Consider the following 57,671-nt stretch of genomic DNA (forward strand, 5'->3'; position numbering starts at 1 on the left):
GGAAAGAACAATGGGCGAAAATGTGAAACGTACAGGGCGGGAACTGGCATATCAGGGATCGATTCTGACGGTTTATAAAGATTATATGGAATTTGAAAACGGCAATACGGCGATCTTTGACTTTATCCACCATGACGGCGCCGCTGCCGTAGTACCTGTGCTGCCGGACGGCAGGCTTCTTATGGTCTGTCAGTATCGGAATGCCCTGGAAAGGGACACGCTGGAGATCCCGGCAGGAAAGCTGGATGATCCGGGAGAAGAAGGGATCCTTTGTGCCGCAAGGGAACTGGAAGAAGAGACCGGATACCGCTGCGACCAGCTGGAGCGGCTGCTTACCCTCCGGACAACCGTGGCGTTCTGTGATGAAAAAATTGAGATATTCGTGGCAAGAAATCTGATAAAGACAAAGCAGCATCTGGATGAAGACGAATATGTAGATGTAAAAGCATATACCGTGGAAGAATTGAAGAATAAAATATTTGCAGGCGAGATCCAGGATTCCAAAACCATTGCGGCGATCCTGGCATATGAAGCAAAATACGGCATATAATGAAGTATCTGACATAAGGAGGGGTTATGTGAGGATACGGGAAAACAGAACATATGCCGTCTGGATCTGTATGGCTGGTTTTCTGGCCGGGATCGTGTACGCGAATCTGCCTGCCAGGAACGAAATTGCAGATATGGGGATCTTTCAGGAACATTTTTTCAGCCGTTTTTCACAGGCTGACACCATGTCGGCCGGATTTCTCTGGTATGTTGCGAGGATCCGGCTTATGCCGGCTCTTTTCCTGGCTGTTTTTGGCTGTACCAGGTTCCGGAAAGGAGCGGCGGCTGTCATGCTTTTGTGGACAGGCTTTTCCTGCGGACTGATCATGACGGCCGCGGTCATAAAGATGGGGGTAAAAGGTTGGCTCTTTTGTCTGGCTGCTTTTACGCCCCATCTGTTCTTTTATGCCGCCGGCTATCTGATCCTTCTGTGGTATCTGTTGCGGTACCCCGGGGTGCAGTGGAATCTTTCCAAAACCGCGGCCACGGCTTTTTTACTGGTGACGGGGATCCTGCTGGAATGCTATGTGAACCCGGTGCTTCTGGAACTGTTTTTAAAGACGTTTTCCTGAAAAACGGATCAGAAAGATCAGGCAGGAAAGAAACACCAGGATCTGGCTTGCCAGCATTCCCCACAGATAACCCAGGATCCCGAAGAGCGGGATCAGAAGAAAGACACTAAAGAGACGAAGAGAAAGGCTGGCCCCGTTGATCAGAAAGGTGACAGACGTTTTCCCTGTACCGTTGATCATGCTGATCAGTGTGCCGTTGGTGTAAAGGAAAGGGCACATAAAAGCCAGTGTGCGGATCAGGGTTCCGGCCAGGGAACTGTGGAACAGCCATCTGCCGATCCACGGGCCGGTAACAAAGAGAAATACACAGCATATGCTTCCCATGGCGATGCAGGAGCAGGCGGTCTTTCGGACAAGAGAAAGAAAGCCGGAACGGTCCTTTACAGCCTGCAGGTCTGCCACTTCCGGAAGAAGCATGGTGGAGACCGAGTTTGTCAGCGCGCTGGGAAAAAGGATGCAGGGGAGAGCCATTCCGGTCAGCACCCCATAGACCGAGAGGGCTTCCCGGCCGGTCATTCCATAGAGCTGCAGCTTCAAGGGGATGGAGACAGCTTCGGTACTTTGCAGAAGATTTAAAAGAACCCTGCTGCCGGTCAGAGGAAGAGAAGGGACCAGAAGTTTTGGCGCATGGCGGGCAAGCCCCAGGAAGGAAGGCGTATGCATCCTCCGGGTTTCTTGTTTTCGCAGCATATAGAGGCAAAAAGAGGAAGAGGCAAGTTCTCCAAGGATCAGTCCGATGACTGCAAGCGAGATCTGGAAGGAGACGCCCTGGCTTTTGCCGATGTGATAGATCAAAAGGACGCCTGCGATGCGGGCGGACTGTTCCAGCAGCTGGGATACGGCAGGGATCCCGGTTTCCTTGCGCCCGAAATAATAGCCGCAGATACAGCTGTGGACGGCGGCAAAGGGAAAGACATAGGACAGAAGGATCAGCAGATCTTCGCAGCGGGGATCCCTAAGAAAGTTTACGGCTGCAGAGTTTGCATATTTTTGCAGAAGGAGTGTAACAATACAGGATAAAAAGACCGTGATTAGAAGGCCGGAGTACAAAAGCTCCCGGGCTTCTTTTTCTTTGCCAAGAGCTGTGTTTTTGGCAGTCAGGCGTGAGAGGATCGTCTGGATGCCGGCACAGGTGAGAGAAAAACCCAGGGCATAGACAGGGAACACCAGCTGGTAGATCCCCATGCCCTCCTCTCCAAAGGTGTGGCTTAAAAAAATGCGGTAAAAGAAGCCCATGACACGGGTACAAAGGCCGGTCAGAGTCAAGATGAGCGTTCCTTTCAGCAAGATGGATCTGCGGGACATAGGAAAGTCTCCTGAAAAGATATTATTACAAATTATTCTGATAGAAATCTTGACAGAACCGTCCGCTGGTGATATTCTACAAAAAGAAATAACCAAGTAAACTACTAGGAATTAAAAGGGGTGAAAGAATGAAACTTTCAACCAAGGGAAGATACGGGCTCCGGGCCATAATCGATCTGGCCAGGTACAGTGAAAAGGAGCCGGTATCCTTAAGCAGTATTGCAGAACGGCAGTATCTGTCAGAGGGCTATCTGGAACAGCTGGTGGCCATGCTGAAAAAAGCAGGGCTGGTGGCAGGGATCCGGGGCGCACAGGGCGGATATGTCCTGGCAAAGGATCCGTCTGACATCTCTGTAGGAGATATCCTGCGGGCCCTGGAAGGCAATCTGGAACCGGTAAGATGCGCGGCCTTTTATTCAGAAGAGGGCTGCCAGGCTGCAGACGGCTGTGTGACAAAATATGTCTGGCAGAAGATCAACGACAGCATCAACGATACCGTAAACCATATCATGCTGGACGAGCTGGTGCGGGAAAGCAGAAAGGTTAATCCGGCAGGAGAATGCAAAGGGCCGCAATGCAGCCGGACCTGAACATTTTCAAGACTCAAAAAGAAACAGGAGGATTCATCATATGAGTAGATTCTTATATCTTGACAATGCGGCAACCACGAAGACAGCGCCTGAGGTTCTGGAGGCCATGCTGCCTTATTTTACAGAAAAATTCGGCAATCCCTCCAGCGTGTATCAGTTTGCTGCAGGGAATAAATCAGTGATCGATGAGCAGAGGGACCTGATCGCCGCGACACTGGGAGCCAAAGGAAAAGAGATTTACTTTACCGCGGGAGGTTCAGAATCAGACAACTGGGCCCTGAAGGCAACTGCGGAAGCTTATGCCCAGAAAGGGAAACACATCATCACAACGAAGATCGAACATCATGCGGTCCTTCATTCCGCACAGTATCTGGAGAAACAAGGATACGAGGTGACCTACCTTGATGTGGATGAAGATGGAAAAGTAAGACTTCAGGATCTGGAGGCAGCCATCCGTCCGGATACGATCCTGATCTCGGTGATGTATGCCAACAATGAGATCGGTACCATTCAGCCGATCCGGGAGATCGGCGCCATTGCCCATGAGCACGGCATCCTGTTCCATACAGACGCGGTGCAGGCATACGGCCATCTGCCCATTGATGTGGATGCGTGCCATATTGATATGCTGAGCGCCAGCGGACATAAACTGAACGGCCCCAAAGGGATCGGTTTTCTCTATATCCGTACCGGTGTGAAGATCCGCTCCTTTATCCATGGCGGAGCCCAGGAGAGGAAGCGCCGCGCAGGCACAGAAAATGTTCCCGGCATCGTGGGGCTGGGAGCTGCGGTAAAGCGTGCCTTTGCATCTATGGAAGAGCGGACGGGAAAAGAGAAGGAGATGCGGGATTACCTGATCGGGCGGGTGCTTGAGGAAATTCCTTATACCAGGCTCAACGGACATCCCACGGACCGGCTTCCGGGCAATACGAATTTCAGCTTCCGGTTTATTGAAGGAGAATCCCTTCTGATCCGTCTGGATATGAAAGGAATCTGCGGTTCCAGCGGGTCCGCCTGCACATCCGGATCTCTGGACCCTTCCCATGTCCTTCTGGCTATCGGGCTGCCCCATGAGATCGCGCACGGTTCCTTAAGGCTTACCTTAAATGAAGAGATTACCAGAGAAGATATTGATTATGTAGTGGAAAGCTTAAAAGAGATTGCAGAAGGACTCCGCCGGATGTCGCCTCTTTATGAGGATTTTATGAAAAAGCAGGCCGGCCGGGCGTCAGAGAAAAACAGATAAAAGAGATCAGTCAGGAGGAAAGATATGTATTCAGCGAAAGTAATGGATCATTTTGAACACCCAAGAAATGTAGGAGAGATCGAGAACGCCAGCGGCGTGGGAACGGTCGGAAACGCAAAGTGCGGAGATATCATGCGGATCTATCTGGATATTGACGAAAACCAGATCATCCGGGATGTGAAGTTTAAGACTTTTGGATGCGGCGCTGCGGTTGCCACCAGCAGCATGGCGACGGAACTGGTAAAAGGAAAATCCATCCAGGAGGCCATGCAGGTGACCAATCAGGCGGTGATGGAAGCGCTTGACGGACTGCCGCCGGTTAAGGTACACTGTTCTTTGCTGGCAGAAGAAGCCATCCACGCGGCCTTGTGGGACTATGCCGAAAAGCACGGCATTAAGATCGAGGGGCTTACAAAGCCCAAATCAGACATCCATGAGGGCGAGGAAGAAGAGGAAGAAGAATATTAAGACTGAGGATCAGATATGGAACGAAAAAAGGTAGTAGTGGGGATGTCCGGAGGCGTGGATTCGTCGGTGGCGGCCTGGCTCTTAAAAGAACAGGGATATGACGTGATCGGTGTAACCATGCAGATCTGGCAGAAAGAAGAAGAGACTGTGGCAGAGGAAAATGGCGGGTGCTGCGGCTTAAGCGCGGTGGAAGATGCAAGAAGAGTGGCGTCCGCCCTGGGGATCCCGCACTATGTCATGAATTTCCGGAAAGAATTTCAGGAACATGTCATAGATTATTTTGTGGGAGAATATTTAAATGGCCGGACGCCGAATCCATGTATTGCCTGCAACCGTTATGTGAAATGGGAGTCGCTTCTTGAAAGGAGCCGTCAGATCGGAGCAGATTATATTGCTACCGGACATTACGCCAGGATTGACCGGCTGGAAAACGGCCGTTACAGCTTAAGAACTTCCAAGACAGGCGCAAAGGATCAGACCTATGCTCTTTATAATCTGACCCAGGACCAGCTTGCTTCCACACTGATGCCTGTGGGAGAGTATACCAAAGAACAGATCCGCCAGATGGCAAAGGATATGGGGCTTCTGGTGGCGGATAAGCCGGACAGCCAGGACATCTGTTTCGTGCCGGACGGAGATTACGCTTCCTTTATTGAGGAGCAGACCGATGCGGGAAGCCGGCCGGGCAGTTTTGTTTTGTCAGACGGTACGGTAGTGGGGACTCACAAAGGAATCATCCACTATACGGTAGGACAGAGAAAAGGACTGGGCCTGGCGCTTGGACAGCCGGTATTCGTACTGGAAATCCGGCCGGAAACGAATGAGATCGTGGTGGGAAGCCATGAGGAGTCTCTGACCCGTCAGGTAAGAGCCCGGGGGCTTAATTTTATGTCCCTGCCGGATCTGCCGGAGAAAATGAGAGTCTGGGCCAAAATCCGCTACAATCATAAAGGAGCCTGGTGCGTGGCAGAAAAGACAGGAGAAGACGAGATCCTGTGTACCTTTGAGGAACCGCAGCGTGCAGTGACGCCGGGACAGGCCCTGGTGCTGTACGACGGAGACTATGTGCTGGGCGGCGGAACGATCGTGAAGGAGGAATAAAATGAGAGCAGATGTTCACATGCATACGAATTTTTCGCATGATTCCGAGGCAACGCCGGAGCAGATGATTGAAGGAGCGATCCAGAAAGGACTGGAAGTCATCTGTTTTACGGATCATTATGATAAGGACAACATGTCCTGGGGACCGGAGGATATATTTGAACCGGAGCCGTATTTTCAGACGCTGGTGCCGCTGCAGGAAAAATACCGGGGAAAGATCGAGGTCCGGATCGGCGTAGAACTGGGACTGCAGCCCCACCTGGGAGAGTTTTACCACGAATTTGTGGCAAAATATCCCTTTGATTTTGTGATCGGATCTCTTCACAGTGTCCGCAGGAAGGACGTGGTTTACGGCATGCGCCATGATCCGGAATTCCAGAAGCTGACAGATGAGGAGTTTTACCGGATCACACTGGAAGAGATGCTGGAAGATGTCCGGAAGAATCAGGATTTTGATGTGCTGGGACATATAGATTATATGGTGCGTTACGGAAAAGCACAGGAAAAAGAATATTCTTATGCCAGATATGCGGATATCATCGATGAGATCCTGCGTACTGTGATCGGGAAAGGAAAGGGGATCGAGCTGAACATGGCAGGCTTAAAGTACGGACTTCCCTTTGCCCATCCGCACCCGGATATCCTGAAACGGTACCGTGAGCTTGGCGGCGAGATCATCACGGTGGGAGCGGACGGACATAAGCCGGAGCATATCGCATATGATTATGATAAGGTTTCGGATATCCTGAAAAGCTGCAGATTCCGCTATTATACGGAATTTGCAGGACGCAGGCCCGTTTTCCGTCAGCTGACTTAAAAACGGTGGATAAAAAGGGGAAAAGCACTTGAATTTTTGCAGCGTTTTTAGTACAATAATTCTTGGTTGATGATTCTTTAACGAATTTGAAGGGATCAAGTAAAAAACTTTAGGAGGAATTAATCATGGCAGTAAAAGTAGCGATTAATGGATTCGGACGTATTGGACGTCTTGCATTCAGACAGATGTTTGGAGCAGAAGGATATGAGGTTGTTGCGATCAACGACTTAACATCTCCGAAGATGCTCGCACACTTATTAAAGTATGATTCTTCTCAGGGCAAATACGCTCTGGCTGACAAAGTTGAAGCTACTGATGATTCTATTATCGTAGACGGTAAGGAAATCAAGATCTATGCAATGGCTAACGCTGAAGAGCTTCCGTGGGGAGAGATCGGTGTTGACGTTGTTCTGGAGTGTACTGGATTCTACACATCCAAAGAGAAAGCTTCTGCACATATCAAAGCAGGCGCTAGAAAGGTAGTTATTTCTGCACCGGCTGGTAATGATCTGCCGACCATCGTATATAATGTTAACCACGACACACTGAAACCGGAAGATACTGTAATCTCTGCAGCTTCCTGTACCACAAACTGCCTTGCACCGATGGCTAAGGCTCTGAACGACCTGGCTCCGATCAAGTCCGGTATCATGTGCACCATCCACGCTTACACAGGCGACCAGATGACTCTGGACGGACCGCAGAGAAAGGGTGATCTGAGAAGATCCCGTGCAGCTGCAGTAAATATCGTTCCGAACAGCACAGGTGCTGCAAAAGCGATCGGTCTGGTTATTCCGGAACTGAACGGCAAGCTCATCGGCGCTGCACAGCGTGTTCCGACCCCGACCGGATCTACTACCATCCTGACAGCAGTTGTAGAAGGAAATGTAACTGTAGATCAGATCAACGAGGCGATGAAGGCTGCTTCCAACGAGTCCTTCGGATACAACACAGATGAGATCGTATCCAGCGATATCGTTGGTATGAGATATGGTTCTCTGTTCGATGCAACACAGACCATGGTACTGCCGCTTGAGAACGGAACTACAGAGGTTCAGGTTGTTTCCTGGTATGACAATGAGAATTCTTACACAAGCCAGATGGTAAGAACGATCAAATACTTCTCTGAGTTAGCATAATTCAGAGATCAGCTAAGACTCAAGTAAGGGTCCGGTCTTAAGTGGGCCGGACCCTTTTTGTAAGGAGAAACAGAAGTTTCCCTAAAATAAGCTTTAGGAGGCAAAAAGATGCTTAATAAAAAATCAGTCGATGATATCAATGTGAAAGGAAAACGAGTACTGGTAAGATGCGATTTTAACGTGCCGCTGATCGACGGAAAGATCACAGATGAGAACCGTCTGGTGGCAGCGCTTCCCACCATCAAAAAGCTGATCGCTGACGGCGGAAAGGTGATCCTGTGTTCCCATCTGGGCAAGCCGAAGGGACAGCCGGTTCCGGAACTTTCCCTGGCGCCGGTGGCAGCTCGTCTGTCCGAGCTTCTTGGACAGGACGTGACATTTGCCGCTGATCCGGAAGTTGTAGGACCAAATGCAAAGGCAGCAGTAGAAGCCATGAAAGACGGCGACGTGATCCTTCTTGAGAACACCCGTTACCGTGCAGAAGAGACCAAGAACGGCGAAGAGTTCAGCAAAGAGCTGGCTTCTCTTTGCGATGTATTTGTCAATGACGCTTTTGGAACCGCGCACCGCGCACACTGCTCCAACGTAGGTGTGACCCAGTATGTAGATACTGCTGTAGTCGGATATCTGATGCAGAAAGAGATCGATTTCCTCGGAAATGCGGTAAACAATCCGGAGAGACCTTTTGTAGCGATCCTTGGAGGAGCAAAGGTTTCCAGCAAGATTTCCGTGATCGAAAACCTGCTTGATAAAGTAGATACCCTGATCATCGGCGGCGGAATGTCCTATACCTTCAGCAAGGCACAGGGCGGAAGCGTAGGCAAATCACTTCTTGAGGAAGATTACTGTGAATATGCGCTGAATATGTTGAAAAAGGCTGAGGAGAAAGGCGTAAAACTGCTGCTTCCGGTAGATACCGTGATCGCAGACGATTTCTCCAATGATGCCAATAAGAAAGTAGTAAAAGCAGGCGAGATCCCGGAAGGCTGGGAAGGCCTGGATATCGGACCGGATACAGAGAAGATCTTCTGCGACGCTGTAAAGGACGCAAAAACGGTTGTATGGAACGGACCGATGGGCGCTTTTGAGATGCCAAACTTTGCACATGGTACAGAGGCAGTCGCGAAAGCCCTGGCAGAGACAGACGCCACCACCATCATCGGCGGAGGAGATTCCGCGGCGGCAGTAAACCAGCTGGGATATGGCGACAAGATGACACATATCTCCACCGGCGGCGGAGCTTCCCTGGAATTCCTGGAAGGCAAAGAACTGCCGGGCGTAGCAGCCGCTAATAATAAGTAAGCACTTAACGAGACCGAGCCGCAGGCGAGAGACGAGTGCTAGTGATTACTTAGTTCGCCGTAGTTGACGAATGCGAGCATGAAATGCGAAGCGTGAGTTATATCGGAGGCGAACATACCCGTCTTAGTAGAGGCGAACATACCCGCCTTATCGGAGGCGAACATACCCGTCTGACTAGCGGGAAACTTAACTTGATTGAATCATAAGGAGACAAAAAATGGCAAGAAAGAAAATTATCGCAGGCAACTGGAAAATGAACAAGACTCCAAGTGAGGCAGTTGCCCTGGTAGAAGAGTTAAAACCACTGGTAGCAAATGAAGAAGTTGACGTTGTATTCTGCGTGCCGGCCATCGATATCGTTCCGGTAGTAGAGGCCTGCAAGGGAACCAATATCCAGGTTGGCGCAGAGAATATGTATTTTGAAGAGAGCGGCGCATATACAGGAGAGATTTCTCCGGCTATGCTGGTAGACGCCGGCGTAAAATATGTAGTTCTCGGACATTCTGAAAGAAGAGATTATTTCGGAGAGACCAATGAGGATGTAAATAAGAAAGTGCTGAAAGCCTTCGAGCACGGCATCACTCCGATCATGTGCTGCGGCGAGACTCTGGAACAGAGAGAGCAGGGCGTGACCATGGACTTTATCCGTCAGCAGGTAAAGGTAGGTCTTCAGAATGTAACAGCTGACCAGGCAAAGGCTATGGTCATCGCTTATGAGCCGATCTGGGCTATCGGAACCGGCAAGACTGCTACCACTGAGCAGGCAGAAGAAGTCTGCAAGGGTATCCGTGAGTGTGTGGCAGAAGTGTATGACGAAGCTACCGCAGAAGCTATCCGTATTCAGTACGGCGGATCTGTGAACGCAGGAAATGCAGCAGAACTGTTTGCACAGGCTGACATTGACGGCGGTCTGGTAGGAGGCGCTTCCCTGAAAGCAGACTTCGGAAAGATCGTAAACTATAAATAAACGGGTCTCGTAAGAAGACGGCCCTGGAACTTGACTCCTCTTTTGGACAGGTGTAGTATATGAAAATAATACCTGTCGGAAAGAGGAGTTTTTATGTATCAACGGATCCTGAAACACAGTATTTCTTTGTCTGTGACCGGCGCGGTCCTTCTGGGGATTCTGGGGACAGCCGTTTATGCCGCGGCATTCCTGGGGACGTGGGCATTGGCGGAGATTCCCGGCTACCTGGTGACGGGGATTGTTTTTGGCTTGTTGTTCCTTTATCCGCTGATCCTGACCGGGATCAATCTCGCCAGCCTGTTTACCGGGTTCCGGAATCCGGAAGCGATGCGCAAGCTGCGCCATTTCCAGTGGATCACACTTCTTTTAGGAAGTCTGTATTCTTTGATATTACTGGCTTTTTCGGATATTACAACTGCAGACTGGACACAGACCTTATATAATGATCAAAAGCATGCGCCTATCTGGCCGGACGGGATGTTGACAGTGGCTGTTCTTTCGTGTCTGGGAATCGCAGGGTATCTTTTCCTGTCAGCAGTCAGGATCACCAGAATTCCGCCGCTGATCAGTGTGCTGGCGATCGCGTCTATGTATATCGGTATGCTGGAGTGTGCGCTGTGGATCCTCCAGGTCTTTGACCCGGACCTCTTAAACGGCCGGTTTTATCTCTGCCTTTTTCCATTGAACTGCATTTTTATGGGAGTACGGGTGATCCGGCTGAAAATAGAAGAATGGAGAAAGGGGCAGGAAAAAGAATCTCCGGAGGAGATCAAAGGATTCCGGAACCGGGGGCTGGAATGGATGAATGAGAAACTGACATCCTCTGCCTCCTGGCCGGGCGCGGCATTTTTGCTTATGTGGCCGCTACTGGGGATCCTGATCTGTATCCTGACTCTGTTTGGACAGCAGCCGGACCATGTGATCCGGGCCTGGACACAGACCAGTGACTGGAGATTGTCCGGGCAGGTTTCGCCCCAGAATCTTTACTATGATGAGCATTATCTGTGTACGGTGGCGGCCGGAGGTCACAGAAAGGTCGTAAAGCCGCTTCGAATGGGGCTGCGGCATGGACATCCGGTGATCGTGAACCGGCAGCTTTGCGTGGCGAATGCATTTGAGCAGATCCTGGAGGAACGGCTGCCGAAAACCCATCGCAGGATCCGGGATTTCTACGACACGTATGGATTTCCGCTTGCAAAGCGGATCCGTTCACCCTATGCGGCAGATGCGGTCTATTTCCTGATGAAACCGCTGGAGTGGATCTTTCTTGCAGTGATCTATGCAGTGGATGTCAGGCCGGAAAACAGGATTGCCGTGCAGTATCTGCCAGAAAGGTTTTCAAAATGAAAAATCTGGTGTATAATACTTTCGGTAGAAATGAGAAATGAACTTGAAGGAGAGCATATGAAATATCTGGAAATACCGATTGAGGTAAATGGATCTGTGGAAGATGCCAGACTGGAAACCTATATTCTGGATACGCCGACCGAGAAGATTATGATCAAACGGCGGCCCATGGTTGTAATCTGCCCGGGCGGAGGATATGAAAAATTAAGCTTCCGGGAAGGGGAACCTGTTGCCATGCAGTTTCTGGCAAGGGGGTATCACGCCTGCGTGCTGCGTTATTCGGTGGCGCCGGCCAGGTATCCGGTGCCGCTTCTGGAACTGGGACAGGTGATGCGGATTTTAAGAAGTCACGCGGCAGAATGGCTGATCGACACAGACAAGATCTTTGTAAGCGGCGCTTCCGCGGGGGCTCATCTGGCCGGAATGCTTGGCGTGTTCTGGAATCAGGGATGGCTGGCGGACATGCTGGAGACTACCGGCGACGTGTTAAAGCCGGCGGGGCTGCTTTTGAGTTATCCGGTCATTACTTCCCGGGAAGGGAAGGGACATCTGCCCAGCTTCCGGAATCTTCTGGGAGAAGAATTTGAGGCGAAACGGGGAGAATTGTCCCTGGAAACACAGGTGACGGCGGATACGCCTCCTGTATTTTTGTGGCATACGGCTGTGGATCAGACCGTGCCTGCAGTGAATTCCCTTTTGATGGCGCAGGCGCTGATGGAAAAGAAGGTTCCGGTGGAACTTCATATTTATCCGGAAGGCGTACACGGTCTAAGCCTTGGAACAGAGCAGGTGCGCCGTGCGGACGGTACAGGCGTCAATGAGGCCAGCCGGTTCTGGATGGAACTTGCCTGCGACTGGATCCGGCGGTTGTGTGAGGAAAAATAATACGCACAGATAGTTTCGTATAATAAAGAATTTCATATGATGGAGGAAATGTAAAATGAGTAAAAGACCAACAGTTCTTATGATCCTTGACGGTTATGGATTGAATGACAGCAAAAAGGGAAATGCAGTGGCAGAGGCAAAGACTCCGGTAGTGGATCAGCTGATGAAAGAATATCCGTTTGTGAAAGGAAATGCCAGCGGAATGGCAGTAGGACTTCCCGAAGGACAGATGGGAAATTCTGAGGTGGGCCATCTGAATATGGGCGCCGGACGCATCGTTTATCAGGATCTGACCAAGATTACCAAGGCGATCCAGGACGGGGACTTTTTTGAAAACAAAGTCCTGTTGTCTGCCTGCGAGAATGTGAAAGCCAATGATTCTTCCCTGCATCTGATGGGACTGGTATCTGACGGCGGCGTCCACAGCCATAACGAGCATCTCTACGGGCTGCTGGAACTGGCAAAGAGACAGGGGATTTCCAAAGTATACGTACATTGTTTCCTGGATGGAAGAGATACGCCTCCGGCTTCCGGAAAAGAATATGTGGAAGAACTGGAAGCGAAAATGCGTGAAATCGGAGTGGGACAGACGGCGACAGTCATGGGCCGTTATTATGTGATGGACCGCGACAACCGGTGGGAGCGTGTAGAAAAGGCATACCGCGCGCTGGTATACGGAGAAGGAGAAAAGACTACAAGCGGCCCGGAAGGCATCCAGGCTTCCTATGATAAAGAGGTAACAGATGAATTTGTCCTTCCTACGGTAGTGGAAAAAGACGGACATCCGGTGGCAACCATTCAGAACAATGACTCCGTCATCTTCTTTAACTTCCGTCCGGACCGGGCAAGAGAGATTACCCGTGCCTTCTGTGCAGATGACTTTACCGGATTTGACAGAGGCGAAAGGATCAGGACCACATACGTATGCTTTACCGAGTATGATGTGACGATCCCCAACAAACAGATCGCCTTCGTAAAAGAAGAGATTACCAATACATTTGGAGAATATCTGGCGTCTCATGGCCTGAAGCAGGCAAGGATCGCGGAGACCGAAAAATACGCACATGTGACCTTCTTCTTTAACGGCGGGGTAGAGAAGCCGAACGAAGGAGAAGACCGTATCCTGGTCAATTCCCCCAAGGTCGCCACTTACGACCTGAAGCCGGAGATGAGCGCTTACGAAGTATGCGATAAGCTGACAGAAGCCATCCGGTCCGGAAAATACGATGTAATCATCATCAACTTTGCAAATCCGGATATGGTAGGACATACCGGCGTGGAATCCGCAGCCGTCAAAGCGGTTGAGGCCGTAGATGAGTGCGTGGGAAAAGCCGTTGCCGCGATCAAAGAAGTAGACGGACAGATGTTCCTCTGCGCGGACCACGGAAATGCAGAGCAGCTGATTGATGAAGAGACCGGGGAACCGTTCACCGCCCACACCACCAATCCGGTGCCGTTCATCCTGATCAACGCAGATCCTGCTTACCGCTTACGAGAAGGCGGGTGTCTGGCAGACATTGCGCCGACCCTTATCGATCTGATGGGCATGGAGCAGCCAAAGGAAATGACGGGCAAATCATTGCTTGTACGGTAACTATTTGGGACGTAGACCTTTTGCAAAGGTCTACGTCCCAAATTGCGTTTCAGGGTGTCCCAAATTGAATTTCAGGGTGTACCCGAATGATTTTTTCTGGAATCTGTAGTATAATATCTGTGTGTTTGTGAAGAAATGGAAAGGCAGGAGGAGAGAGTGGAAAAGGCGGGAAATAAAAGTTATGAGTATTGTTTTTTTGATCTGGATGGAACGCTTACGGATTCTTCTTCCGGGATTACCAATGCGGTAAGGTATGCGCTTGATAAATATGGGATCCGGGAGCCGGACCGGAGGAAATTGTACCGGTTTATCGGGCCGCCGCTTACGGAGTCCTTCCGGGAGTTTTATGGGTTTTCCGAGGAGCGGTGTCTGGAGGCTGTCAGGTATTACCGGGAATATTACAGGGACCGGGGCATTTACGAAAACTGTGTTTATGACGGGATGGAAGAGGTGCTGAAAGTGCTGAAGCAAGCGGGCAGGCATCTGGTTGTAGCGACTTCTAAGCCGGAGGTGTTCGCAAGACAGATTATCTCTTATTTTCACCTGGATCCGTATTTTGAATATGTGGCCGGCATGGAGCTGGACGGCGGGAGGGGGACGAAGGCCGAGGTGATTGAATATGCCCTGGAGGCCTGCAAGGTGCCGGACCGGACGAAGGTACTGATGATCGGCGACCGGGAGCATGACGTGCTTGGCGCGAAAAAGGCCGGGATCGACTGTCTGGGCGTACTCTATGGCTTTGGAACAGAGGAGGAGCTTTTGACGGCGGGAGCGTCCGGGATTACGGCTACGGTAGAAGGAATCCTGGAGTATTGTTTATAAAATGGATTTGTTTTTCAGATAGTATTGACAAAAAGAGAAAATATTGTTATGATTTAAAAACAGAACGCACTCTGTTTTTAATCGGAAACAAAGAAAGAGGTGCAGTTATGAAACGAGTTTATTCTTTATTGGTTGACAACAACGCAGGTGTGTTAAGCCGGATCGCCGGTCTGTTCAGCCGCAGAGGCTACAGCATTGACAGTATTACCGCCGGCGTGACCGCGGACCCGAGGTTCACCCGTATCACCATCGTTGCAAGCGGCGATGAGCTGATCTTATCTCAGATTGAAAAGCAGGTCCGCAAACTGGAGGACGTGATTGAGATCAAGGTACTGGATCCGGCGGACTCGGTTTACCGTGAACTGATCATGGTGAAGATCCGGGCGGACAGAAAAGAACGGGCAGAGATCATTTCTGTGGCGGATATTTTCCGGGCAAAGATCGTGGACGTAGAACAGGAGTCTCTGATCGTTGAGCTTACCGGAACCCAGTCCAAGCTGGAAGCGTTCTTGAGTCTGCTGGAGGGATATGAGATCCTGGAGCTTGCAAGAACAGGTATTACCGGACTGAACCGTGGCATTAAGGATGTAACCCTGATCGACCAGGAAGGCAATATCCGTAAGATTTAAAAGATTATTAAATGGAGACAGAATGACAGGTTCTGCCGCTGTTTAACAATACATAATTCATTTTTATATTTAGGAGGAATGATAAAGATGGCAGCAAAAATTTATTATCAGGAAGATTGTAATTTATCCTTACTGGAGGGAAAGAAAATTGCGATCATCGGCTACGGAAGCCAGGGACATGCTCATGCGCTGAACTTAAAGGAATCCGGATGCGACGTGATCGTCGGCCTGTATGAAGGAAGTAAATCCTGGGCAAAGGCAGAGGCACAGGGACTGAAAGTCTACACAGCCGCAGAGGCTGCAAAGCAGGCTGATATTATCATGATCCTGATCAATGATGAAAAGCAGGCAGAAATGTACAAAAAGGACATCGAGCCCAATCTGGAGGAAGGCAACATGCTGATGTTCGCACATGGTTTCTGCATCCATTTCGGACAGATCGTTCCGCCGGCAAATGTGGATGTAACCATGATCGCTCCAAAGGCTCCCGGCCACACAGTAAGAAGCGAGTATCTTGCAGGAAAAGGAACTCCGTGTCTGGTTGCAGTAGAGCAGGATTATACAGGAAAAGCTCTGGATAAAGCTCTGGCTTATGCTCTGGCTATCGGCGGAGCAAGAGCAGGCGTTCTTGAGACCACATTCCGTACCGAGACAGAGACAGACCTCTTTGGTGAGCAGGCAGTTCTGTGCGGCGGCGTATGCGCGCTGATGAAAGCCGGCTTTGAGACACTGGTAGAGGCAGGTTATGATCCGAGAAATGCATACTTTGAGTGTGTACATGAGATGAAACTGATCGTAGATCTGATCTATGAATCCGGATTCGGCGGAATGAGATATTCTATTTCCAATACTGCAGAATATGGCGATTACATCACAGGACCGAAGATCATTACAGAAGAGACCAAGAAGTCTATGAAGAAGATCCTGGCAGATATCCAGGACGGCTCCTTTGCAAAAGACTTCCTGCTTGAGATGAGCGATGCAGGCGGAAGAGCACATTTCCGCGCACTTCGCAAGCTGGCAGCAGATCATCAGATGGAGAAGGTTGGAGAGGAAGTAAGAAGCCTCTACAGCTGGAGCGATTCTGCAAAACTGATCAACAACTAATCAGAACAAAAGATAGAGAAATACAAGGCGGCGCCGCGGCAGAGAAACTGTTGCGGCGCCGTTTCCTGCGTGCTAAAATAAAGACAGAAATGTTCGGGAATTATCAAATAAAATCTGAAAACAGGAACGAAAAGGAGGAAAAGGGATGAACAGCAGAATTGAAGAAATGGCGGATCTCCGGTCAGCGAAGAATCCGAAGGCAAGGATCAAGATCTTAAAAGGACACTTTGCCACCAGCAACTCGCATCTGAATACGTATATTGATATGTCCACCGTCAAGACCCGTCACAACAATTCCCGGGAGGCGGCAAAGGTGCTGGCGGAAGAGTATCTGACCAATACTTATGTAAATACGATCGTGTGCCTGGACGAGACAGAGGTCATCGGTACATTTCTTGCGGAACAGCTGGCGGATTCCAACCGGATGTCTTTAAGCGCAGGAAACAATATTTCCGTGGTCACGCCGGAGTACCATTCCATGGGACAGATGTTGTTTAGGGATAACAAGCAGCGGATGATCAAGGATCAGCAGGTCATGATCCTGGCGGCGTCTGTGACAACAGGAAAGACGATCTTGAGGGCAATTGAATCGGTGCTTTATTACGGAGGAACGGTGTGCGCGGTCTGCGCCATTTTCAGCGCGGTATCCAGGGTGGCCGGTATGGAGATCAAGACCATTTTCACCAGCAGAGATCTTCCGGACTACCGGGCTTATGAGCCGGCTGACTGTCCGATGTGCCAGGAAGGAAGAAGGGTAGAGGCAATTGTCAACAGTTTTGGATATTCAGAGTTGAAGTAAAAGGAAAATAAAAAAACAGCCAGTGACGGGTTGGCTGTTTTTTTCATGCACATTTGTACGATTTATTATTAAGCGATTCCGTTGACAGCTTTTGCCAGACGGGAAATCTTTCTGGAGCAGGTATTTTTGTGATAAACACCCTTGCTGCCAGCTTTGTTGATCTCAACAGTAGCAACTTTAAGAGCTGCCTTTGCTGCCTCAACATCCTTGTTTGCAACAGCGGTCTCAACTTTCTTTACGCAAGTCTTTACCTTAGATTTGATCGCTTTGTTTCTTGCTGCTTTTGTTTCGTTTACTAAGATTCTTTTCTTTGCAGATTTGATGTTAGCCAATTTGTCCACCTCCGATATCGTGTATTTCGATTGCGTTTGATCGATTGCCAGTTCGTTAGATCCGGACACGGACGTTCTAACGAAACATACTAGTTTATTTTAGGACAGAGAATGGTTTCTGTCAATACATATTTCCGGAATTATTGTAAAAACTAACAAATAAAATGATACGGAAATGAGGACGAGAGGTATGATCGAAAAATATAGTATCCGGACAGATCTTGCGCTGGAGCAGAAAGAACGGTTTGAGGCGGATCATGTGGAGATCCCGGGCGTGATCGTGGAGGAAGAGGAAGATGAAGAAAAGGAGATGAAAATCACGACGGTCCGGATTGAGACAGAGAACGGCGCAAAAGCCATGAAAAAGCCTGTTGGCACTTATATTACTATGGAAGCGCCGGGTCTTGCTGTGCCGGATGAAGATTATCACCGGGAAATCGCGGAGACGCTGGCCGGGTATCTGAAGCAGTTTCTGACGCCCCGGAAGAAGGACTCTTCCGTTCTGGTGGCAGGGCTTGGGAACCGGAAAGTAACGCCTGACGCGCTGGGCCCGTATGTTGTGGATCATCTGAACATTTCCCGGCATATCGTAAGAGAATATGGGAAGTATGCCATGGGAGAAGAAAAGGTACAGATGGTCAGCGCAATTGTTCCGGGGGTGATGGGACAGACCGGAATGGAGACCGTGGAGATCATAAAAGGAATCGTAAAAGAGACCCGGCCGGATATACTGGTAGTCATTGATGCGCTTGCGGCCAGGAGTTCCAGAAGGCTGAACCGGACGATCCAGATCAGCGATGCGGGGATCCATCCGGGCTCCGGCGTGGGGAATCACCGGTGCGGCATCACAGAGGCCACTGTCGGTGTTCCGGTCATTGCCATCGGCGTGCCCACGGTTGTGGAAGCGGCAACGATTGTCAATGACGCCATGGAAAATCTGATCCGGGCCATGGAAAGTTCAGAGACGCTGAAAGGGGCAGGACTGGTGCTGCAGGGATACCACCCGGCAGAAAAGTATGAACTGGTAAAAGAACTGACGTCCCCTCATCTTCATGGCATGTTTGTGACGCCAAAAGATATTGATGAGACGGTAAAAAGGATCAGCTATACAATCTCAGAGGCATTAAATCAGTTGTTTTCCCCGGGGACATGCTCATAATTTTTCTCCAGAACTCATATAGTGTTAAGACTCATGCGAAAAAGAAGGGTGATGGATTGAAAAAAAGGAGACGGATCCCGGGGAAGATTCTGATCGGACTGACAGGCCTTCTGGGAGCGGCTTTGTCTGGCAGCATTCCGGCAGAGGGACGCCGGGAGATGGAAGCAGAGGCAAGCCGCTTCTTTCTTGAGGAGGCGTCCAGAACTTTTCTGGCGGGAATGACATATCAGGAAGTCGATGAAATTCCTGCAGGCACCTGGATTGCCGGTCAGGCCATGCAGATGATCCCTGTGGGGATGTATGTGGACAGCCGGTTTTCTGTCAGTACGCAGGTGGAGGACGCCCAGACATATCAGATGATCCTGGCGCAGCAGGAAAATGATGAAAATGCAGTGGACCAGGAGGGAAATCTGATCGGGGAAAATAAGACGGCCGAGGCGGCGGCTCCCGGCGCGCAGGCTATCGACACTTCCATGGAAAAGCTGTCAGATTATGAATATCTTCTGGGGAATTTTTATACAGTAGACAGCAGCACGATGGCGGATTCGCAGCTGATCAATGCGGAGAACCTATTAGGAAAAGATCTTAAGATCGACCAGAATGCAGAAGGCCCCAAGGTGCTGATTTATCACACCCATTCCCAGGAGACATTTGCAGATTCCGTGCCGGGAGATGTGAACACTTCCATTGTAGGGATCGGTGCCTATCTGGCAGAGCTGTTAAATAACACCTATCAGATAGAGACGCTCCATCACCAGGGGGTGTATGATCTGATCGACGGGAAACTGGACCGGAGCATGGCGTATCAGCTGGCGGAACCGGAAATCACAAAGATCCTTCAGGAAAATCCAAGCATCCAGGTGGTGATTGATCTTCACCGGGACGGAGTGGCGGAAGGCACCCATCTGGTGACGGATATCGACGGGAAAGCAACGGCCCAGATCATGTTTTTTAACGGACTCAGCCGCAGCCGGGCCAACGGGGAGATCAGCTATCTGCCCAATCCGTACATAGAGGAGAATCTTGCATTTTCCCTGCAGATGCAGATTGCGGCTGCAGAGAAATATCCGGGGTTTACCAGACATATTTATCTGCGGGCGTACCGGTATAATATGCATCTGGCTCCGAGGGCGCTTCTTGTTGAGGCGGGAGCCCAGACAAATACGGTGGAAGAGATGCGAAATGCGATGGAAATCCTGGCGGATACACTAGATTGTGTACTTACAGAATAAAATATGTTTGATTCATACCATATTTTGTGCTAAGATAGGTGCAGTATGGAAAAGTATGCCTGCAGGAAATCTTCCGCGGGGCAGGGAAATAGAAAGGGTTGCAGTAAATGGCAAAGAAAAGTACATATGATGCAGACAGTATTTCGATATTGGAAGGATTGGAGGCGGTGCGAAAGCGCCCGGGAATGTACATTGGAAGTGTGTCCACCAAGGGGCTGAACCATCTGATCTATGAGATCGTGGACAATGCGGTGGACGAGCATCTGGCCGGATTTTGCAGCGAGATCCGGGTGACGCTGGAGGCGGACGGTTCCGCGACGGTTGCGGACAATGGACGTGGAGTTCCGGTGGATCGTCATTCTACAGGAGTTTCGGCGGCCCGGGTGGTTTATACCACGCTTCACGCAGGAGGAAAATTTGACGATACGGCGTATAAGACCAGCGGAGGACTTCACGGAGTGGGCTCTTCTGTGGTCAACGCTCTGTCTACGCATATGGATGTGGAGATCAGCCGGGACGGACAGGTCTACCACGACAGATATGAGAGGGGCAAGCCGGTGATCGAACTGGAAGACGGGCTCCTTCCGGTGATCGGAAAATCCAGAAAGACCGGAACAAAAGTAAATTTCCTGCCGGACGATACGATTTTTGAAAAGACCAGATTCCGGGCAGAAGAGGTCAAGAGCAGGATGCATGAGACGGCCTACCTGAATCCGGAACTGACCATCATCTTTGAAGATTTAAGAGGCGAGACGCCGGAGCATATTGAATACCATGAGCCGGACGGGATCCTGGGATTTATCCGGGAACTGAACGCCAAAAAGGAAGTAGTCCACGACCCGGTGTATTTCAAGGGAGAATGCGACGGGATCGAGGTAGAGGCGGCATTTCAGTACGTCAATGAATTCCACGAAAATGTCCTGGGCTTCTGTAACAATATTTACAATGCCGAAGGCGGCACCCATCTGACCGGATTCAAGACCACATTTACTACGGTGATCAACCAGTACGCAAGAGAACTGGGGATTCTGAAGGAAAAAGATTCTAATTTCACCGGAGCGGACATCCGTAACGGCATGACAGCGATTGTATCGATCAAGCATCCGGATCCCCGGTTTGAGGGACAGACCAAGACAAAACTTGACAATCCGGATGCTGCCAAAGCCACAAGCAAAGTGACCGGCGACGAGGTGGTGCGGTATTTTGACCGGAATGTGGAAAATCTAAAAAAAGTGATCGGATGCGCGGAGAAGGCGGCCAAGATCCGCAAGACGGAGGAGCGGGCCAAGACAAACCTTCTGACCAAACAGAAATATTCCTTTGACAGCAACGGAAAACTGGCCAACTGCGAGAGCCGGGACGCTTCAAAATGCGAGATCTTCATCGTGGAGGGAGATTCCGCCGGCGGTTCCGCAAAAACAGCCAGAGACCGGATGTATCAGGCGATCCTTCCGATCCGGGGAAAAATCCTCAATGTAGAAAAGGCCAGCATTGATAAGATCCTTGCCAACGCAGAGATCAAAACCATGATCAATGCCTTTGGCTGCGGATTTTCCGAAGGATACGGCAACGATTTCGATATCACAAAGCTCCGCTATGATAAGATCATCATCATGGCAGATGCGGATGTGGACGGAGCACATATTTCCACGCTGCTTCTGACCCTGTTTTACCGTTTCATGCCGGAACTGATCTACGAAGGACATGTGTACATCGCCATGCCGCCGCTCTACAAAGCCATGCCGAAAAAAGGCGAGGAAGAGTATCTTTACGACGACAAGGCGCTGGAAAAATACCGGAAAACCCACGACGGGCCATTTACCCTGCAGCGGTATAAAGGACTGGGAGAAATGGACGCAGAGCAATTGTGGGAAACAACATTGAACCCGGAGACCAGGCTGCTGAAGCTGGTTGAGATCGAGGACGCAAGAATGGCATCCTCCGTAACAGAGATGCTCATGGGAACAGAAGTACCGCCGCGGCGGGCGTTCATCTACGAAAACGCCACCGAGGCTGAGTTAGATATTTAACAGGGTACACCCTGAAATGCAAAAAGTGACAGGGTGAAATGCAATTTGGGACGTAGACCTTTTGCAAAAGTCTACGTCCTGCGAAGGAGAAAATTATGCAAGATTCGCAGATTATCAGAACAGAATATTCCGATGTGATGAAGAAATCCTACATCGATTATGCTATGAGTGTGATTATTGCCCGGGCGCTGCCGGATGTGCGTGACGGCCTGAAGCCGGTGCAGCGCCGGACGCTTTATGATATGTATGAACTGGGGATCCGTTATGACCGCCCGTACCGGAAGTGTGCGCGTATTGTGGGAGATACCATGGGTAAATATCATCCTCACGGCGACAGTTCCATTTACGAAGCGCTGGTGGTGATGGCCCAGGACTTTAAGAAGGGCATGACGCTGGTGGACGGCCATGGCAACTTCGGGTCTATCGAGGGAGACGGCGCCGCGGCCATGCGTTATACGGAAGCCCGGCTGGAGAAGCTGACGCAGGAGGTTTTTCTGGGCGATCTGGATAAGGATATCGTGGATTTTATGCCGAACTTTGATGAGACGGAGAAGGAGCCTTCTGTGCTGCCGGTCCGGATCCCCAATCTGCTGGTAAATGGAGCGGAAGGTATCGCGGTTGGTATGGCTACCAGCATCCCGACCCACAATCTGGGCGAGGTGATCGATGCCGTGAAAGCGTATATGAAAAATGACGAGATCAGCACAAAGCAGCTGATGCGCTATATCAAAGGGCCGGATTTCCCGACTGGGGGCATTGTGATCAATAAGGACGACCTGGCAGATATTTACGAGACCGGAACCGGCAAGATCAAGCTCAGGGGTAAAGTCGAGGTGGAGGAACTAAAGGGCGGCCGCCAGAGACTGGTGATCACGGAGATCCCGTATACCATGATCGGCGCCGGGATCGGTAAATTCCTGAATGACGTGGTCGCGCTGGTGGAATCCAAAAAGACCAGTGATATTACGGATATTTCCAACCAGTCTTCCAAAGAAGGCATCCGCATCGTGATCGAACTGAAAAAGGGCGCGGATGTGGAAAATCTCACCAATATGCTCTACAAAAAGACCAGGCTGGAGGATACGTTCGGCGTCAATATGCTGGCAGTGGCAGACGGGCGTCCGGAGACGATGGGCCTGAAAAAGATCATTGAGCATCATGTGGATTTTCAGTTTGAACTGGCGACCCGGAAGTATCAGACACTGCTGAAAAAGGAGCAGGATAAAAAGGAGATCCAGGAAGGACTGATCAAGGCCTGCGATGTGATCGATCTGATCATCGAGATCCTGCGGGGCAGCCAGTCGGTAAAAGACGCAAAAGAATGTCTGACAAAAGGTGTGACAGAAAACATCAAGTTCAAGTCAGGTATTTCCAAAAAAATGGCGGCTATGCTGCGGTTTACGGAGCGTCAGGCGACAGCCATCCTGGAAATGCGTCTCTACCGCCTGATCGGCCTGGAGATCGAGGCTCTGATGCAGGAGCATGAAGAGACACTGAAAAATATCGCACGCTACGAGGATATCCTGAATAATTACGATTCCATGGCGGAAGTGATCGTGGAAGATCTTGACAAGATCAAAGCAGAATACGGCAGAAAACGCCGTACTGTGATCGAAAACGGGGAAGAGGCAGTTTACGAAGAACATAAGATCGAAGAGCAGGATGTGATCTTCCTGATGGACCGTTTCGGTTATGCAAGGACCATTGACGTCAGCACGTATGAAAGAAATAAAGATGCGGCGGACACAGAGAATAAAGTGGTGATCGCCTGCAAAAATACCGGCAAGATCTGTCTGTTTACCAACACCGGGAAAATGCACCAGATCAAGGTGCTGGATTTGCCGTTTGGAAAATTCCGGGACAAAGGCGTTCCTGTGGATAATGTGAGCAATTTTGACAGCACCGGCGAGGATGCGGTTTATCTGTGCGACGCGGAACAGATGCGTTATGCGAAACTCTTATTTGCCACCAGGCAGGGCATGATCAAAAAGGTGGAAGGAACCGAGTTCCAGGTGGCCAAACGCACCATTGCAGCCACAAAGCTGCAGGCCGGCGACGAGGTGGTGACCGTGCAGGTGATCACGGATAATCAAAATGTGGTGCTGCAGACCAGGGAAGGATATTTTCTCCGGTTTGCCGCGGACGAAGTGTCGGAAAAGAAAAAAGGCGCGATCGGCGTACGGGGAATCCGGCTGAAGAAAAAGGATGAACTGGAGCATGCGTATCTGTTTGAAGAGGGTACGGAGACCAAAGTAACATACGGGGAAAAAGAGGTGAGTCTGAACCGCTTAAAGATGGCAAAGCGGGACGGAAACGGCACCAAGACCAGAGGATAAAGCAGAAGGAAAAGCAGAAAGAAGGGTTCCAGATGATACAGGACATTGCTCCTAAGATCTATAAAAATGAATACCAGCCGCAGCTTCCTGGGCCCGGCGATCATCTGCTCTTTTATGAGGGCAGGAAAATCCTGGTAAAAAAAGACGGACCGTACATAAAACTGCCTGTATATGAAGAAGGGTGCGCAGAAGAACCAAGATATTTGTTCGCGATTGATGAAAAGAAATTTTTCCTGGGAGGCGGACAGGATATCGATCCGTTTCTGAAACAGGGGTATCAGTATGAGGATATCCGTATTTTAAGAACAGGAGAATCCAAACATCTCCGGTTTGCCGGGGTTACCGGCTGGCAGCTTTTTCAGTGGTATGAAAGCCGTCGTTTCTGCGGAAGATGCGGGGCTTCCATGGTGCATGACGACAAAGAGCGGATGATGCGCTGTCCGGAATGCGGACTGATGGAATTCCCGAAGATCTGCCCGGCAGTGATCATTGCCGTGACGGACGGAGACAGGATCCTGATGAGCAAATATGCGGGGAGAGAATACACCTCCTATGCGCTTCTTGCCGGATTTGCGGAAGTAGGAGAGTCGATTGAAGAGACCGTAAAGCGGGAAGTGATGGAAGAGGTGGGGCTGAAAGTCCGCAATCTTACTTATTACAAGAGCCAGCCCTGGTCATTTTCCGACACTCTGCTGTTCGGATTCTTCTGCCAGCTTGACGGGTCCGACCAGATCCGTCTGGACCGGCAGGAACTTTCTCTGGCAGAATGGGTGAACCGGGAGGAGATAAAAGAACAGCCGGATGACTTAAGTCTGACGAACGAAATGATGCAGGTATTTAAAAGGGGAGAAGAGCCATGCCACAGGAACTGATGCAGTACAGATACAAGCGGATCTGCCTGTTGGCCGCCCTGCTCTGGATGGCGGTAATTTTCAGTTTTTCCGCCCGGCCTGCGGACGAATCCGCCAGGATGAGCCATTCTGTGGGAGACTGGGTGGGCAGAGTATTTGTTCCCGGATATGAAGAATGGGACGAGGCAAGCCGGCAGGAATTTGCTGAAGACATCGACTATCCGGTGCGGAAATGTGCCCATGCCGGCGAATATGCGGTACTGGGTGTGCTTCTTACGATGGCGCTTACCGACAGACGCCGCGTCATGCCGGCAGCAGCCATCGGGATCCTCTATGCGGCCAGCGATGAATTTCACCAGCGGTTTGTACCGGGAAGAAGCTGCCAGCTGACAGATGTGCTGCTTGACAGCGCCGGACTTCTGGCAGGCATCATGCTGGTCCTTCTGGCAGACAGGCTGTACCGGCGGTTCCGGCAAAGGAGCAGATAGAGAAACGGGACAGAGAAATCTGGAAAAAACCCTTGATTTTAGCGGAATATAGTGCTATACTCCTTATAGTTGCATAAATAACCCGGCAGAAGAGTGAACGAAATGTTCACTCTTCTTTGTTGATAAGGAGGAATTTTACATTGTCAAAAAGAGAAATTTACGAAGCCAGAACAGAAGAACTCCTGACGCCTATTGTAGAGGAGTATGGATTTGAACTGGTGGATGTAGAATATGTAAAGGAAGGCGGGACCTGGTATTTAAGGTCTTATATTGATAAGCCGGGCGGTATCACGGTAGACGACTGCGAGATGGTAAGCAGGAGGCTTTCGGATATTCTGGACCGGGAAGATTATATCGAGGACAGTTACATTATGGAAGTCAGTTCCCCCGGGCTTGGAAGGCCTTTGAAAAAAGAGAAGGATTTCAAACGGAGTCTGGGAGAAGAAGTGGAGATCCGCACCTACCGGATGGTAGATAAGAAAAAAGAGTTTACGGGCATTCTGAAATCTTATGATGAAGAGACCGTGACCATAGAACTGGATGATGGAACAGATCAGACATTTAGCAAAGGCGACATCGCACTGATCCGCCTGGCATTTGATTTTTAAGAGAGATAGGAGGAGATAAGATCATGAACACAGAATTAATGGAAGCATTGAATATTTTGGAAAAGGAGAAGGAAATCAGCAAGGATACGATCCTGGACGCGATCGAAAGTTCCCTGATGAACGCCTGTAAGAACCATTTCGGCAAAGCGGATAATATCAAGCTGATCATGGACCGGGAAACCTGCGATTATCAGCTGTATGCAGAGAAAACAGTGGTAGAGGACGTGGAGGACAGCGTAGAAGAGATCAGCCTGGAAGACGCGAAAAAGATCGACAGTAAGTACGAACTGGGCGACATTGTACAGATTCCTGTGGAATCCAAGTCTTTCGGACGGATCGCGACACAGAACGCCAAGAACCTGATCCTGCAGAAGATCCGCGAAGAGGAACGCAAAGTCGTATATGATCAGTATTTTGAAAAAGAAAAAGATATCGTAACCGGTATCGTACAAAGATACGTAGGCAAGAATATCAGCATCAATCTGGGCAAGGCCGACGCTATGCTGACAGAAAACGAGCAGGTAAAAGGCGAGGTATTTAAACCTACGGAAAGAATCAAACTCTATGTCGTAGAAGTGAAAAACACCACAAAAGGGCCGAAGATCCTGGTGTCCAGAACCCATCCGGAACTGGTAAAGAGACTGTTTGAGGCAGAGGTTACAGAAGTAAAGGACGGCATCGTAGAGATCAAGAGCATTGCCAGAGAAGCCGGCAGCCGTACAAAGATCGCGGTATGGTCCAATGACCCGGATGTGGATCCGGTGGGCGCCTGCGTGGGTATGAACGGGGCAAGAGTCAATGCTATCGTAAGCGAACTGCGGGGAGAAAAGATCGACATTGTAAACTGGAGCGATAACCCGGCGATCCTGATCGAAAATGCATTAAGCCCGGCAAAGGTGATCTCCGTCATGGCGGATCCGGATGAAAAGACAGCCAGCGTGATCGTACCGGATTACCAGCTGTCCCTTGCAATCGGAAAAGAAGGACAGAATGCAAGACTTGCCGCCCGTCTGACCGGATACAAGATCGATATCAAGAGTGAGACGCAGGCGATCGAGTCAGGAGAACTGCCGGAGAACTATATGGAATTAAGTGAAGGCGTCTACGAGGAAGAATACGAAGAGCCGTATGATGAAGCATATGAGGAAACGTATGAGGAAGCATACGATGACGCATATGACGAGGCATATGAGGAAGATGCTTACGACGAGGCAGAGGACGGAGACCATGAGTAAGAAGATGCCTGTGCGCCGCTGCGTGGGGTGCCAGGAAATGAAAAATAAAAAGGAAATGATCCGTGTGATCCGCACCCCGGAGGGGGAATTTGAGCTGGACGCCACCGGAAAGAAAAACGGACGCGGCGCTTATCTTTGCCCCAGCCGGGAATGTCTGGAAAAGGCGGTAAAGAGCAAAGGGCTGGAACGCTCTTTTAAGCAGGCGATCCCGCCGGAGGTTTACAGCCGGCTGGAGAAGGAGATGGATGATCTTGAAACCAAATAAAACCATGGGGCTCATCGGACTGGCTACAAAAGCAGGAAAGACTGCCGGAGGAGAGTTCCTGACAGAACGGGAAGTCAAATCCGGAAGAGCGACCCTGGTGATCGTGGCAGAGGATGCTTCAGAGAATACAAAGAAGAAATTTCAGAATATGTGTGAGTATTACAAAGTACCGATCCGTTTTTACGGTGATAAAGATACCTTGGGGCATGCAATGGGAAAACAGTTTCGCGCATCTCTTGCGGTACTGGACGAGGGATTGGCGAAAGGGATCAGGAAACATATGGATACGGAAGAGAACTAAAGCTGCATAGAGGAGGTAGATAGTATGGCGAAAGTGAAAGTATATGAGCTGGCAAAGGAGCTTGGCGTGGAAAGTAAAGACGTGATCGAGTTCCTTGGCAAAAATAAGATAGAGGTTACGAGTCACAGCAGCGGTATTGAAGAGAGCGAGGCTGAGATGGTCAGACGCGGTATGGGAAAAGGAGCGGCAAAAGAAGAAGCTCCTGCCCAGGAAAAAGCGGCGGAAGCTCCGAAGAAGAAAAATATCGTGCATGTGTTCCGCCCCCAGAATACACAGAATGCCGGGAAACAGGGCAGAAAACAGGGAGGACGTACACCCCAGGGCGGAAGACCCCAGCAGGGGGGACGTGCGCCCATGCAGGGAAAACCCATGCAGGTGAATAACGGAAGGCCTGCCAAAGCGCCGGTCCGTCCGGCCGAGGCTGCGGAAGTAAAGAAGGCAGAGCCTGTAAAACAGCCGGCAGCGCCGAAGCAGGAAAAACCTGTGCGTACAGAAAAGCCGGCAGAAAGAAAGCAGGAGGCTCCTGTACGGGAGAAAGCAGTGGAAAAAGCGCCGGAAAAGAACCAGCGAAGAGACAGAGGCGCGCAGTCCAGGGATTCTCATGAGGGAAGAAATGACCGCAGGGGAGACAGAAGACCCTCCGGCGACCGGGATCATGATCAGTCCCGTGACCGCCACCAGGGAAGAAAACCGGGAGAGCGTCCGGAGAGAAGAGGCGGCGCAGTTCCGGCTCCGGCGATGGAAGGACAGAAACCGCAGAGATCCAAAGGCAAAGGCAAGGACGATCACAAGAAGAAAGATTACCGCAGAGATGACGATGACGAGAGAATGAGCAAGGGCAAGAAAAAGAACGAGCCCAGACAGCAGCTTCAGAAACCGCAGCAGAAGGAGCAGAAGGTAGAAGAAGTGAAATCCATCGTGATCCCGGAAGTTCTGACGATCAAAGAACTGGCAGACAAGATGAAAGTCGTGCCGTCTGTTATTGTGAAGAAACTGTTTATGCAGGGCAAGATCGTTACCGTTAATCAGGAGATTGATTATGAGACGGCAGAAGAGATTGCTCTGGAGTATGATGTATTGTGCGAAAAAGAAGAAGTTGTGGACGTGATCGAGGAACTCCTCAAAGAAGAGGAAGAGGATGAATCCAAGATGAAGAAGCGTCCGCCGGTAGTCTGCGTTATGGGTCACGTTGACCATGGAAAAACCTCTCTTCTGGATGCGATCCGCCATACCAATGTGATCGACAGAGAGGCCGGTGGTATCACACAGCATATCGGCGCTTATGTAGTGGAAGTAAACGGGGAAAAGATCACGTTCCTGGATACGCCGGGACATGAAGCCTTCACGGCGATGCGTATGCGGGGCGCAAGTTCTACCGATATCGCGGTTCTGGTTGTAGCTGCAGACGACGGCGTTATGCCGCAGACCGTGGAAGCGATCAACCATGCAAAGGCGGCCGGAGTAGAGATCGTAGTGGCAGTCAATAAGATTGATAAGCCAAGCGCAAATATTGACCGTGTTAAACAGGAACTGGCAGAGTACGAACTGATCCCGGAAGACTGGGGCGGAAGCACCATCTTTGTTCCGGTATCGGCAAAGACAGGCGAAGGTCTGGAAGAACTGATGGAAATGATCGTTCTGACAGCGGAAGTTATGGAATTAAAGGCCAATCCGAACCGCCGCGCCCGCGGTCTGGTTCTGGAGGCAGAGCTGGATAAAGGAAGAGGATCTGTGGCGACCGTGCTGGTACAGAAGGGTACCCTCCGGGTAGGAGATTCTATCGCGGCAGGAAGCGCCCACGGAAAGGTCCGTGCTATGATGGATGATAAGGGACGCCGGGTCAAAGAGGCGGGCCCGTCTATGCCTGTGGAGATCCTGGGACTTAACGATGTCCCCAATGCAGGCGAAGTATTTGTATGCTGTCCGAATGAAAAAGAGGCCAGACATTTTGCAGAGACATTTATTTCACAGGAGAAGGTAAAACTCTTAGACGAGACCAAGACCAAACTTTCCCTGGATGATCTGTTTACACAGATCCAGGAAGGAAACTTAAAGGAACTGGGCATTGTGGTAAAAGCGGATGTACAGGGATCTGTAGAGGCGCTGAAGCAGAGTCTTCTGAAACTTTCCAATGAGGAAGTGGTTGTGAAGATCATTCACGGCGGCGTAGGAGCGATCAATGAATCTGACGTAAGCCTTGCATCTGCGTCCAATGCGATCATCATCGGATTTAACGTCCGCCCGGATGCGACTGCAAAAGATACCGCAGAACGGGAAGGCGTGGATATCCGTCTGTACCGCGTGATCTACAATGCGATCGAGGACGTAGAGGCGGCCATGAAGGGTATGCTGGATCCGGTATTTGAAGAGAAAGTACTGGGTCATGCGGAAGTACGCCAGCTGTTCAAGGCTTCCGGCGTCGGAACGATCGCAGGATCCTATGTGCAGGATGGTACTTTTGAAAGAGACTGCTCTGTCCGGATCACAAGAGACGGCATTGTGGTATACGAAGGCGGTCTTGCGTCTCTGAAGCGGTTTAAAGATGATGTAAAAGAAGTAAGAGCAGGCTATGAATGCGGATTTGTATTCCATAACTTTAACGATGTTAAGGAAGGCGATCAGGTAGAGGCATTTAAGATGGTGGAGATCCCGCGATAGGGATCTTCCCGGCAGGCTTTTCGAGTGAAAGAAGGATGGATCATGAGAAAGAGAAGTATTAAGAACACCAGAGTGAATACAGAGGTGCAAAGAGAGCTCAGCAACATTATCCGCAGCGGGCTGAAAGACCCGCGGGTCGCGCCGTGGACGTCCGTGGTGGCGGCAGAAGTCGCCCCGGACCTTAAGACATGCAAGGCTTACATCAGCGTGCTGGGAAATGAGGAAGAGCAGAAGAACACCATGGAAGGACTTCGAAGCGCAGAAGGGTTCATCCGCAGGGAACTTGCCAGAACCTTAAATATGCGCAATACTCCGGAAATTACATTTGTTCTGGACCAGTCCATCGAGTATGGTGTAACGATGTCAAAGAAAATAGAAGAAGTGACCAGAGGTATGACAACATCGGAAGGTGAGAAGGATGTGGAAGAATAGAATTGATAAGGCCGCACGGATCGCGATCGGCGGCCATATCCGCCCGGACGGGGATTGTGTGGGTTCCTGTATGGGGCTGTATCAGTATCTGAAGGAAAATGAACCGGAAAAAGAAGTAGACGTCTACCTGGAGGAAATTCCGGAAGCATATCGTCCATGGGTTCCGGAAGGCGTGATCCGCCATGAGATCCCGGAGGGGAAATCCTATGATCTGTTCATCTGTCTGGACTGCGGCGATCAGGACAGACTGGGGTTCTCCGCGCCGCTCTTTGAACAGGCAGAGCATACGTTTTGTATCGATCATCATGTGAGCAATCCGGAGTTTGCAGAGGAAAATCATGTGGTGCCGGATGCAAGTTCTACTTCAGAGCTGGTGTACGGACTTTTGGAGGATGATAAGATCTCCCGCAAAACGGCGGAGCTTTTATACATGGGAATCGCCCATGATACCGGAGTCTTTCAGTATTCCTGCGCCGGACCGTCTACTTTCCGCGTGGCTGCGAAGCTGCTGGAAAAAGGAGTGGACGCGCCAAAGCTGATCCAGGACACCTATTATGAAAAAAGTTACGCCCAGAATCAGATCCTTGGCAGAGCGCTTCTGGAGAGTATTGTTTTTATGGACGGGAAATGCATCGCGTCCTATATTACCAAAAAGACCATGCAGTTTTACGGGGTGAAGCCTGCGGATCTGGACGGGATCGTAAGCCAGCTTCGGGTGACCAAAGGCGTAGAGGTGGCGATCTTTATGTATGAGACCGGCGCCAGTGTCTATAAAGTCAGCCTCCGGTCGAAAGAAAGGGTAGATGTCAGCAGGATCGCGGCATATTTCGGAGGAGGAGGCCACGCAAGAGCGGCAGGATTCTCCATGACCGGAACGCCTCAGGATGTACTGACGAATCTGGCCGGACAGCTGGAAGAAGAACTTCAGTCCGCTGCTTCGGAGTGTGCAGTATGATACACGGGATTTTGAATGTTTATAAAGAAAAAGGCTATACCTCTCACGATGTGGTGGCAAAGCTGCGGGGAATCCTGGGCCAGAAAAAGATCGGCCATACCGGCACCCTGGATCCGGACGCGGAAGGCGTTCTTCCGGTCTGCCTGGGGAGGGCCACAAAGCTTTGCGATCTTCTGACGGAAAAGGAAAAGACCTACGAAGCCGTCCTGCTTCTTGGAAAGACGACCGATACCCAGGATATTTCCGGAGAAGTTCTGGCACAACAGGATACCGGTTATCTGACGGAAGAAGTGGTAAGAGAAGCGGTTCTGTCATTTCTGGGGGAATATGAGCAGATCCCGCCCATGTATTCTGCTGTAAAAGTAGGCGGGAAAAAGCTGTATGAACTGGCGCGGGAAGGCAAAACGGTGGAGAGAAAGCCAAGGAAGGTCATCATTTGTAAGATGCAGATCCTGGAAATGGCGCTTCCGCGGGTAAAGATGGAAGTGACATGCTCCAAAGGCACGTATATCCGTACTCTCTGCCATGATATCGGAGAAAAACTGGGGTGCGGAGGGTGTATGGAAAGTCTTCTGCGTACCAGATCCGGGATGTTTCAGATGGAGAACAGTCTGAAGTTTGACGAGATCATCCGCCGCAAAGAGGAGGGCTGCCTGCTTTCCGAAGTGCTGCCTGTTGACCAGGTGTTTCCGGATGCCCCGCGTGTATCTGTGGAGGCGGAATGGGAGATGACGGCAAGAAACGGCGGCTGGCTGAAAGGAAGCGCAGTATCTTTTGAAAACCCCGGAGAGATGGAAAGAACGGGCGACCGGCAGAGAGTCCGTCTGTATGACAAAGACGGACATTTTATCGCGCTTTACCGGCGTCAGGAAGAGGATGACAGTTACCGTATCGAGAAAATGTTTTTCCCGGAACGAGAAGAATAAGAAGAAGGAATCAGTATATGCAGTATATCAAAGAGCTGTCGCAATATCACAGTGACAGAGATTCAGCAGTGACCTTCGGAAAGTTTGACGGACTTCACAGAGGTCATCAGAAGCTTGTCCGTAAGGTACAGGAGTTAAGCACAAATGAGAACGTCAACAGTATTGTCTGCGCGTTTGATATGCATCCGCTGTGGAAAGAAAAGGGGATCACGCCACAGCTTATCATGGATCAGAGGGAGCGGTATCTCCATCTGGAAACTCAGGTGGATGTTCTGATCGATTATCCATTTACCCCGGAATTTGCCAGAATGCCTGCGGAAGATTTTATCGAACAGATTATCAGCAGGCGTCTTCACGCCAGATATGTTGTGGTGGGAACAGATTTCCGGTTCGGATATGAAAAAAGAGGAGATGTGCAGATGCTGTCGGAGTATGCCGGACAGTATGGATACCAGCTGTTTGTGATCGAAAAGGAACGCTATCAGGACCGCATCATCAGCAGCACTTATATCAAAGAGGTGCTGCGGGACGGAGATGTGGAAAAGGCGGCGAAGATGCTGGGGTATGCCTATGCGGTAGACGGCGTGGTGGAGCATGGGAAGAGACTGGGGCGCACCCTTGGATTTCCGACGGTGAACCTGCACTGGCCGGAAGATAAGATCGTTCCGCCTAAGGGGGTATATTTCAGCCGGATCCGTGTGGACGGAGCGGTTTATCATGGGATTTCCAATGTGGGGATCAAGCCGACCGTATCGGACGAACAGCGACTTCTGGTGGAAAGCTTCCTGTTCGGTTACGAAGGGGACGCCTACGGCAAAGAGATCCTGGTGGAGTTTCTGAAATATCACAGGCCGGAACAGAAGTTTCCGGATGTGGAGAGCCTGAAAGTACAGGTGGACCGGGATATTGCGGCAGGACAGGAATATTTTAAAGTTTAATCTTTACATCCCCGGCTGTCCGTGGTATACTAACCGAGTGTGAAAGCCGATGTTCGGTAACCGGATCACTCCGACCGTTGCTTAATATCCGGCGTTTTATAGAAGATAAGGAGGAAAAGAACATGATTACAAAGGAACAGAAAGAACAGATCATCAGAGATTATGGAAGAACCGAAGGAGATACCGGATCACCGGAAGTACAGATCGCGATCCTGACAGCAAGAATCAATGATCTGACAGATCACTTCAAGGCAAACCCGAAGGATCATCACTCCAGAAGAGGTCTTCTGAAGATGGTTGGACAGAGAAGAGGTCTTCTTGCATATTTAAGAAAGAAAGATATCGAGAGATACCGTACTCTGATCGAAAGACTTGGACTTAGAAAATAATTCTTTGTGTAAGGTATTCTGGACCGCCGTATTCCTAAAAAGGAACACGGCGGTTTTTCTAATCCGGCGTCCTTTAAAGAAAGGGAAGACTGAAATATTTTAGTAGCACATTTCCGGGGAGTATGATATAATAAATAAGATTGTGAGCAGTCATCTGATAACCGAGACCACTGAAAAGTGTATCGGCAAAAGCAGCGGGTACTTTTTTCAGTAGTTTCGGTGTGGACTGGCTTACAGGAAAATATGGTAAAAAGGAGAAAATTATGTACAAGAAGTATGAAATGGAACTGGCCGGCAGAACACTTCGTGTTGACGTTGGCCGTGTGGCAAAGCAGGCGAACGGCGCGGTGCTGATGCACTATGGAGACACTACAGTGCTTTGTACAGCAACAGCATCTGAAAAGCCAAGAGAAGGGATCGACTTTTTCCCGTTAAGTGTAGAGTACAACGAACGGATGTATGCGGTTGGAAAGATCCCGGGCGGATTTAATAAAAGAGAGGGCAAGGCTTCTGAGAATGCGATCCTGACAGACCGTGTTATTGACCGTCCGATGCGTCCTCTGTTCCCCAAGGACTACCGCAATGATGTGACTCTGGAAAACCTGGTGCTGTCTGTGGATCAGGACTGCTCTCCGGAACTGACTGCGATGCTGGGAGCAGCCATTGCAACCTGCATTTCCGATATTCCGTTTGACGGACCGATCTCTACCACACAGGTAGGACTGGTTGACGGGGAATTTGTATTCAATCCCACAGAAGCACAGAAGACCGCTTCTGAACTGGCTCTGACAGTTGCCTCTACCAAAGAAAAAGTGATCATGATCGAGGCAGGCGCCAATGAGGTGCCGGAGCAGCAGATGATCGATGCGATTTTTGCGGCGCACGAACTGAACCAGAAGGTGATCGCATTTATTGAGACCATCGTGGCAGAGTGCGGAAAGCCGAAACATGAATATGAAAGCTTTGCGGTTCCGGAAGAATTATTTGACGCGATCCGCGCTATCGTTCCGGCAGAAGAGATGGAAGAGGCTGTATTTACCGATGACAAGCAGACCAGAGAAGAAAATATCCGCAAGATTACAGAAAGACTGGAAGAGGCATTTGCAGACAAGGAAGAGTGGCTTGCAAAATTAGGCGAGGCTGTTTACCAGTACCAGAAGAAGACCGTCCGCAAGATGATCTTAAAGGACCACAAACGTCCGGATGGACGTGCGATCGATGAGATCCGTCCGCTGGCAGCTGAGATCGACCTGATCCCGAGAGTGCATGGATCCGCCATGTTTACCCGCGGACAGACACAGATCTGCAACATTACAACTCTGGCTCCGCTTTCGGACGCACAGAGACTGGATGGACTGGATGAGACAGAGACATCCAAGAGATATATGCATCATTACAATTTCCCATCCTATTCTGTAGGCGAGACCAGACCGTCCAGAGGACCGGGACGCCGTGAGATCGGACACGGAGCGCTTGCTGAGAGAGCTCTGATCCCGGTACTTCCAAGCGAGGCAGAGTTCCCGTACGCGATCCGTACCGTATCTGAGACCTTTGAGTCAAACGGTTCCACTTCACAGGCCAGCGTATGCGCATCCTCCATGTCACTGATGGCTGCCGGTGTTCCGATCAAGAGCGCGGTGGCAGGTATTTCCGCAGGACTTGTGACAGGCGATACCGATGATGACTACCTGGTACTGACAGATATCCAGGGACTGGAAGATTTCTTTGGCGATATGGACTTTAAGGTAGCCGGAACACATAAAGGTATCACTGCCATCCAGATGGACATCAAGATCCACGGACTGACCAGACCGATCATCGAAGAGGCGATTGCAGCGACCAAAAAGGCCAGAACCTACATCATTGATGAAGTCATGAATAAGGCCATTTCCGAGCCGAGACCGGAAGTAGGCGAATTCGCTCCGAAGATCATTCAGATGCAGATCGATCCGCAGAAGATCGGCGATGTAGTAGGACAGAGAGGAAAAACCATCAATGCCATCATCGAACAGACCGGCGTGAAGATCGATATCGAAGATGACGGTTCCGTATCTATCTGCGGCACAGATGCAGAAGGCATGGAAAAAGCCAGAAAGCTGATCTACATCATTGTAACCGACTTTGAAGCCGGACAGGTACTGGAAGGAAAAGTAGTCAGCATTAAAGAATTCGGCGCATTCCTGGAGTTCGCTCCCGGAAAAGAAGGAATGGTCCACATTTCCAAACTTGCAAAAGAAAGAGTGAACCGCGTAGAAGACGTGCTGACTCTTGGCGATGTGGTAAAAGTTGTCTGCCTGGGCAAGGATAAGATGGGCAGATTCTCCTTCAGCATCAAAGATGTAGCAGAGTAAATTTAAACAGGGTACAGGGTGTTTTCCAATTAGGTACACCCTGAATGTCAAAAAGGGACGTAGACAAATGCAAAAGGTCTACGTCCCTTTTTGTGCATAAAACTTCAGTTTGGACATATATTGGTGTAGAAAGAGGTGGACAAAGATGCAGGAGAGGATTGGAATTTATGATGTTCTGCCGGGGAAGATCCGGTTTCTGGTGGAGAAGGAGCGTCTGCAGGAGGACCTGCTGCAGGAAATCCGCTTGCGGACGGGGCAGCCGTTGATCTTAATCTACCGGGACAGGGAGGTTTTTCCCATGCAGGACGGGAAACCTTACCGGGTGCAGGAGGAGGATCTGAAGGAGACGTTGGAATATGTCAGCAATTATTCGCTTTATGCGTATGAACAGGAGATGCGCCAGGGGTTTATTACGATGGAAGGGGGGCACCGTGTGGGGATGACGGGACAGGCGATCATGGAGAAGGGGCAGATAAAAAATCTGAAATATATTTCTTCTTTGAATATCCGGGTGTCACACGAAAAGCCCGGATGCGCGGACCAGGTGCTGCCCTATCTGATCCGGGACCAGTCGGTCTGCCATACGCTTCTGGTGTCGCCGCCCAGGTGCGGGAAAACCACATTGCTCCGGGATCTGATCCGGCAGATCTCTGATGGCACCCGGCTGCTTGCAGGAAGGACGGTGGGCGTGGTGGACGAGCGCTCGGAGATCGGCGGATGCTACCGGGGTGTGGCGCAGAACAGGCTGGGAAGGCGGACAGACATCCTGGACGGCTGCCCGAAAGCGGAGGGGATGATGATGCTGATCCGTTCCATGGGGCCGGAGGTGATCGCAGTGGATGAGATCGGCAAGGCGGAAGATGTACATGCCATAGAATATGCGATCCACTGCGGCTGCCGGATCCTGGCAACGGTACACGGGGCGTCTATGGAAGAGCTGAGGCAAAAACCCCTGTTCCATCAGCTGATCAGGCGCGGGTGCTTTGAGCGGTATGTGCTGCTGGGAAATCAGCCAAAGGCAGGACAGGTGCTGGGAATCTATGATGAGAGGGGAAGCCTTCTGTACCGGGAAGAATGTACATGTTAAAGCTTGCCGGCAGCATTCTTATCATCGGCACAGGCATTCTTGCCGGTATGTCCGCCGCGGACAGGGTCCGGCAGCAGTATGAAGAAATGCGGGAGCTTCAGACCCTGCTATATGCGCTTCGAAGCGAGATCCTGTATGCCAGAGCCTGCCTGGGCGAAGCATTTTTGAAAATCGGAAGAGACGCCGGGGAGCCATACCGTGGATGGATGATGGAGATGTCCCGGAAGATGGAAAGAAGACAGGACCGAATGCTTTCTGTCATCTGGAAAACCGGGGTCCGGGATGCGCTGAAAAACTCCAAAATCCAAAAGAGAGATCTTCTGCGCCTGGAAGAACTGGGAACGCAGCTTGGAGACGCAGATCTGGAAGCACAGATCCGAAGTCTTGACCGGTATCTGGAGGAACTTAAGCATTCCATGGAAGAAATAAGGGAGGGGATGAAGATCAAGATCCGGCTCTGCCAGTGCCTGGGCGTGATGGGCGGGATATTCGTCACCATTTTGCTGATCTAAAAAAGATGGACATTCGCCTGTCCGGCTAAGGAGGATTACATGAATATCAGTCTGTTATTTAAAATTGCGGCGGTAGGGATCCTGGTATCGATCTTAAGCCAGGTGCTCAAGCACAGCGGAAGAGAGGAGCAGGCGTTTTTAACCAGTCTGGCTGGACTTTTGCTGGTACTGTTCTGGATCGTGCCGTATATCTACGATCTGTTTGTGTCGATCCAGGATCTGTTCTCGCTGTAAAGCAGATAGAAAATGAGGTGGCAGAATGGATGTGATACAGATCGGGATCCTGGGCGTGGCCGGTGCGCTTCTGGCTGTTCAGTTTAAATCCGGAAAAACAGAATACGGGATCTATATCAGTCTTGCACTGAGCCTGTTTATCTTTTTTGCGGTGGTAAGCCGGTTAAAGATCCTGGTGGATCTTCTGGCCCAGATCGGGGCCTACATACAGATGGATGCTGCTTACACCGGCACGCTGCTCAAAATGCTGGGCATCACCTATGTGGCGGAGTTTTCTTCCGCGATCTGTAAAGACGCTGGCTATCAGACGATTGCCGTGCAGATCGAGATTTTTGCAAAACTGGCCATCCTGGTGTTAAGCATGCCTGTTCTTATGGCGCTTCTGTCAGCGATCCGGGATTTTCTGGCGTAAGGGGGTGCTGGTGTGAGGAGGACTGGCACGAAGAGAAGAAAAATAAGACGGGGAGCGCGAAGAAGACTGGGCCCGGTGCGGCTCTGTATGGCGGCTGTTCTGCTTGCCGTTCTTTTTCCGCTTACAGCAGGCGCAGTTCAGGAAGAAAATCCGGATAACCGGGAAGACGAAGAACCAATAGCAAGTGTAGAGGACGCAGGCGGAGAACTGCTGGAGACGTTTCCCTTTGACGAGGTCGATGACGCTTTAGAAGAACTGTTTCCGGAAGAACGGCTGGATTTTCAGGAGACGGTGAGCCGGTTGATCGAAGGCGACGTTGATTCGCTGTCCGGACTTTTTCGCCGTCTGATCCGGGACCGGCTGACCTATGCATTCCGTGTGGGAAAGGACCAACTGGCTCATGTGCTTCTGATCGCTGTGATAGCAGCGGTATTCCGGAATTTTTCCAGGGTATTTCAGAGCCGCCAGCTTTCGCAGATCAGTTTTTATGCGGTCTACCTTCTGATGATGGCGCTGACGCTTAAGACCTTTGCGGCAGTGGTGGAATGGACAGAAGAAGGGGTGCATATGCTGACGGCCTTTATGGGCGCTTTCTGCCCTCTGTACTTTGTGGCGGTTGCGGCGGCAAAGGGAAGCGTGACAGCGGTTGCGTTTTATCAGCTGGTGCTTTTTCTTATTTATCTGACGGAGCTTCTGATCGCCAACGTCCTGCTTCCCATGATCCACATTTATATGATCGTCCGTGTGCTGAACGATCTTTCCAGAGAAAATTATCTGACGAAATTTGCAGAACTGATCGAAACCGGTGTTTCCTGGAGTTTAAAAGCGCTGCTTGCAGTTGTGGCAGGATTCAATGTGGTACAGGGAATGATCAGCCCGGCGATTGATTCTGTGAAGAGGAGCATCCTGGCCCGTGGGGCCGAGGCGATCCCGGGCGTAGGGGATGCGCTGGGCGGTATGGCGGAAGTGGCGGCCGGAACAGCGGTACTGGTCAAAAACGGGATTGGTATGGCAGGAGCCCTGCTCTGTGTGGCGCTTTGTCTGGTGCCGCTTGTCCAGATGGCCTGTATCACGTTTCTCTATAAGCTTGCCGCCGCTGTGATCCAGCCGGTGTCCGATGAGAGGATCACCGGATGCGTGGACACGGTCGGAGAAGGGTGCCGTCTTCTGATGCGGGTGTTTTTTACCACAGGCGTGCTTTTTCTGTTAACGGTAGCTGTGGCGGCCGCTGTGACTAACGGGACGTAACAGATCCATAAGGAGGATCCGATGCTGGAATATATCTACGAATGGATGGAAAATATTGCATTTTATATGGTTCTGGTAACAGCGGTGATGCATCTTTTGCCGGATTCGGATTATCAGAAATATGTCCGCTTCTTTACCGGTCTGACGCTGGTGGTCCTTCTTCTTACACCGGTGTCCGGGCTTTTCGGCATAGACGAAGAACTGAAAAATATTTCACAGAACCGGGATTATGAGGCGCAGATGGAGAAGATCCAGGAAGCCTCTCCGTTTCTGGAAGACACAGGCGGGGACGGGGACGAAAAGGATCCGGCAAAGATTCAAGTGGAGGAGATAGAAATTGGACAGTAAAAAAATCAAAGAAATGCTGGCCGGATGTTCCATACGGAAGCTGAAAAAAGATCAGCTTCTGATCCTCTTTCTGACAGGGGTTCTGCTGGTGGTGATCGCACTTCCTTCCGGCGGGGGAAAGACCGGCGCGCACTCAGATGATCCGGACAGCGCGGGCCGGAACGCCCCGGCGGATTCTTCCGGGGAAGATCAGATGGATTATGTCCGGTATCTGGAACAGAAGCTGGAGGAGGTGATCTCCCAGATGGAAGGGGCCGGAGACGTGACTGTGATGGTCACCCTGCAGTCTTCTTCGGAAAAGGTGGTGGAAAAAGACGCCTCCTCCGGGCAGGAAAACGTCACGGAAGCAGACAGCCAGGGGGGAACCAGATCCACGGTCAGCAAAAATCTGGAAGAAACAACGGTCTATGCATCCGGAGAAGACACACAAGGAAGCCCCTATGTCAGCAAGGAGTTAAGTCCCAGGATCGAAGGCGTTCTGGTGGTGGCAGAGGGCGGCGGAAGGGCAGAGATCAAACAGGATATCACCGAAGCTGTGGAGGCATTATTCGGGATCGAATCGCATAAGATTAGGATAATGAAGAAGCAGGAACCATGACAGGTCAAAAAGCAGGAGGGGTAACAGTGAAAAAATTATTGAAAAAGAATCAGATCATTATCGCGGTGCTGGCAGTGATGATCGCGGCAGCAGGATATCTGAATTATTCCGGGCGGATCTTTCCGGCCGGAAACGATACGGAAGAAGCAAATGCCGATCTGGCAAGCCAGGAACTTCTGGATATTTCGGAAGAAGACGTGACGGCATCCGGGGAAGACATTGAAAGTCAGGACAGTGACGCCGGGGAGCCGGCGGAGGATGGAACTGTGGAAGGAACGCCCGGAGAGGCGGTGCTGACCAGCGCCCAGGCAGGAAATATCGTGGCGGAGGCAAAGGTGACCAGAGAGCAGGTGCGGGCGCAGAACAAAGAATCTCTGCTGGAGATTATCGACAATGAACATTTAAGCGATGAGCAGAAGCAGGATGCCGTCAGTCAGATGGTGACAATGACAGACTATGCGGAAAAAGAAGCGGCGGCAGAAACCCTTCTTGCTTCCAAAGGATTTACAGATGCCGTCGTAAGCATGACCGCCGATTCTGCGGATGTGGTGATCGGGCAGGCGGAACTTGATGATGCCAGTCTGGCGCAGATCGAAGACATTGTGACAAGAAAAACCGGCGTGCCGGCACAGAACGTGGTGATCACCCCGGTCAGCGCCCAGACAGAATAGAGAAAATCTATTTGAGGATTCCGGCCTTGTATGATATACTGACTAATAGCGCATTGGCGCGGATATCATAGAATATCATAGATTAGGAGTGTTATCATATATGTCAGAGATCAAGGAGGAAGTAAAGGAGCAGATCGCAAAAAGAAGGACTTTTGCGATCATCTCACACCCGGATGCAGGAAAGACTACACTGACAGAAAAGTTTCTTCTGTACGGAGGAGCCATCAATCAGGCGGGAAGCGTAAAAGGCAAGGCCACAGCCAGACATGCGGTGTCTGACTGGATGGAGATTGAAAAGGAACGAGGCATTTCCGTCACTTCATCGGTTCTGCAGTTTAATTACGGCGGATACTGTATCAATATCCTGGATACCCCCGGCCATCAGGACTTTTCGGAGGATACGTACCGTACCCTGATGGCCGCGGATTCAGCGGTCATGGTCATTGACGCGTCAAAAGGTGTGGAGGCCCAGACGCGGAAGCTTTTTAAGGTATGTACCATGAGACATATCCCGATTTTTACCTTTATCAACAAGATGGACCGGGAAGCCATGGATACGTTCGAACTGCTGGATGATATCGAGCAGGAACTGGGGATCGCCACCTGTCCCATTAACTGGCCCATTGGTTCGGGAAAAGAGTTCAGGGGTGTGTACGACCGGGCCGAAAAGCAGGTGGAGATCTTCTCCGGCACACAGAAGGGAACCACACAGGGAGAAGTGAAAAAAGTCTCCATCAATGATCCGGAAATCTCCTGGCTGATCTCGGATTCTCAGAAGCTGCAGCTGGAGGAAGAGATTGAGCTGCAGGATGGAGCAGGAGCGCCTTTTGATCAGGAGCTGGTCAGCAAAGGAGAATTGTCGCCGGTATTTTTTGGATCCGCTCTGACCAATTTCGGCGTGGAGACATTTCTCCAGCATTTCCTGAAGATGACCACATCCCCGCTTCCGCGGATGTCGGACGCCGGACCCATCGATCCCATGGTGGAGCCGGACTTTTCTGCGTTTGTTTTTAAGATCCAGGCAAATATGAATAAAGCCCACAGAGACCGTATCGCGTTTATGCGGATCTGTTCCGGCGAGTTTGAGGCAGGCATGGACGTATGGCATATGCAGGGAGGAAAGAAGGTCCGCCTGTCCCAGCCGCAGCAGCTGATGGCCAGTGAGCGGAAAATGATCAGCAAAGCGTATGGCGGAGATATCATCGGTGTATTTGATCCGGGCATCTTTTCAATCGGAGATACGCTGACCGCATCAGCCAACCGGTTCTCTTATGAAGGGATCCCGACGTTTGCACCGGAACATTTCGCAAGGGTGCGCCAGGTAGACACCATGAAGCGCAAGCAGTTTATCAAAGGGATCAATCAGATCGCACAGGAGGGAGCCATCCAGATCTTCCAGGAATTTAATACCGGAATGGAAGAGATCATTGTCGGCGTGGTAGGAGTCCTGCAGTTTGACGTGCTCAAGTACAGACTGGAAAATGAGTATAATGTGGAAATACGCATGGACAGCCTTCCCTATGAGTACATCCGCTGGATCGAAAGCAGTAAGACAGAGGTGGACAAGATCACAGGAACTTCGGATATGAAGAAGGTCAAGGATCTCAAAGGCCGTCCGCTCTTATTGTTTGTGAACGAGTGGAGCATCCGGATGACGGTTGAGCGGAACGAAGGGCTGGTCCTTTCGGAATTCGGACGGTAAAACTCATACTAGGCAAATCCGGATTAATTTGTTATAATAAATAGAAGTGTTAGACCAGACAGGAGGGTTTCCAAAATGAGTAAAGAGGAAAGAAACACATATACGATCCAGGCGGATGAGAGTCTGGGCGAAGTAAAGATCGCAGATGAAGTGGTAGCAATGATCGCAGGACTTGCGGCGATGGAGGTAGAAGGTGTTGCTTCTATGGCCGGCAACGCGACCAGAGAGCTGATCAGCAAGCTGGGAATGAAGTCGCTTTCCAAGGGCGTGAAGGTAGACGTGCTGGAAGGCGTGGTGACCGTATCCCTGTCTCTGAATCTGAAATACGGCTACAGCATCAAAGATATCACCACAAAGGTACAGGAGAAGGTAAAAGCAGCCATTGAAAACATGACAGGTCTTGAGGTGGCAGATGTGAATATCCGTGTGGCCGGCGTGGACGTTCCGGAGGAAGATTAAGTGAAAAGATCAGAATTACGGGAACACATCTTTAAACTCCTGTTTGGCGTTGAATTCCGGGAGGACGCGGATTTTACAGAGCAGACCGGGACTTATGTCCGGGAGATCGAAGGAGCCGATGAAAAGGAACAGGAGTATATTCAGACAAAGGTACAAAGAATAGCAGACCGGATCCAGGAGATCGACGAGCTGATCAACACACATACCAAGGGATGGAAGACCAGCCGTATGAACAAGGTGGATCTTACGATCTTAAGGCTGGCCGTTTATGAGATGAAATGGGATGATTCTGTGCCGGTGGGCGTTGCTATCAATGAAGCCGTGGAACTTGCAAAAAAATACAGCAGCGACGACGGCCCTGCATTTGTCAACGGCGTACTTGCGAAGCTTGCGGACTGATCAGAGGTAAACCATGACAAAAAATGTATATACGGTAAAGCAGGTAAATGCTTACATTAAGAATATGTTCACCCAGGATTTTATGCTGAACCGCATTTATGTGAAGGGTGAGGTTTCCAATTGCAAGTACCACACATCAGGACATATATATTTTTCGTTAAAGGACGAGTCCGGAACGATTGCCTGCGTTATGTTTGCGGGGCAGCGGAGCGGGCTCGCTTTTCGTATGAGTGAAGGGCAGCAGGTGATCGTCTTCGGCTCGGTAAGCGTCTATGAAAGAAGCGGGTCCTATCAGCTTTATGCCAGAGAGATCCGCCTGGACGGAGAGGGACAGCTGTTCGAGCGTTTTCAGGAACTGAAGCGCAGGCTGGAAGAGATGGGGATGTTTGCGCCGGAGTACAAACAGCCGATCCCCCGCTATGTGAAGAAGGTAGGCGTGGTGACGGCTCCTACCGGTGCGGCCGTCCGGGATATCATGAATATTTCCGCAAGGCGTAATCCTTATGTACAGCTGATCCTGTATCCTGCCAAAGTACAGGGAGAAGGAGCTGCGGAAAGTATTGTCCGGGGAATCCATATGCTTGGACAGACGGATGTGGATGTGATCATCGTCGGACGAGGGGGCGGCTCTATGGAGGATCTCTGGGCATTTAACGAGGAAATCGTCGCAAGGGCGATCTTTGAATGCCAGATCCCGGTTATCTCGGCAGTGGGTCATGAGACGGATACAACGATCTCCGATTATGCGGCGGATCTGCGGGCGCCGACTCCTTCTGCGGCAGCCGAGCTGGCGGTATACGATGTCAGACAGGTGCAGTCTTATCTGGAAGAGACATCCCTGAAGCTTAGGAAGCTGCTTGGTCAGGAACTGAAGGTAAACCGGATGCGCCTTCACCAGTACTGGACGCGTATGAAGGTGCGGCATCCAAGGCAGAGGCTTCTGGATCAACAGCAAAGAGCGGCTGATTATGAAGACCGTCTGCGGGCCGGGATGGAGGACAGGCTTTTGAAGGCAAGGCACCGGCTTGCTCTTTATATCGAGAAAGTGAAAGCTCTTTCTCCCCTGGAGAAGCTGAATCATGGGTATGCCTATGTGCAGGACGAACGGGGCAGGAGTGTGCGGAGTATATCCGGGATCTGTAAAGGAGAGAATCTCTCTGTCTATGTGACAGATGGTGTGATCTGCGCAGAAGTCAGAGAAGTCAAGGAGGAAAAGCATGGATAAAGCTGAAAAAAAGGAATCTCTGGAAGAGATGTTTACCGCTCTGGACGAGACAGTGACAAAGATGGAGACAGAAGAACTTTCCCTGGAGGATTCCTTTACACTCTATCATAAAGGTATGGAACTGTTAAAAAAATGCAATGAGGCAATTGACCAGGTAGAAAAAAAGATGCTGGTCCTGGATGAAGAAGGAGATACGCATGAGTTTGAATTGTGATTTCAAAGAACAGATGAATCAGAAAGTCCATTTAGTGGAAGAGATCCTGCAGGAGTATCTTCCCAGACAGAAGGGACGCCAGAGCATCATTATGGAGGCTATGTGTTACAGTCTCATGGCCGGAGGAAAGCGGCTCAGACCGCTTCTGATGAGCGAGACCTTCCGTCTGTTTCCCGGAAAATCCCGTGCGCTCCATCCATTTATGGCTGCAATTGAGATGATCCATACGTACTCCCTGGTCCATGATGATCTTCCGGCCATGGATAATGATGAATACCGGCGGGGCAGAAAAACCACCCATGTGGTATATGGAGAAGATATGGGGATCCTTGCGGGAGACGCGCTTTTAAATTATGCCTTTGAAACGGCGTTCCGGGCTTTTGTCCTGGATCCGGAGGACAGCCTGACCATCGGACGCGCCTTGTCAGTGCTGGGAGAGAAGGCCGGAATCTACGGAATGATCGGCGGACAGGTGATCGATGTAAAAGAGACCGGGCATGCGGTTTCCAAAGAGGTTCTGGATACCATATATAAGCTGAAAACAGCGGCGCTGATTGAGGCAGCCATGATGATCGGGGCCATCCTTGGCGGCGCGTCAGAAGAAGAAGTAAAGAAGACAGAGCAGATTGCCTGCAATGTAGGCATCGCATTCCAGATCCAGGACGATATTCTGGATGTGACGAGTACCAGCGAGGTGCTGGGAAAGCCGGTACACAGTGATGAAAAGAATGAAAAAACAACCTATGTGACACTGATGGGAGTCGAAGAGGCCGGAAGAAAAGTACAGGAACTTTCCGACGAGGCAGTATCCCTGCTTCATCAGCTTCCGGGAGAACATGAGTTTCTGGAGCAGCTGCTTCTTGCGCTGATCCACAGAGACAGATAGAAAGAGGGCTGTCTTATGGTATTAGATAAGATACAGAAGGAAAATGATATCAAGAAACTGTCAGAAGAAGAATTAGAAATACTGCCGGGTGAGATCCGTAAGTTTCTGCTGGAAAAGGTCAGTGTGACCGGAGGCCATCTGGCTTCCAATCTGGGAGTGGTAGAACTGACCATGGCGATGCATCTGGTGTTTGACCTTCCAAAAGACAAGCTGATCTGGGATGTGGGGCATCAGTCATACACACATAAGCTGCTGACCGGACGCAGGGAGGGATTTGAGGATCTGCGTAAATTCGGCGGTATGAGCGGTTTCCCCAAACGCAAGGAGAGCCCCTGCGACGCCTTTGATACGGGACACAGTTCTACTTCTATTTCTGCAGGTCTTGGCTATGTGCATGCCAGAGATATTAAAGGGGAAGACTATCATGTCGTGTCGGTGATCGGCGATGGGGCCATGACCGGCGGCATGGCTTATGAGGCGCTGAATAATGCGGCTTCCCTGAAAACTAATTTTATCATGATCTTAAATGACAACCACATGTCTATTTCCGAAAATGTGGGAGGCATGTCGGCTTACCTTGCAAGGCTGAGGACAGCGGATATTTATACCGGCCTGAAAAAAGGAGTGACAAGCGCGCTTCACACCGTGCCGCTGGTAGGAGATCACATGATCAGCCAGATCCGCAAGACCAAGAGCAGCATCAAACAGCTGGTGGTGCCGGGCATGTTCTTTGAAGATATGGGGATCACTTATCTGGGACCGATCCCAGGCCACAACCTTTCGCTTTTATGCCGCGCGCTCCGGGAGGCGGCCAGGGTGGATGGGCCGGTGCTGGTCCATGTGATGACGCAAAAAGGAAAAGGATACGGCCCTGCGGAAGAGCAGCCGGATAAGTTCCACGGCGTCGGCCCGTTCCAGGTACAGACGGGTGAGATAAAAGAAGAAAAGAAAAAAGATACGTATACCGATGTGTTTGGGAAAGTGCTGTGCGACTGCGCGGCGAAAAATGATAAGATCGCTGCGATCACGGCTGCCATGGCAGACGGAACAGGGCTCAAACGATTCGCCAGACGATATCCTGACCGGTTCTTTGACGTGGGAATTGCAGAAGGACATGCAGTCACATTTGCGGCCGGACTGGCTGCAGGAGGCTTAAAACCGGTATTTGCAGTGTATTCTTCCTTCCTGCAAAGAGGGTATGATCAGATCATCCATGATGTGGCGCTTCAGAATCTGCCGGTGGTATTTGCAGTGGACCGGGCCGGACTGGTGGGAAGCGATGGAGAGACCCATCAGGGGATCTTTGACCTGTCTTATCTGGGAAGCATCCCCAACATGACAGTCCTGTCGCCCAAGCATAAATGGGAGCTGGCCGATATGCTCCGCTTTGCGCTTTGTCACGACGGCCCTGTCGCGATCCGGTATCCCAGAGGCGCGGCCCTGGATCAGTACCAGGAATACCGGGCGCCTGTGGAATATGGAAAAAGTGAAATGATCGTCCGTGAAAAAGGGATCGCGCTTGTCAGCATCGGCCATATGTTTGAAGAAGCCGAAGAGGTAAGAAGAAGGCTGAAAGAAAAAGGATACGACTGTACCCTTGTAAACGGCAGATTTGTAAAGCCCATTGATCAGGAGATGATCCGGGAACTGAGTAAAACCCACGACTGGATCGTTACACTGGAAGAAAACGTGGAGACGGGAGGATATGGGCAGCAGGTACAGACCTTTGTGTGCCAGGAAAATCTTCCGGTCCGGGTACTTATTATCGCGCTTCCTGACGCGTATATTGAACACGGAAATGTATCGATCCTCCGGAAAGAGGCAGGCATTGATGCAGATTCCGTAGTAAAAAAGATTGAGAGAACCATCTGCTAAAGACAGGAGAGAACATGAAAGAACGATTGGATGTATTACTGGTCAGACGGAATCTTGCCGCATCAAGAGAAAAGGCAAAAGCGATCATTATGTCAGGCAATGTATTTGTAGACGGCCAGAGAGAAGATAAAGCAGGCACAACATTTCCGGAGGAAGTGCAGATTGAAGTAAGAGGGCATACGCTTCCCTATGTCAGCAGAGGCGGTCTGAAGCTGGAAAAGGCTCTGAAGCATTTTGACGTCAGCGTAGAAGGAAAGGTCTGTACAGACGTAGGTTCTTCTACCGGCGGATTTACGGACTGCATGCTGCAAAACGGCGCCAGAAAGGTGTATGCCATCGATGTGGGCAGAGGACAGCTGGACTGGAAACTCAGGCAGGATCCAAGGGTTGTCTGTATGGAAAAAACGAATATCCGGTATGTCACGCCGGAAGATCTGGGAGAATCGGTGGAATTCTCTTCCATTGATGTTTCCTTTATTTCTCTTACGAAGGTACTGCAGCCGATCCGGAACTATCTGAGTGAGGACGGAGAGATCGTTGCTCTTATCAAGCCGCAGTTTGAAGCGGGAAGAGAAAAGGTCGGAAAAAAAGGCGTGGTACGGGAAAAAAGCACGCACCTGGAGGTCATTGCCAAAGTGATCGATTATGCGGTTTCCATCGGCTTTTTTGTACAGGAACTGGAGTTTTCTCCGATCAAAGGACCGGAAGGAAATATTGAATACCTGGTACATCTGAAGAAGACGGAATGTCCGGGATCACTGATCGATGAGAAGAAACAGGCGGAAATTGTAGATCTTGCATTTGATACACTAGCAAAATAACAGAAGGATCAGAAACTATGGACCATTTTTTGATTGTAACAAACGACGGAAAAGATATTGACCACAGCGTGACTGCAAAGGTGCGCAGATTACTGGAAGAAAAAGGGAAAACTTGCACTCTTTGCCATAAGGATGAAAAGAAAATGATCATCCGGGAGTCTATACCGCCTGAACTGGACTGCGCCATCGTGATCGGCGGCGACGGCAGTCTGATCGAGGTGGCAAGAGTGCTCTGGAAGCGGGATGTGCCGGTTCTGGGGATCAATATGGGGACGCTTGGCTATCTGACAGAGGTTGAAGTCACGCATATTGAAGAGGCGGTCACGCAGATCGCGGAAGGCAGATACGAGCTGGAAAACCGCATGATGCTGGAAGGCGTTTTTGAAGGACAGAAAGAAGATGTGGCTTTGAATGATATCGTTGTGTGCAGGAAAGGAGAGCCCCATGTGATCCATTTCCGGCTGTATGTCAACGGGGCGCTTCTCAATTCCTATGAGGCGGACGGGATCATTATCTCTACGCCTACCGGTTCTACAGCCTATAACCTGTCGGCCGGCGGCCCGATCGTGGAACCCACCGCAGAATTGATCGTGATCACGCCAATCTGTTCCCACGCACTGAATACCAGCAGCATCGTGCTCTCTCCGGAGGACGAGATCACAGTGGAGATTGGCATGGGACGCAATGAAATGGAAGAAGAGGTGTCTGTCAGCTTTGACGGGGCAGATACGAGAACCCTGAAAACAGGAGAATGGGTGAAGATCCGCAGGGCGAAAGCTTCTACAAAGTTTGTCAAGCTGAGCAGAGTCAGCTTTCTGGAAACACTCCGCAGAAAAATGAGGGGGAATTAATGCATTAATGCAAAGGGGATAAAGACATGAAAGTAAACAGACATGCAAAAATCATCGAACTGATCAACAAATATCATATCGAGACCCAGGAGGAACTGGCGGATTATCTGAATCAGGAAGGCTTTACGGTGACCCAGGCAACCGTTTCCAGAGATATCCGGGATCTGAAGCTGACGAAGATCCCTTCTGAGAATGGCAAGCAGCGATACGCTCTTCATCAGACTTCGGGATCAGGCATGAGTGAGAAGTATATCCGGGTGCTGAAGGACGGCTATGTATCCATGGATATGGCCCAGAACATCCTGGTGATCAAAACGGTGGCCGGGATGGCTATGGCAGTGGCTGCTGCCCTGGACGCAATGAAATGGAATGAAGTGGTGGGCTGTATCGCAGGAGACGACACGATCCTGTGCGCGATCCGCAGTACAGAGGACACGGTAAAGGTCATGGATAAGATCGGAAGGATTGTATTGTAGGAGGAAGGATGTTACAGAATTTACATGTCAAAAATCTGGCCCTGATCGATGAGATCGAGGTGGAATTTCAGGACGGACTGAATATCCTGACCGGAGAAACCGGCGCGGGGAAGTCGATCATCCTCGGATCGGTAAATCTTGCCCTGGGAGCCAGATATCACAAAGATATCCTGAGGCCGGGCGCAGAATACGGATTTGTAGAAATTACGTTCCATCTGGAAAACGAACGGCAGAAGCAAAGATTAAGGGAACTGGATATCTATCCGGAAGAGGGAATGGTAACGCTTTCCAGACGTCTGATGCAGGGAAAAAGCGTCAGCAGGATCAATGGCGAGACTGTCACAACCGGGCTTCTTAAGGAGGCGGCCTCGATCCTGATCGATATTCACGGACAACATGAACACCAGTCGCTTTTGTATAAGAAGAATCATCTGGATCTTACAGATGCCTATGCCAAAGATCTGATCAAGGACGAGAAGGAACGGACGGCAAAGGCTTATCAGGAATACCGGTCCTGTCAGAAAAAGCTTGCAGAGTCGCAGAGCGATGAGTCCCAGCGGGCAAAGGAACTGGATTTCCTCCGGTTTGAGGTCCGGGAGATCCGGGAGGCCGGATTAAAACCCGGCGAAGACGAAGAACTGGAAACCCTGTACCGTAAAATGACGAATGCCAGGAGAATTTCCGATGGCATAGAGGAGGCCTATGCTTATACCAGCGCCGGCAGCGGCAATGCCAGCGACGCATTAAGCCGTGCCATCCGATCCCTTTCAGATACGGCTTCTTTGGATGAGAGAGCCGGAGAACTTTATGAACAGCTTTCAGAAATTGACAGTCTGCTTAACGACTTCAACCGGGAACTGGCAGAATACGGGAAATCCTGTGAATTTTCCGAAGAGGAGTTTGCCGCTGCAGAGAGCCGGTTAAATGAGATCAATCATCTGAAGACAAAATACGGCAACCGGATCGAAGAGATTCTTGCCTATTGTGAGAAACAGGAAGAGAGGATTGGAGAACTGGAAAATTATGACCAGTATGTGGAAGATCTCCGGGCCGCTCTTCGGAATGCAGAAGAAGAATTAAAAGATGCATCCTCCAGGCTGTCCGGGATTCGAAAGGAACAGGCGGCGCGGATGCAGCAGGAGATTGAACAGGGATTAAGGGAACTGAATTTTGAAAAGGTCCAGTTTGAGATCTGTTTTTCACAGACACCGGATTATACGGCGCAGGGAACGGATGACATAGAGTTCAGGATCTCCATGAATCCGGGACAGCCGGCAAGACCGCTTGCGGAAGTGGCATCCGGCGGAGAACTGTCCAGGATCATGCTGGCGATCAAGACGGTGATGGCAAAGAAGGATGATATTGAGACATTGATCTTTGACGAGATCGATGTGGGGATCAGCGGAAGGACGGCCCAGAAAGTCTCTGAAAAGATGGCTTTGATCGGCGGAGTGCATCAGGTGATCTGTATCACGCACCTGGCCCAGATCGCGGCGATGGCGGATCATCATTACCGGATCGAGAAAAAAGTGGAAGCCGGGGACACCCGTACACAGATCAGTCTGCTTTCGGATAAAGAGGCAGAGGAAGAACTTGCAAGGATCCTGGGAGGCGCGCAGATTACTGATACGGTGATGAAAAGCGCCGCAGAAATGAAAAGTCTTGCTAAGGAGAAAAAAAACAGTCTCAGGAGCACCGGTTAAAATCAGAAAAACGTCACATAATAAGATAGATGTCGAGACAGGCATCTATCTTTTTTATGTGAGGGAAGAGATATGAGAAAATACTGGTATCGAAGAATTTTAATTATGGCGGTGGTTTTTTCTGTGGCGGTCGGCGGAAGTTACTATTTGATCCGGAACCGGCAGGAGGAACTAAAGCAGGAAGTAAACGCCGGGACAGCAGGCAGCGGACTTGTGATCCCTGGCGGCATGCCGATCGGGATTTATCTGGAGACAGACGGAGTGATGGTCCTTGGTACACAGGCCGTTCCCGGGACCGGCGGGATCGAAAAAGAGCCGGCAAGGAATCTGGTTTCGGCAGGAGACTATATTACTGCGATCAATGGAACAAAGATCCGCAAGAAAACAGAACTGATTGAGGCGGTGAATCAGCTGGATCAGGAAGACGTGGTCCTTGACATTGAACGGGATGGCAGTGAAACCAAAGTCCGGTTCCAGGCAGTGGCGGATGACGACGGGGATTACAAACTCGGCATCTGGGTGCGGGATAATGCACAGGGACTTGGAACCATCACATTTCTGAATGCAGACAGTCAGTTTGGCGCACTGGGACACGGCATCCATGATGTAGATACCAGCCAGCTTCTCAAGACGTCGAAAGGAACCGTCTATTCCACCAGTATAAAGGATGTACAGAAAGGCACCAGTGGAAATCCGGGCGGAATGGAAGGGATCATTGTCTACAACAATTATAATGTACTGGGGAGTATTTCTAAAAATACAGAAGAAGGGATTTACGGAAAGATTGACCGGATCGATGCTCTTTTTGGGGATCAGACGCCGATGGAGACAGCCGTAAGAGATGAGATCAGGGAAGGGCCGGCAGTGATCCGCTGCGCGGTGGAGGGGGATGTAAAAGAATATGAGATTCGTATTACAAAAGTTGACAGACATGCCCAGGAAGTGAACAAAGGGCTGGAGATTGAAGTGACAGATGAAAGACTTCTTAAGGCAGCAGGCGGGATCGTCCAGGGAATGAGCGGAAGCCCCATCATCCAGAACGGGAAACTAATCGGAGCGGTCACGCATGTCTTTGTAAAAGACTCTTCCAGGGGGTATGGGATCTTCATCGAAAACATGCTGAAAAATGTCGATTCCCCATAATCCTGTCGAGAATTGTTCCTGTTTTCCGACAGCAATTTCTTGCCTTGCCAGCTTTCGAATTATATAATTTATCTCGACGGTTTTCTGTAAGGAGAAGGAGGCATAAGGCAAAATGAGCGAGATAAGCGTGGCAATCGCCGACGACAACGAGCGAATACTGGATCTGCTTGGCGAAATCGTTGAAAATGACAGAGAGCTTCATTTGGTCGGTAAAGCAAATAACGGTGAGGATGCATACCGCATCATCCGCGAAAAACAGCCGGATGTAGTGCTTTTAGATCTGATCATGCCAAAAATGGACGGGCTTAGCGTCATGGAGACGGTGAACCGGGATAAAGATCTGAAAAAACAGCCTGGATTTATTGTGATCACAGCAGTGGGACAGGAGAGAATTACAGAAGATGCCTTCAAAAACGGAGCAAGTTACTATATCATGAAACCTTTTCAAAATGATATGATCGTAAGCAGGATCAAGATGGCGGGAAAACCGGCGCATACAGGAAGTGCGGATTCAGGGGCTTCCTTCGCCGCGCAGGCGGCTGCCCCGGGGATCAGCCTGGAGACCAGGGTCACAGATATGATCCATGAGATCGGGATACCCGCCCATATTAAGGGATATCATTATCTGAGGGACGCGATCATGATGGCAGTAGAGGATATGGATGTGCTGAATGCGGTCACCAAGGTATTGTATCCGACAGTGGCAAAGATGCATCAGACTACGGCAAGCCGGGTGGAACGGGCGATCCGGCACGCCATCGAAGTGGCCTGGAGCCGGGGAAAGCTGGATACACTGGACCATTTGTTTGGGTATACGGTCAGTAACGGAAAAGGAAAACCGACGAATTCGGAATTTATTGCGCTGATCGCAGATACGATCCGGTTAGAAACGAAAAACTAATGCTTTTCTTCTGATAAAAAATAGGATATAATAGATGTATATCGCGAGGTTGGGAGGAAAAGCCATGAAAAAAATACTATTTGCAGCTTCTGAATCAGTACCTTTTATTAAGACAGGAGGGTTGGCAGACGTTGTCGGTTCCCTTCCGAAGTATTTTGATAAAGAAAAGTATGATGTTCGGGTCATGCTGCCAAAATATATGTGCATGAAGCAGGAATGGAAGGATAAACTGACATACCGCACGCATTTTTACATGGATCTGAACTGGAGAAAACAGTATGTAGGGATCCTGGAACTGGAATATGATGGAATTCTGTTTTATTTCATCGACAATGAATATTATTTCAATGGTTTTGCGCCATATGGAGAGATGTATGCAGATATTGAAAAATTTGCGTTTTTCTCCAAGGCGGTTTTAAGTTCCCTGCCGCTGATCGATTTCCGGCCGGACATCATCCACTGTCACGACTGGCAGACCGGACTGATCCCGGTATTCCTTGACAACTTCCGCTATGGCAATGAATATTACAGGGGGATCAAGACCATTATGACGATCCATAACCTGAAGTTCCAGGGCACCTGGGATACCAAGCGGGTGAGAGATATCACCGGACTTCCCCAGTATTATTTTGTTCCGGATAAACTGGAAGCATACAAGGACGCCAATTACCTGAAGGGCGGTATGGTTTATGCAGACCGCATCACGACAGTGAGCAATACTTACGCGGAAGAGATCAAGATGCCGTTCTACGGAGAGAAGCTGGACGGTCTTATGAACGCCCGCGCCAACTGTCTGTCCGGTATTGTCAACGGTATTGATTATGACGACTATAATCCGGAGACAGACAGATTTATTGAAAAGAACTATACAGTAGAGAATTTCCGCAAAGAGAAGATCAAGAATAAACTGGCTCTGCAGAAAGAACTGAATCTGGATCAGGATAATAAGGTTATGATGATCGGTATTGTATCCAGACTGACGGACCAGAAGGGATTTGACCTGGTGGCCTACGTAATGGACGAGTTGTGTCAGGATGCAGTGCAGATCGTGGCGCTGGGAACCGGAGAAGAACAGTATGAAAATATGTTCCGCCATTTTGCATGGAAATATCCCGGAAAGGTTTCCGCAAATATCTATTATTCCGAGGCGATGTCTCATAAGATCTATGCGGGCAGTGATGCGTTCCTTATGCCGTCGCTGTTTGAACCCTGCGGATTAAGCCAGCTTATGAGCCTGCGGTATGGTACCGTTCCGATCGTAAGAGAGACCGGCGGACTGAAAGATACGGTAGAGCCTTATAATGAATATGAAAAGACAGGCACCGGATTCAGCTTCATGAATTACAATGCCCATGAGATGCTTGGAACGGTACGCTATGCGGAACGCATTTTCTATGACAAGAAGAGAGACTGGAACAAGATTGTAGAAAGAGGCATGAAAAAGGATTTCTCGTGGAAGAATTCCGCGAAACAGTACGAAGAACTGTATGATAATATGTAGACCCCGATTCAGAGGAGTACTAGGATGAGAATAAGTGAGATATTAAAGAGCAGGGAGCCGCATATCTCTTTTGAGATATTCCCGCCGAAAACAGACGCAGGATTTGAGAGCGTGATCCATGCCGCAGACCAGATCGCGGAGCTTCGCCCGTCCTATATCAGTGTGACATACGGAGCCGGAGGAGGCACCAGCAAGAATACGGTGAAGATCGCCTCCCATATCAAGCATAATAAGAATGTGACCAGCCTGGCCCATCTGACCTGTGTGTCTTCTACCAAAGACATGGTACATAAGGTGATCGATGAGCTGAAAGAACAGGGGATTGAAAATGTGCTTGCGCTCCGGGGAGATATTCCGCAGGATTCAGAGTTTCCGCTGCCGAATCATTACCGGTATGCCAGTGAACTGATCGAGGATATCAGGAGCAGAGGAGATTTCTGTATCGGCGCGGCCTGCTATCCGGAAGGCCATGTGGAAACCGAGCATAAAGCGGATGATATCCTGAATCTGAAGCATAAAGTAGATTGCGGTGTGGATTTTCTGACAACACAGATGTTTTTTGATAACAGCATTCTTTACAATTTTCTGTATCGGATCCGGGAGAAGGGGATCACGGTTCCGGTAGTGCCGGGGATTATGCCGGTAACCAGTGCAAAGCAGATCAAACGGATCGGATTTTTGTCAGGAACGATGCTTCCGCAGCGTTTCCTTGCAGTGGTAGACCGGTTCGGGGATGACCCGGAAGCCATGAAGCAGGCAGGCATTGCTTATGCTACGGACCAGATCATTGATCTTTTTGCCAATGGAGTGAACCATGTCCATGTTTATTCTATGAATAAGCCGGAAGTGGCAGAAGCTATCATGAAAAATCTTTCACAGATCGTGAAAGCATAAGGATACTCGTATGGATAAAAGAACAGGAGAGGCTGTTCGTTATTTGGGGTATGGAAACCATGCGGTAGATGAGGATACGCTTGGCCTGATCGAAGCTTCCTTTTCGGAACTTTCGGAGACGGCAAAGAAACGAATCGTCTATCGCATTTTTGAATTACAGACTCCGGATGACGAACAGGTCATCATTGGCAATTATCTGGTGAAAAGCAGGAATCTGGCCAGGAATCTGCAGGGATGTGAAAAAGTGGTCCTTTTAGGGGCTACGCTCGGTGCAGGCGTAGATCTTCTGCTTCGCCGCTACGCACTGACAGAAGTTGCAAGAGCGGCCGTTATGCAGGCGTGTGCAGCTGCCGATCTGGAGGAATATCTGGATGAATGGCAGGAAGGATTTAAAAAGAAGATGGCAAAAGAGGGATGGTATCTGCGACCCAGATTCAGTCCCGGATACGGTGATTTTTCCATTCTCTGCCAGGAGCAGATCCTTCGGATGCTGGACGCGGCAAAACGAATCGGACTTACTATGACGGACAGCTATATGCTGACGCCGACCAAATCAGTGACTGCGCTGATCGGTCTTGGCAGGGAAAACACCTTGTGCGGCAAAGGCGGCTGTGAAGAATGTGAAAAGACAGACTGTGTTTATCGGAGGAGCACATAGATGCTGAAAGAACGATTAGGAAAAGAAGTATTATATTTTGACGGTGGGATGGGTACCCTTCTTCAGGAAAAAGGACTGCAGGCCGGAGAGCTTCCGGAGATCTGGAACCTTACGCATATGGAAGAAGT

61 protein-coding genes (1 of these 61 running past the window's edge) are annotated in these 57,671 nt (G+C 50.2%); 59 read left to right on the top strand and 2 right to left on the bottom strand.

The genetic code is table 11. The features are described from left to right. The first annotated feature begins 10 nt into the window (after nt 1-10). Together H6A13_RS05450 and H6A13_RS05455 are read left to right on the top strand one after the other, a co-directional pair. On the top strand, nt 11-550 hold the full coding sequence (locus H6A13_RS05450) for an NUDIX hydrolase (protein WP_204908661.1): 540 nt from the start codon (nt 11-13) through the stop codon (nt 548-550). Between the two features lie 28 nt (nt 551-578). Continuing rightward, nucleotides 579-1,121, top strand: coding sequence for a hypothetical protein (locus H6A13_RS05455; protein WP_338043016.1), 543 nt, complete (start codon nt 579-581; stop codon nt 1,119-1,121). Here the strand turns inward: H6A13_RS05455 and H6A13_RS05460 are convergent. Beyond that, nucleotides 1,104-2,426, bottom strand: coding sequence for a polysaccharide biosynthesis protein (locus H6A13_RS05460; protein ID WP_204908602.1), 1,323 nt, complete (start codon nt 2,424-2,426; stop codon nt 1,104-1,106). The genes H6A13_RS05455 and H6A13_RS05460 overlap by 18 nt on opposite strands. Nucleotides 2,427-2,554: 128 nt before the next feature. Between H6A13_RS05460 and H6A13_RS05465 the strand changes: the two genes are divergently transcribed. The 15 genes from H6A13_RS05465 to H6A13_RS05535 all read left to right on the top strand — a co-directional run bounded on the left by H6A13_RS05465 (nt 2,555) and on the right by H6A13_RS05535 (nt 17,239). Then, on the top strand, nt 2,555-3,016 hold the full coding sequence (locus tag H6A13_RS05465; protein ID WP_204908603.1) for an RrF2 family transcriptional regulator: 462 nt from the start codon (nt 2,555-2,557) through the stop codon (nt 3,014-3,016). Between the two features lie 40 nt (nt 3,017-3,056). After that, on the top strand, nt 3,057-4,262 hold the full coding sequence (gene nifS / locus H6A13_RS05470; RefSeq protein ID WP_204908604.1) for a cysteine desulfurase NifS: 1,206 nt from the start codon (nt 3,057-3,059) through the stop codon (nt 4,260-4,262). Nucleotides 4,263-4,286: 24 nt separating this feature from the next. Then, nucleotides 4,287-4,730 (top strand): Fe-S cluster assembly scaffold protein NifU, encoded by a 444-nt coding sequence (nifU, locus tag H6A13_RS05475; protein WP_204908605.1) that lies wholly within the window; start codon nt 4,287-4,289, stop codon nt 4,728-4,730. A 15-nt stretch (nt 4,731-4,745) separates the two neighbouring features. Then, nucleotides 4,746-5,831 (top strand): tRNA 2-thiouridine(34) synthase MnmA, encoded by a 1,086-nt coding sequence (gene mnmA, locus H6A13_RS05480; protein WP_204908606.1) that lies wholly within the window; start codon nt 4,746-4,748, stop codon nt 5,829-5,831. Nucleotide 5,832: 1 nt separating this feature from the next. Then, nucleotides 5,833-6,648, top strand: a complete 816-nt coding sequence (locus H6A13_RS05485; protein WP_204908607.1) for a histidinol-phosphatase HisJ family protein — start codon at nt 5,833-5,835, stop codon at nt 6,646-6,648. A gap of 125 nt (nt 6,649-6,773) precedes the next feature. Then, nucleotides 6,774-7,787: a type I glyceraldehyde-3-phosphate dehydrogenase gene (gene gap / locus H6A13_RS05490; protein WP_204908608.1), complete on the top strand. Its 1,014-nt coding sequence runs from the start codon at nt 6,774-6,776 to the stop codon at nt 7,785-7,787. 108 nt (nt 7,788-7,895) lie between these two features. Next, nucleotides 7,896-9,089 carry a phosphoglycerate kinase gene (locus H6A13_RS05495; protein ID WP_204908609.1) on the top strand — a complete coding sequence of 398 codons (1,194 nt, stop codon included), beginning with the start codon at nt 7,896-7,898 and terminating at the stop codon, nt 9,087-9,089. A 217-nt stretch (nt 9,090-9,306) separates the two neighbouring features. Next, nucleotides 9,307-10,056 carry a triose-phosphate isomerase gene (gene tpiA, locus H6A13_RS05500; protein WP_204908610.1) on the top strand — a complete coding sequence of 250 codons (750 nt, stop codon included), beginning with the start codon at nt 9,307-9,309 and terminating at the stop codon, nt 10,054-10,056. A gap of 93 nt (nt 10,057-10,149) precedes the next feature. Beyond that, nucleotides 10,150-11,403 carry a DUF6688 domain-containing protein gene (locus H6A13_RS05505; RefSeq protein ID WP_204908611.1) on the top strand — a complete coding sequence of 418 codons (1,254 nt, stop codon included), beginning with the start codon at nt 10,150-10,152 and terminating at the stop codon, nt 11,401-11,403. 57 nt (nt 11,404-11,460) lie between these two features. After that, nucleotides 11,461-12,288 carry an alpha/beta hydrolase gene (locus H6A13_RS05510; protein WP_204908612.1) on the top strand — a complete coding sequence of 276 codons (828 nt, stop codon included), beginning with the start codon at nt 11,461-11,463 and terminating at the stop codon, nt 12,286-12,288. Nucleotides 12,289-12,343: 55 nt separating this feature from the next. After that, nucleotides 12,344-13,882: a 2,3-bisphosphoglycerate-independent phosphoglycerate mutase gene (gene gpmI, locus H6A13_RS05515; protein WP_204908613.1), complete on the top strand. Its 1,539-nt coding sequence runs from the start codon at nt 12,344-12,346 to the stop codon at nt 13,880-13,882. A gap of 156 nt (nt 13,883-14,038) precedes the next feature. Beyond that, nucleotides 14,039-14,704 carry an HAD-IA family hydrolase gene (locus H6A13_RS05520; RefSeq protein WP_338043017.1) on the top strand — a complete coding sequence of 222 codons (666 nt, stop codon included), beginning with the start codon at nt 14,039-14,041 and terminating at the stop codon, nt 14,702-14,704. Between the two features lie 107 nt (nt 14,705-14,811). Then, on the top strand, nt 14,812-15,333 hold the full coding sequence (ilvN, locus tag H6A13_RS05525; RefSeq protein WP_204908615.1) for an acetolactate synthase small subunit: 522 nt from the start codon (nt 14,812-14,814) through the stop codon (nt 15,331-15,333). An 87-nt stretch (nt 15,334-15,420) separates the two neighbouring features. Continuing rightward, nucleotides 15,421-16,440: a ketol-acid reductoisomerase gene (gene ilvC, locus H6A13_RS05530; protein WP_204908616.1), complete on the top strand. Its 1,020-nt coding sequence runs from the start codon at nt 15,421-15,423 to the stop codon at nt 16,438-16,440. 145 nt (nt 16,441-16,585) lie between these two features. Next, on the top strand, nt 16,586-17,239 hold the full coding sequence (locus tag H6A13_RS05535) for a type I phosphoribosyltransferase (protein WP_204908617.1): 654 nt from the start codon (nt 16,586-16,588) through the stop codon (nt 17,237-17,239). 68 nt (nt 17,240-17,307) lie between these two features. Here H6A13_RS05535 and rpsT read toward each other — a convergent pair whose 3' ends face one another. Continuing rightward, nucleotides 17,308-17,571, bottom strand: a complete 264-nt coding sequence (gene rpsT / locus H6A13_RS05540) for a 30S ribosomal protein S20 (protein WP_204908618.1) — start codon at nt 17,569-17,571, stop codon at nt 17,308-17,310. 190 nt (nt 17,572-17,761) lie between these two features. On the opposite strand from rpsT, the gene gpr reads away from it, so the two are divergent. The 42 genes from gpr to H6A13_RS05750 form a co-directional block, all read left to right on the top strand. Then, nucleotides 17,762-18,730, top strand: a complete 969-nt coding sequence (gpr, locus tag H6A13_RS05545) for a GPR endopeptidase (protein WP_204908619.1) — start codon at nt 17,762-17,764, stop codon at nt 18,728-18,730. A gap of 56 nt (nt 18,731-18,786) precedes the next feature. Continuing rightward, nucleotides 18,787-19,962: a stage II sporulation protein P gene (locus H6A13_RS05550; protein WP_243424735.1), complete on the top strand. Its 1,176-nt coding sequence runs from the start codon at nt 18,787-18,789 to the stop codon at nt 19,960-19,962. 107 nt (nt 19,963-20,069) lie between these two features. Then, nucleotides 20,070-21,992 carry a DNA gyrase/topoisomerase IV subunit B gene (locus tag H6A13_RS05555; protein ID WP_204908621.1) on the top strand — a complete coding sequence of 641 codons (1,923 nt, stop codon included), beginning with the start codon at nt 20,070-20,072 and terminating at the stop codon, nt 21,990-21,992. Nucleotides 21,993-22,087: 95 nt separating this feature from the next. Then, nucleotides 22,088-24,328, top strand: coding sequence for a DNA gyrase/topoisomerase IV subunit A (locus H6A13_RS05560; protein ID WP_204908622.1), 2,241 nt, complete (start codon nt 22,088-22,090; stop codon nt 24,326-24,328). A gap of 32 nt (nt 24,329-24,360) precedes the next feature. After that, the gene (gene nudC / locus H6A13_RS05565; protein ID WP_204908623.1) at nt 24,361-25,200 is read left to right on the top strand and encodes an NAD(+) diphosphatase; all 840 of its coding nucleotides are present in this window, start codon (nt 24,361-24,363) and stop codon (nt 25,198-25,200) included. Then, nucleotides 25,185-25,667 carry a VanZ family protein gene (locus H6A13_RS05570; RefSeq protein WP_243424736.1) on the top strand — a complete coding sequence of 161 codons (483 nt, stop codon included), beginning with the start codon at nt 25,185-25,187 and terminating at the stop codon, nt 25,665-25,667. Before nudC ends, H6A13_RS05570 begins: the two co-directional genes overlap by 16 nt. Nucleotides 25,668-25,807: 140 nt before the next feature. Further along, a complete protein-coding gene (locus H6A13_RS05575; RefSeq protein ID WP_204908624.1) occupies nt 25,808-26,275 on the top strand; it encodes a ribosome maturation factor RimP in 468 nt (155 codons plus the stop codon). Between the two features lie 23 nt (nt 26,276-26,298). Further along, the gene (gene nusA / locus H6A13_RS05580) at nt 26,299-27,510 is read left to right on the top strand and encodes a transcription termination factor NusA (RefSeq protein WP_204908625.1); all 1,212 of its coding nucleotides are present in this window, start codon (nt 26,299-26,301) and stop codon (nt 27,508-27,510) included. After that, nucleotides 27,503-27,775 carry an RNase P modulator RnpM gene (rnpM, locus tag H6A13_RS05585; protein WP_204908626.1) on the top strand — a complete coding sequence of 91 codons (273 nt, stop codon included), beginning with the start codon at nt 27,503-27,505 and terminating at the stop codon, nt 27,773-27,775. Before nusA ends, rnpM begins: the two co-directional genes overlap by 8 nt. Next, nucleotides 27,762-28,076, top strand: a complete 315-nt coding sequence (locus tag H6A13_RS05590) for a L7Ae/L30e/S12e/Gadd45 family ribosomal protein (RefSeq protein ID WP_243424737.1) — start codon at nt 27,762-27,764, stop codon at nt 28,074-28,076. The genes rnpM and H6A13_RS05590 overlap by 14 nt, the downstream gene beginning before the upstream one ends. 24 nt (nt 28,077-28,100) lie before the next feature. After that, nucleotides 28,101-30,734 carry a translation initiation factor IF-2 gene (gene infB / locus H6A13_RS05595; protein WP_204908628.1) on the top strand — a complete coding sequence of 878 codons (2,634 nt, stop codon included), beginning with the start codon at nt 28,101-28,103 and terminating at the stop codon, nt 30,732-30,734. Between the two features lie 42 nt (nt 30,735-30,776). Beyond that, nucleotides 30,777-31,166: a 30S ribosome-binding factor RbfA gene (gene rbfA, locus H6A13_RS05600; protein ID WP_204908629.1), complete on the top strand. Its 390-nt coding sequence runs from the start codon at nt 30,777-30,779 to the stop codon at nt 31,164-31,166. Beyond that, entirely contained in the window at nt 31,153-32,121 is a 969-nt protein-coding gene (locus H6A13_RS05605; protein WP_204908630.1) for a DHH family phosphoesterase, read from the top strand. The genes rbfA and H6A13_RS05605 overlap by 14 nt, the downstream gene beginning before the upstream one ends. Further along, nucleotides 32,118-33,047 carry a tRNA pseudouridine(55) synthase TruB gene (gene truB, locus H6A13_RS05610; protein ID WP_204908631.1) on the top strand — a complete coding sequence of 310 codons (930 nt, stop codon included), beginning with the start codon at nt 32,118-32,120 and terminating at the stop codon, nt 33,045-33,047. Before H6A13_RS05605 ends, truB begins: the two co-directional genes overlap by 4 nt. 17 nt (nt 33,048-33,064) lie before the next feature. Beyond that, complete coding sequence (locus tag H6A13_RS05615) at nt 33,065-33,985, top strand: bifunctional riboflavin kinase/FAD synthetase (protein WP_204908632.1); 921 nt, start codon at nt 33,065-33,067, stop codon at nt 33,983-33,985. Between the two features lie 122 nt (nt 33,986-34,107). Next, nucleotides 34,108-34,374, top strand: a complete 267-nt coding sequence (gene rpsO, locus H6A13_RS05620; RefSeq protein WP_204908633.1) for a 30S ribosomal protein S15 — start codon at nt 34,108-34,110, stop codon at nt 34,372-34,374. Between the two features lie 263 nt (nt 34,375-34,637). After that, nucleotides 34,638-36,725 (top strand): polyribonucleotide nucleotidyltransferase, encoded by a 2,088-nt coding sequence (locus H6A13_RS05625; protein ID WP_204908634.1) that lies wholly within the window; start codon nt 34,638-34,640, stop codon nt 36,723-36,725. A gap of 145 nt (nt 36,726-36,870) precedes the next feature. After that, the gene (gene spoIIIAA / locus H6A13_RS05630) at nt 36,871-37,812 is read left to right on the top strand and encodes a stage III sporulation protein AA (protein WP_204908635.1); all 942 of its coding nucleotides are present in this window, start codon (nt 36,871-36,873) and stop codon (nt 37,810-37,812) included. Then, nucleotides 37,806-38,324, top strand: a complete 519-nt coding sequence (locus H6A13_RS05635; protein ID WP_243424738.1) for a stage III sporulation protein AB — start codon at nt 37,806-37,808, stop codon at nt 38,322-38,324. The genes spoIIIAA and H6A13_RS05635 overlap by 7 nt, the downstream gene beginning before the upstream one ends. A gap of 39 nt (nt 38,325-38,363) precedes the next feature. Next, nucleotides 38,364-38,558, top strand: a complete 195-nt coding sequence (gene spoIIIAC / locus H6A13_RS05640) for a stage III sporulation protein AC (RefSeq protein WP_204908637.1) — start codon at nt 38,364-38,366, stop codon at nt 38,556-38,558. A 25-nt stretch (nt 38,559-38,583) separates the two neighbouring features. Beyond that, nucleotides 38,584-38,970, top strand: a complete 387-nt coding sequence (locus tag H6A13_RS05645; RefSeq protein WP_204908638.1) for a SpoIIIAC/SpoIIIAD family protein — start codon at nt 38,584-38,586, stop codon at nt 38,968-38,970. A 12-nt stretch (nt 38,971-38,982) separates the two neighbouring features. After that, nucleotides 38,983-40,218 (top strand): stage III sporulation protein AE, encoded by a 1,236-nt coding sequence (locus tag H6A13_RS05650; protein ID WP_338043018.1) that lies wholly within the window; start codon nt 38,983-38,985, stop codon nt 40,216-40,218. Between the two features lie 21 nt (nt 40,219-40,239). After that, nucleotides 40,240-40,566: a stage III sporulation protein AF gene (locus tag H6A13_RS05655; protein ID WP_204908639.1), complete on the top strand. Its 327-nt coding sequence runs from the start codon at nt 40,240-40,242 to the stop codon at nt 40,564-40,566. Beyond that, nucleotides 40,556-41,164: a stage III sporulation protein AG gene (locus H6A13_RS05660; protein ID WP_243424739.1), complete on the top strand. Its 609-nt coding sequence runs from the start codon at nt 40,556-40,558 to the stop codon at nt 41,162-41,164. The genes H6A13_RS05655 and H6A13_RS05660 overlap by 11 nt, the downstream gene beginning before the upstream one ends. A 26-nt stretch (nt 41,165-41,190) precedes the next feature. Then, a complete protein-coding gene (locus H6A13_RS05665) occupies nt 41,191-41,835 on the top strand; it encodes a SpoIIIAH-like family protein (RefSeq protein ID WP_204908640.1) in 645 nt (214 codons plus the stop codon). Nucleotides 41,836-41,935: 100 nt separating this feature from the next. Continuing rightward, nucleotides 41,936-43,537 (top strand): peptide chain release factor 3, encoded by a 1,602-nt coding sequence (locus tag H6A13_RS05670; protein WP_204908641.1) that lies wholly within the window; start codon nt 41,936-41,938, stop codon nt 43,535-43,537. A 75-nt stretch (nt 43,538-43,612) separates the two neighbouring features. After that, the gene (locus H6A13_RS05675) at nt 43,613-43,996 is read left to right on the top strand and encodes an Asp23/Gls24 family envelope stress response protein (RefSeq protein WP_204908642.1); all 384 of its coding nucleotides are present in this window, start codon (nt 43,613-43,615) and stop codon (nt 43,994-43,996) included. Beyond that, a complete protein-coding gene (gene nusB / locus H6A13_RS05680) occupies nt 43,997-44,395 on the top strand; it encodes a transcription antitermination factor NusB (RefSeq protein WP_204908643.1) in 399 nt (132 codons plus the stop codon). Nucleotides 44,396-44,408: 13 nt separating this feature from the next. After that, on the top strand, nt 44,409-45,620 hold the full coding sequence (gene xseA, locus H6A13_RS05685; protein WP_204908644.1) for an exodeoxyribonuclease VII large subunit: 1,212 nt from the start codon (nt 44,409-44,411) through the stop codon (nt 45,618-45,620). Further along, entirely contained in the window at nt 45,613-45,834 is a 222-nt protein-coding gene (xseB, locus tag H6A13_RS05690; RefSeq protein WP_204908645.1) for an exodeoxyribonuclease VII small subunit, read from the top strand. Before xseA ends, xseB begins: the two co-directional genes overlap by 8 nt. After that, entirely contained in the window at nt 45,818-46,720 is a 903-nt protein-coding gene (locus H6A13_RS05695; RefSeq protein ID WP_204908646.1) for a polyprenyl synthetase family protein, read from the top strand. The genes xseB and H6A13_RS05695 overlap by 17 nt, the downstream gene beginning before the upstream one ends. Before the next feature lie 15 nt (nt 46,721-46,735). Continuing rightward, nucleotides 46,736-48,595, top strand: a complete 1,860-nt coding sequence (gene dxs / locus H6A13_RS05700) for a 1-deoxy-D-xylulose-5-phosphate synthase (protein WP_204908647.1) — start codon at nt 46,736-46,738, stop codon at nt 48,593-48,595. 14 nt (nt 48,596-48,609) lie between these two features. Further along, nucleotides 48,610-49,416 (top strand): TlyA family RNA methyltransferase, encoded by an 807-nt coding sequence (locus H6A13_RS05705; RefSeq protein WP_204908648.1) that lies wholly within the window; start codon nt 48,610-48,612, stop codon nt 49,414-49,416. Between the two features lie 17 nt (nt 49,417-49,433). Further along, nucleotides 49,434-50,267, top strand: coding sequence for an NAD(+)/NADH kinase (locus H6A13_RS05710; protein WP_204908649.1), 834 nt, complete (start codon nt 49,434-49,436; stop codon nt 50,265-50,267). A gap of 26 nt (nt 50,268-50,293) precedes the next feature. Next, nucleotides 50,294-50,743, top strand: a complete 450-nt coding sequence (argR, locus tag H6A13_RS05715) for an arginine repressor (RefSeq protein WP_204908650.1) — start codon at nt 50,294-50,296, stop codon at nt 50,741-50,743. An 8-nt stretch (nt 50,744-50,751) separates the two neighbouring features. Further along, nucleotides 50,752-52,446, top strand: coding sequence for a DNA repair protein RecN (recN, locus tag H6A13_RS05720; protein ID WP_204908651.1), 1,695 nt, complete (start codon nt 50,752-50,754; stop codon nt 52,444-52,446). A 72-nt stretch (nt 52,447-52,518) separates the two neighbouring features. After that, on the top strand, nt 52,519-53,589 hold the full coding sequence (spoIVB, locus tag H6A13_RS05725) for a SpoIVB peptidase (RefSeq protein WP_204908652.1): 1,071 nt from the start codon (nt 52,519-52,521) through the stop codon (nt 53,587-53,589). A gap of 112 nt (nt 53,590-53,701) precedes the next feature. Then, on the top strand, nt 53,702-54,490 hold the full coding sequence (spo0A, locus tag H6A13_RS05730; protein ID WP_204908653.1) for a sporulation transcription factor Spo0A: 789 nt from the start codon (nt 53,702-53,704) through the stop codon (nt 54,488-54,490). A gap of 64 nt (nt 54,491-54,554) precedes the next feature. Further along, a complete protein-coding gene (glgA, locus tag H6A13_RS05735) occupies nt 54,555-55,991 on the top strand; it encodes a glycogen synthase GlgA (protein WP_204908654.1) in 1,437 nt (478 codons plus the stop codon). Between the two features lie 24 nt (nt 55,992-56,015). Beyond that, the gene (gene metF, locus H6A13_RS05740; RefSeq protein ID WP_204908655.1) at nt 56,016-56,885 is read left to right on the top strand and encodes a methylenetetrahydrofolate reductase [NAD(P)H]; all 870 of its coding nucleotides are present in this window, start codon (nt 56,016-56,018) and stop codon (nt 56,883-56,885) included. Between the two features lie 10 nt (nt 56,886-56,895). Next, on the top strand, nt 56,896-57,543 hold the full coding sequence (locus tag H6A13_RS05745; RefSeq protein WP_204908656.1) for a vitamin B12 dependent-methionine synthase activation domain-containing protein: 648 nt from the start codon (nt 56,896-56,898) through the stop codon (nt 57,541-57,543). After that, nucleotides 57,544-57,671, top strand: partial view of a homocysteine S-methyltransferase family protein gene (locus H6A13_RS05750; protein ID WP_204908657.1) — the start only. 2,272 nt of this gene lie beyond the right edge of the window; the window shows 128 of its 2,400 coding nt (coding positions 1-128); the start codon lies at nt 57,544-57,546; its stop codon lies off the right edge, out of view.

The sequence above is a fragment of the Mordavella massiliensis genome, assembly GCF_016902415.1.
Classification (GTDB): Bacteria; Bacillota; Clostridia; order Lachnospirales; family Lachnospiraceae; genus Merdimonas; species Merdimonas faecigallinarum.

Coding starts and splice junctions, on each gene's coding strand:
- H6A13_RS05450 (WP_204908661.1), top strand. CDS start 11: ATGGGCGAAAATGTGAAACGTACAGGGCGGGAACTGGCATATCAGGGA.
- H6A13_RS05460 (WP_204908602.1), bottom strand. CDS start 2,426: ATGTCCCGCAGATCCATCTTGCTGAAAGGAACGCTCATCTTGACTCTG.
- H6A13_RS05465 (WP_204908603.1), top strand. CDS start 2,555: ATGAAACTTTCAACCAAGGGAAGATACGGGCTCCGGGCCATAATCGAT.
- nifS (WP_204908604.1), top strand. CDS start 3,057: ATGAGTAGATTCTTATATCTTGACAATGCGGCAACCACGAAGACAGCG.
- nifU (WP_204908605.1), top strand. CDS start 4,287: ATGTATTCAGCGAAAGTAATGGATCATTTTGAACACCCAAGAAATGTA.
- mnmA (WP_204908606.1), top strand. CDS start 4,746: ATGGAACGAAAAAAGGTAGTAGTGGGGATGTCCGGAGGCGTGGATTCG.
- H6A13_RS05485 (WP_204908607.1), top strand. CDS start 5,833: ATGAGAGCAGATGTTCACATGCATACGAATTTTTCGCATGATTCCGAG.
- gap (WP_204908608.1), top strand. CDS start 6,774: ATGGCAGTAAAAGTAGCGATTAATGGATTCGGACGTATTGGACGTCTT.
- H6A13_RS05495 (WP_204908609.1), top strand. CDS start 7,896: ATGCTTAATAAAAAATCAGTCGATGATATCAATGTGAAAGGAAAACGA.
- tpiA (WP_204908610.1), top strand. CDS start 9,307: ATGGCAAGAAAGAAAATTATCGCAGGCAACTGGAAAATGAACAAGACT.
- H6A13_RS05505 (WP_204908611.1), top strand. CDS start 10,150: ATGTATCAACGGATCCTGAAACACAGTATTTCTTTGTCTGTGACCGGC.
- H6A13_RS05510 (WP_204908612.1), top strand. CDS start 11,461: ATGAAATATCTGGAAATACCGATTGAGGTAAATGGATCTGTGGAAGAT.
- gpmI (WP_204908613.1), top strand. CDS start 12,344: ATGAGTAAAAGACCAACAGTTCTTATGATCCTTGACGGTTATGGATTG.
- ilvN (WP_204908615.1), top strand. CDS start 14,812: ATGAAACGAGTTTATTCTTTATTGGTTGACAACAACGCAGGTGTGTTA.
- ilvC (WP_204908616.1), top strand. CDS start 15,421: ATGGCAGCAAAAATTTATTATCAGGAAGATTGTAATTTATCCTTACTG.
- H6A13_RS05535 (WP_204908617.1), top strand. CDS start 16,586: ATGAACAGCAGAATTGAAGAAATGGCGGATCTCCGGTCAGCGAAGAAT.
- gpr (WP_204908619.1), top strand. CDS start 17,762: ATGATCGAAAAATATAGTATCCGGACAGATCTTGCGCTGGAGCAGAAA.
- H6A13_RS05555 (WP_204908621.1), top strand. CDS start 20,070: ATGGCAAAGAAAAGTACATATGATGCAGACAGTATTTCGATATTGGAA.
- H6A13_RS05560 (WP_204908622.1), top strand. CDS start 22,088: ATGCAAGATTCGCAGATTATCAGAACAGAATATTCCGATGTGATGAAG.
- nudC (WP_204908623.1), top strand. CDS start 24,361: ATGATACAGGACATTGCTCCTAAGATCTATAAAAATGAATACCAGCCG.
- H6A13_RS05570 (WP_243424736.1), top strand. CDS start 25,185: ATGCCACAGGAACTGATGCAGTACAGATACAAGCGGATCTGCCTGTTG.
- nusA (WP_204908625.1), top strand. CDS start 26,299: ATGAACACAGAATTAATGGAAGCATTGAATATTTTGGAAAAGGAGAAG.
- rnpM (WP_204908626.1), top strand. CDS start 27,503: ATGAGTAAGAAGATGCCTGTGCGCCGCTGCGTGGGGTGCCAGGAAATG.
- infB (WP_204908628.1), top strand. CDS start 28,101: ATGGCGAAAGTGAAAGTATATGAGCTGGCAAAGGAGCTTGGCGTGGAA.
- rbfA (WP_204908629.1), top strand. CDS start 30,777: ATGAGAAAGAGAAGTATTAAGAACACCAGAGTGAATACAGAGGTGCAA.
- H6A13_RS05605 (WP_204908630.1), top strand. CDS start 31,153: ATGTGGAAGAATAGAATTGATAAGGCCGCACGGATCGCGATCGGCGGC.
- truB (WP_204908631.1), top strand. CDS start 32,118: ATGATACACGGGATTTTGAATGTTTATAAAGAAAAAGGCTATACCTCT.
- H6A13_RS05615 (WP_204908632.1), top strand. CDS start 33,065: ATGCAGTATATCAAAGAGCTGTCGCAATATCACAGTGACAGAGATTCA.
- rpsO (WP_204908633.1), top strand. CDS start 34,108: ATGATTACAAAGGAACAGAAAGAACAGATCATCAGAGATTATGGAAGA.
- H6A13_RS05625 (WP_204908634.1), top strand. CDS start 34,638: ATGTACAAGAAGTATGAAATGGAACTGGCCGGCAGAACACTTCGTGTT.
- spoIIIAA (WP_204908635.1), top strand. CDS start 36,871: ATGCAGGAGAGGATTGGAATTTATGATGTTCTGCCGGGGAAGATCCGG.
- H6A13_RS05635 (WP_243424738.1), top strand. CDS start 37,806: ATGTTAAAGCTTGCCGGCAGCATTCTTATCATCGGCACAGGCATTCTT.
- spoIIIAC (WP_204908637.1), top strand. CDS start 38,364: ATGAATATCAGTCTGTTATTTAAAATTGCGGCGGTAGGGATCCTGGTA.
- H6A13_RS05645 (WP_204908638.1), top strand. CDS start 38,584: ATGGATGTGATACAGATCGGGATCCTGGGCGTGGCCGGTGCGCTTCTG.
- H6A13_RS05655 (WP_204908639.1), top strand. CDS start 40,240: ATGCTGGAATATATCTACGAATGGATGGAAAATATTGCATTTTATATG.
- H6A13_RS05670 (WP_204908641.1), top strand. CDS start 41,936: ATGTCAGAGATCAAGGAGGAAGTAAAGGAGCAGATCGCAAAAAGAAGG.
- H6A13_RS05675 (WP_204908642.1), top strand. CDS start 43,613: ATGAGTAAAGAGGAAAGAAACACATATACGATCCAGGCGGATGAGAGT.
- xseA (WP_204908644.1), top strand. CDS start 44,409: ATGACAAAAAATGTATATACGGTAAAGCAGGTAAATGCTTACATTAAG.
- xseB (WP_204908645.1), top strand. CDS start 45,613: ATGGATAAAGCTGAAAAAAAGGAATCTCTGGAAGAGATGTTTACCGCT.
- H6A13_RS05695 (WP_204908646.1), top strand. CDS start 45,818: ATGAGTTTGAATTGTGATTTCAAAGAACAGATGAATCAGAAAGTCCAT.
- dxs (WP_204908647.1), top strand. CDS start 46,736: ATGGTATTAGATAAGATACAGAAGGAAAATGATATCAAGAAACTGTCA.
- H6A13_RS05705 (WP_204908648.1), top strand. CDS start 48,610: ATGAAAGAACGATTGGATGTATTACTGGTCAGACGGAATCTTGCCGCA.
- H6A13_RS05710 (WP_204908649.1), top strand. CDS start 49,434: ATGGACCATTTTTTGATTGTAACAAACGACGGAAAAGATATTGACCAC.
- argR (WP_204908650.1), top strand. CDS start 50,294: ATGAAAGTAAACAGACATGCAAAAATCATCGAACTGATCAACAAATAT.
- recN (WP_204908651.1), top strand. CDS start 50,752: ATGTTACAGAATTTACATGTCAAAAATCTGGCCCTGATCGATGAGATC.
- spoIVB (WP_204908652.1), top strand. CDS start 52,519: ATGAGAAAATACTGGTATCGAAGAATTTTAATTATGGCGGTGGTTTTT.
- spo0A (WP_204908653.1), top strand. CDS start 53,702: ATGAGCGAGATAAGCGTGGCAATCGCCGACGACAACGAGCGAATACTG.
- glgA (WP_204908654.1), top strand. CDS start 54,555: ATGAAAAAAATACTATTTGCAGCTTCTGAATCAGTACCTTTTATTAAG.
- metF (WP_204908655.1), top strand. CDS start 56,016: ATGAGAATAAGTGAGATATTAAAGAGCAGGGAGCCGCATATCTCTTTT.
- H6A13_RS05745 (WP_204908656.1), top strand. CDS start 56,896: ATGGATAAAAGAACAGGAGAGGCTGTTCGTTATTTGGGGTATGGAAAC.